General features: G+C 53.1%; 33 protein-coding genes, 2 pseudogenes and 1 riboswitch. Of the genes and pseudogenes, 22 read left to right on the forward strand and 13 right to left on the reverse strand.

The features are described 5' to 3' along the window. The first annotated feature begins 320 nt into the window (after positions 1-320). Positions 321-1,607 (forward strand): cation:dicarboxylate symporter family transporter, encoded by a 1,287-nt coding sequence (locus FD38_RS10410; protein ID WP_057733965.1) that lies wholly within the window; start codon positions 321-323, stop codon positions 1,605-1,607. 714 nt (positions 1,608-2,321) lie between these two features. Continuing rightward, a riboswitch (M-box (ykoK) riboswitch) is annotated at positions 2,322-2,485 on the reverse strand. Positions 2,486-2,636: 151 nt separating this feature from the next. Here the strand turns inward: FD38_RS10410 and FD38_RS10415 are convergent. Beyond that, positions 2,637-2,984: a hypothetical protein gene (locus FD38_RS10415; RefSeq protein WP_057733967.1), complete on the reverse strand. Its 348-nt coding sequence runs from the start codon at positions 2,982-2,984 to the stop codon at positions 2,637-2,639. A 242-nt stretch (positions 2,985-3,226) separates the two neighbouring features. On the opposite strand from FD38_RS10415, the gene FD38_RS10420 reads away from it, so the two are divergent. Both FD38_RS10420 and FD38_RS10425 read left to right on the forward strand, forming a co-directional pair. Further along, positions 3,227-3,868, forward strand: a complete 642-nt coding sequence (locus FD38_RS10420) for an SDR family oxidoreductase (RefSeq protein WP_057733969.1) — start codon at positions 3,227-3,229, stop codon at positions 3,866-3,868. A 91-nt stretch (positions 3,869-3,959) separates the two neighbouring features. Then, positions 3,960-4,226 (forward strand): hypothetical protein, encoded by a 267-nt coding sequence (locus FD38_RS10425; protein WP_057733971.1) that lies wholly within the window; start codon positions 3,960-3,962, stop codon positions 4,224-4,226. A gap of 111 nt (positions 4,227-4,337) precedes the next feature. Here FD38_RS10425 and gndA read toward each other — a convergent pair whose 3' ends face one another. Together gndA and FD38_RS10435 are read right to left on the reverse strand one after the other, a co-directional pair. Then, complete coding sequence (gndA, locus tag FD38_RS10430; RefSeq protein ID WP_057733973.1) at positions 4,338-5,780, reverse strand: NADP-dependent phosphogluconate dehydrogenase; 1,443 nt, start codon at positions 5,778-5,780, stop codon at positions 4,338-4,340. A gap of 109 nt (positions 5,781-5,889) precedes the next feature. Next, entirely contained in the window at positions 5,890-6,360 is a 471-nt protein-coding gene (locus FD38_RS10435) for a MarR family winged helix-turn-helix transcriptional regulator (RefSeq protein ID WP_083485342.1), read from the reverse strand. A gap of 89 nt (positions 6,361-6,449) precedes the next feature. Between FD38_RS10435 and FD38_RS10440 the strand changes: the two genes are divergently transcribed. Continuing rightward, a complete protein-coding gene (locus tag FD38_RS10440; RefSeq protein WP_225430775.1) occupies positions 6,450-6,887 on the forward strand; it encodes a GNAT family N-acetyltransferase in 438 nt (145 codons plus the stop codon). On the opposite strand, the gene FD38_RS10445 is transcribed toward FD38_RS10440, so the two are convergent. Further along, complete coding sequence (locus FD38_RS10445) at positions 6,884-7,666, reverse strand: glucose 1-dehydrogenase (protein WP_057733975.1); 783 nt, start codon at positions 7,664-7,666, stop codon at positions 6,884-6,886. The genes FD38_RS10440 and FD38_RS10445 overlap by 4 nt on opposite strands. 256 nt (positions 7,667-7,922) lie before the next feature. On the opposite strand from FD38_RS10445, the gene FD38_RS10450 reads away from it, so the two are divergent. Further along, the gene (locus FD38_RS10450) at positions 7,923-8,483 is read left to right on the forward strand and encodes a GNAT family N-acetyltransferase (RefSeq protein WP_057733977.1); all 561 of its coding nucleotides are present in this window, start codon (positions 7,923-7,925) and stop codon (positions 8,481-8,483) included. Between the two features lie 61 nt (positions 8,484-8,544). Here the strand turns inward: FD38_RS10450 and zwf are convergent, their stop codons facing one another. Continuing rightward, positions 8,545-10,032: a glucose-6-phosphate dehydrogenase gene (gene zwf / locus FD38_RS10455; RefSeq protein WP_057733979.1), complete on the reverse strand. Its 1,488-nt coding sequence runs from the start codon at positions 10,030-10,032 to the stop codon at positions 8,545-8,547. A 415-nt stretch (positions 10,033-10,447) separates the two neighbouring features. Further along, complete coding sequence (locus tag FD38_RS10460; RefSeq protein WP_057733981.1) at positions 10,448-11,290, reverse strand: aldo/keto reductase; 843 nt, start codon at positions 11,288-11,290, stop codon at positions 10,448-10,450. Positions 11,291-11,505: 215 nt separating this feature from the next. On the opposite strand from FD38_RS10460, the gene FD38_RS10465 reads away from it, so the two are divergent. From FD38_RS10465 to FD38_RS10485, 5 genes are all read left to right on the forward strand, one after another. Beyond that, a complete protein-coding gene (locus FD38_RS10465) occupies positions 11,506-12,321 on the forward strand; it encodes an Ig-like domain-containing protein (RefSeq protein ID WP_057733982.1) in 816 nt (271 codons plus the stop codon). 192 nt (positions 12,322-12,513) lie between these two features. Beyond that, a complete protein-coding gene (locus FD38_RS10470) occupies positions 12,514-13,707 on the forward strand; it encodes an Ig-like domain-containing protein (RefSeq protein ID WP_057733984.1) in 1,194 nt (397 codons plus the stop codon). 25 nt (positions 13,708-13,732) lie between these two features. Continuing rightward, positions 13,733-14,899 carry an NEAT domain-containing protein gene (locus tag FD38_RS10475; protein ID WP_057733985.1) on the forward strand — a complete coding sequence of 389 codons (1,167 nt, stop codon included), beginning with the start codon at positions 13,733-13,735 and terminating at the stop codon, positions 14,897-14,899. 1 nt (position 14,900) lies between these two features. Beyond that, a complete protein-coding gene (locus tag FD38_RS10480; RefSeq protein ID WP_057733987.1) occupies positions 14,901-15,428 on the forward strand; it encodes an NEAT domain-containing protein in 528 nt (175 codons plus the stop codon). 469 nt (positions 15,429-15,897) lie between these two features. Next, on the forward strand, positions 15,898-16,371 hold the full coding sequence (locus FD38_RS10485; protein ID WP_147007826.1) for a hypothetical protein: 474 nt from the start codon (positions 15,898-15,900) through the stop codon (positions 16,369-16,371). A 100-nt stretch (positions 16,372-16,471) separates the two neighbouring features. Here FD38_RS10485 and FD38_RS10490 read toward each other — a convergent pair whose 3' ends face one another. Continuing rightward, positions 16,472-18,373 carry a heavy metal translocating P-type ATPase gene (locus FD38_RS10490; RefSeq protein ID WP_057733991.1) on the reverse strand — a complete coding sequence of 634 codons (1,902 nt, stop codon included), beginning with the start codon at positions 18,371-18,373 and terminating at the stop codon, positions 16,472-16,474. A 243-nt stretch (positions 18,374-18,616) separates the two neighbouring features. Between FD38_RS10490 and FD38_RS10495 the strand changes: the two genes are divergently transcribed. Further along, positions 18,617-19,579 carry a hypothetical protein gene (locus FD38_RS10495; RefSeq protein ID WP_147007825.1) on the forward strand — a complete coding sequence of 321 codons (963 nt, stop codon included), beginning with the start codon at positions 18,617-18,619 and terminating at the stop codon, positions 19,577-19,579. Positions 19,580-19,666: 87 nt separating this feature from the next. Here FD38_RS10495 and FD38_RS10500 read toward each other — a convergent pair whose 3' ends face one another. Both FD38_RS10500 and FD38_RS10505 read right to left on the reverse strand, forming a co-directional pair. Next, on the reverse strand, positions 19,667-20,221 hold the full coding sequence (locus FD38_RS10500; protein WP_057733995.1) for a ferritin-like domain-containing protein: 555 nt from the start codon (positions 20,219-20,221) through the stop codon (positions 19,667-19,669). A 19-nt stretch (positions 20,222-20,240) separates the two neighbouring features. Next, positions 20,241-20,468 (reverse strand): heavy-metal-associated domain-containing protein, encoded by a 228-nt coding sequence (locus FD38_RS10505; RefSeq protein ID WP_057733996.1) that lies wholly within the window; start codon positions 20,466-20,468, stop codon positions 20,241-20,243. Positions 20,469-20,807: 339 nt separating this feature from the next. On the opposite strand from FD38_RS10505, the gene FD38_RS10510 reads away from it, so the two are divergent. Further along, the gene (locus FD38_RS10510) at positions 20,808-21,980 is read left to right on the forward strand and encodes an MDR family MFS transporter (protein ID WP_057733998.1); all 1,173 of its coding nucleotides are present in this window, start codon (positions 20,808-20,810) and stop codon (positions 21,978-21,980) included. Between the two features lie 158 nt (positions 21,981-22,138). Here the strand turns inward: FD38_RS10510 and FD38_RS10515 are convergent, their stop codons facing one another. After that, positions 22,139-22,888, reverse strand: coding sequence for a nitroreductase family protein (locus FD38_RS10515; RefSeq protein ID WP_057733999.1), 750 nt, complete (start codon positions 22,886-22,888; stop codon positions 22,139-22,141). Further along, entirely contained in the window at positions 22,881-23,354 is a 474-nt protein-coding gene (gene nrdI / locus FD38_RS10520) for a class Ib ribonucleoside-diphosphate reductase assembly flavoprotein NrdI (protein WP_057734001.1), read from the reverse strand. The genes FD38_RS10515 and nrdI overlap by 8 nt, the downstream gene beginning before the upstream one ends. Before the next feature lie 350 nt (positions 23,355-23,704). Between nrdI and FD38_RS10525 the strand changes: the two genes are divergently transcribed. The 3 genes from FD38_RS10525 (at position 23,705) to FD38_RS10535 (ending at position 27,357) form a co-directional block, all read left to right on the forward strand. Then, the gene (locus FD38_RS10525; RefSeq protein WP_057734003.1) at positions 23,705-25,225 is read left to right on the forward strand and encodes an ABC-F family ATP-binding cassette domain-containing protein; all 1,521 of its coding nucleotides are present in this window, start codon (positions 23,705-23,707) and stop codon (positions 25,223-25,225) included. 92 nt (positions 25,226-25,317) lie between these two features. Next, entirely contained in the window at positions 25,318-26,745 is a 1,428-nt protein-coding gene (locus FD38_RS10530) for a DHA2 family efflux MFS transporter permease subunit (RefSeq protein ID WP_057734005.1), read from the forward strand. Positions 26,746-27,090: 345 nt separating this feature from the next. Then, complete coding sequence (locus tag FD38_RS10535) at positions 27,091-27,357, forward strand: helix-turn-helix domain-containing protein (protein WP_057734007.1); 267 nt, start codon at positions 27,091-27,093, stop codon at positions 27,355-27,357. Positions 27,358-27,424: 67 nt separating this feature from the next. Here FD38_RS10535 and FD38_RS10540 read toward each other — a convergent pair whose 3' ends face one another. Continuing rightward, positions 27,425-28,786 carry a hemolysin family protein gene (locus FD38_RS10540; protein WP_057734009.1) on the reverse strand — a complete coding sequence of 454 codons (1,362 nt, stop codon included), beginning with the start codon at positions 28,784-28,786 and terminating at the stop codon, positions 27,425-27,427. Between the two features lie 335 nt (positions 28,787-29,121). Between FD38_RS10540 and FD38_RS10545 the strand changes: the two genes are divergently transcribed. The 5 genes from FD38_RS10545 to FD38_RS10565 all read left to right on the forward strand — a co-directional run bounded on the left by FD38_RS10545 (position 29,122) and on the right by FD38_RS10565 (position 36,826). Beyond that, on the forward strand, positions 29,122-29,493 hold the full coding sequence (locus tag FD38_RS10545) for a hypothetical protein (RefSeq protein WP_057734011.1): 372 nt from the start codon (positions 29,122-29,124) through the stop codon (positions 29,491-29,493). Positions 29,494-29,965: 472 nt separating this feature from the next. Then, positions 29,966-31,054, forward strand: coding sequence for a bifunctional glycosyltransferase family 2/GtrA family protein (locus tag FD38_RS10550; protein ID WP_057734012.1), 1,089 nt, complete (start codon positions 29,966-29,968; stop codon positions 31,052-31,054). Next, positions 31,044-33,035, forward strand: coding sequence for a glycosyltransferase family 2 protein (locus tag FD38_RS10555; protein WP_057734014.1), 1,992 nt, complete (start codon positions 31,044-31,046; stop codon positions 33,033-33,035). The genes FD38_RS10550 and FD38_RS10555 overlap by 11 nt, the downstream gene beginning before the upstream one ends. Positions 33,036-33,088: 53 nt before the next feature. Next, entirely contained in the window at positions 33,089-34,924 is a 1,836-nt protein-coding gene (locus tag FD38_RS10560) for a glycosyltransferase family protein (protein WP_057734015.1), read from the forward strand. Between the two features lie 48 nt (positions 34,925-34,972). Next, complete coding sequence (locus FD38_RS10565) at positions 34,973-36,826, forward strand: glycosyltransferase family protein (protein ID WP_057734017.1); 1,854 nt, start codon at positions 34,973-34,975, stop codon at positions 36,824-36,826. 70 nt (positions 36,827-36,896) lie between these two features. Here the strand turns inward: FD38_RS10565 and FD38_RS10570 are convergent, their stop codons facing one another. Next, positions 36,897-37,835: a glycosyltransferase gene (locus tag FD38_RS10570; RefSeq protein ID WP_057734019.1), complete on the reverse strand. Its 939-nt coding sequence runs from the start codon at positions 37,833-37,835 to the stop codon at positions 36,897-36,899. A gap of 815 nt (positions 37,836-38,650) precedes the next feature. Between FD38_RS10570 and FD38_RS13150 the strand changes: the two are divergent. Together FD38_RS13150 and FD38_RS10575 are read left to right on the forward strand one after the other, a co-directional pair. Next, a pseudogene (locus tag FD38_RS13150) lies at positions 38,651-38,806 on the forward strand (KxYKxGKxW signal peptide domain-containing protein); the annotation flags it as partial. Continuing rightward, positions 38,780-48,373, forward strand: a pseudogene (locus FD38_RS10575) (hypothetical protein); the annotation flags it as partial. The pseudogenes FD38_RS13150 and FD38_RS10575, both read left to right, overlap by 27 nt.

Consider the following 48,373-nt stretch of genomic DNA (forward strand, 5'->3'; position numbering starts at 1 on the left):
CACGCCGATAGTAGTTGGGGGATCGCCCCCTGCGAGGATAGGACGTTGCCACGCAATGTCAGGAACCCAACTCGGGTTCCTTTTTTTGTATAATGGTTAAAAATCTAACTAACGGCGGTGATGCCCCGTTTAAGTGCCGATAATCTGCGGCAGAATGCCCCTTGACGACATTTTCTGAAACCGGATACCTGGTCATTTAAACGTCATAATTTTAATTTTCAGCTGGATGAAGTGCGTCGTTTTTCCAGCCTTGTGCTATCATTATGAGGTGAGAAGAATTCTGAAAAAACGATTAGACTATGAGAGAATGGGTGAAGATAATGAAAAGATACCGGAGTTACCGGCTTAGTTTAGGCTGGCAAATTTTAATTGGGTTAGTCTTAGGGATTGTGTTAGGGGTCATTTTCTACCAAAACAAAATGGCCATCACCGCCATGCAAAACATTGGGAACATGTTCATTGGCCTGATTCAAATGATCGTGCTGCCAATCGTGGTGTCCTGTTTAACCGTCGGGATCGCCAACATGGGCGATATCAAACAATTAGGCCGGGTCGGTGGTAAGACCCTGATCTACTTTGAAATCATGACCACGATTGCGATTGCCTTAGGGCTGTTAGTCGGTAATATTTTCCATCCTGGGTCGTTTATCGACATTCATCAATTACATAGTACGGATATCAGTCAGTACGTCTCTACGGCCAAATCAGCCAAGAATACGGGCATCTGGGCGACCCTGATGGGCATCATCCCAACGAACTTCTTCAAATCCTTATCCGAGGGTGACATGATGCCGGTCATCTTCTTCTCCGTCTTCTTCGGGTTAGGGACGGCGGCCATCGGCAAGCAGGGGAAAATCATCATCGACTTCCTTGATGCCGTGTCGCAAGTGATGTTCCGGGTCACCAACTGGGTCATGCATACCGCCCCAATCGGGGTCTGTGCCCTGATTGGGGTCACCATTGCGCAAATGGGGATTTCCGCGTTAGCGCCTCTGGGGTACTTCATCGTGTTAGCTTACGGGACCATGGCCGTCTTTATCCTGGTCTTCATGGGCTTGGTTGCCCGGATCTTCGGCTTCCGGTTATGGGACCTCTTAACGGTGATTAAAGACGAAGCCATCCTGGCCTTCTCCACGGCCAGTTCCGAAGCCACGTTACCACGGCTGATCGATAAGATGGACAAATTCGGGGTCAGCCAAGGGATCGTCTCCTTCGTGATTCCGACCGGGTACACCTTTAACCTGGATGGGTCGGCGATCTATCAATCCTTGGCCGCCTTATTCCTTGCCCAGGCCTACCACATCAACTTGAGCCTTGGCCAACAAATTACGTTACTGGTGGTCCTGATGATTACCAGTAAGGGGATGGCCGGGGTTCCCGGGGCGTCCTTCGTGGTCTTGCTGGCGACGGTTTCCACGATTGGGGTACCAATGAGTGGGCTGACCTTTATCGCCGGAATCGACCGGTTAGTCGACATGGGCCGGACCGCGGTCAACGTGGTCGGGAACTCCCTGGCAACGGTAGTTATCGGGAAATCCGAACACGAATTTAGCGAAGAGAAGAGTCAAGCCTACCTCGACAATATGCGGGCCGGCAAACGCGCTTAATCAGCTGAATAGATGAAAAAAAGACCTCGTCAGGACGACGAGGTCTTTTTTGACTTCAGTGTGTTTTTCTAAACCCGACCAGCACATCGACGTGCTTAAGGGACCACTTGCGGGGTGATTCCCATCAGCCCATGGGTAAGGGCCCTTACTCACGCCAATAACCGTTTATGACGGTTTGGTCAGGGATCGACGACAGACTTTAAATTACCAAAATAGTAGAAACGGCGTCAGTTACTTAGCGCTCTCCCCCCACAGGGTTCCCCGAGTGGTGAAGCTGCCTATCCAAGCTCGCACGTCAATGCGTCATCGCGGGATAGAGCCGGAAAAACAACGTAACTCTAGCTTGCGTTATCGATTAAATGGCTCGACCGGTTAGCCCCCAAACGAGTACGGGAAGGTCAGATACGAAACGGTTGACTCTAACGCCAACGATATCTGAGTTAACGGCGGACTAACGGGTCGGTTTTAAAATCTAGGGCCGAACTCGCCGCATCAAGCTACGGCGTCCGGACCGGGAAAGCTAGCTTTACTGGTTGTTTCTCAAAGCGTCAACCAAGAGGGATGAACCAACGCTATCTTTCCCACCAGAGAGTGACACGCTCCAGGATCATCTTTCAATGTCGTCATGTTCATCACCTCCATAAATAGTTGAGTTCAAATTAAAAGCGCCCGGCCTCATAACTAGCCGCGCGCACATCAAATAGCATGTGAACTTAAACCAGCTAGTCGTTGAGTTTTAGCACTATACGGCGTAGTTTGTTCAACAGCTACATTAGATCAGGCCTTATGTTGACCTGAACAGCTGACTCATTGGCGTTTCTCGACGTTTCTGAGCAGTAGCATTTTCCGTATAGGAGCCTCACCTAACAGCTTCCAATTTATCTTACAAAGTTAGTCTACCCGAATTTTTCTTAGAGTGCAAGGACAACGCATCTTTCGAAGAAATTCGTAATAACTATGATTATAACGGGACTGAGATACGAAAACCGGGACGGCCATCACCCGATGAACGTCCCGGTTTGAAGAAGATTAGATCCCTTGTTCGATTTTGGCGTAATTTTGGCGGTACCAGCCTTCCCACGTGTTGTCCTTGAGCGAGCCGTTAGCGTTGTAGGTCATCTTGACGGTCTTTAAAATGTTCAAGAACAGCGAGCGCTTATCCTTCAAGACACCGGCAATGAGTTCTTCCGGGGAGAAGTAGCGGTTTTCGAACAGGTATCGGTTGATATCGTTCATGGAATAGTCGACCCGGTATTGGGACAAGATTTCCAAGCTATTTTGCTTAAAATGCGCAATGTAGAAGTGCGCAAATTCGGCTAAAGCGGTTTGTTGGGCGTTTTCGTCCAAGTCGGTAATTGTTAATTCTGAGTCTGACAAACTCGGGACCTCCTTTAAGTTATCGCGACAGTGGTTGGCAATCAACCACACCCTTTTCTATTATGGCACTTTTTAGCGACCGGTAAAGACTCGATTCTTGGATTTTGCGGATTGGGTGGGTCAAATAACCAAGTTGCTAGGCGCTAGGGCGGCGTTAAACGCCAATTTTGGCGAATTTCAGCCAGTTGATAGTGGCTAGTGTATAATTAGACCGGAGAGTAGTGAGAAGGGAGCTTAGCGCAATGCAGGTGTTTGTGGTGGGGGCTAACGGTCAGATTGGACGGTTAGTCATGCAACAACTTATCGCCAGCGGGGATACCCCGATTGCTGGTTTACGACCCGGAGAGGAACGGGAGGACTGGGAAGATCAGGGCATCAAAGCCTGTGATTTCGACCTGTTGACCAAACCCGAGGCCTTGGCCAGCCAGTTATTAGGCGTGGACGCGCTGATTTTTGCGGCGGGGTCGGGCAGTCGGACCAAGGATGACATGACCCTGCTGATTGATCTCGACGGGGCGGTCAAGACCATGCAGGCCGCCGAAATCGCGGGAGTGTCGCGCTTTTTAATGATCAGCATGCTGTTTGCCGAGGACCGCAACCGCTGGGCCGAACCATTACAGGCCCTCTACGCGGCGAAATTCTACGCGGATCACTGGTTGACCCATCAAACGCACTTGGCCTACACCATCGTGGAACCCGGTGCGTTATCCTTCCACCCGGCCACCGGATTGGTCAAGAGTGATCCGTTAGCCGTGGGGAGCGTGCCCCGGGGAGATGTCGCGGCCTTTTTGGTGGCGGCGTTGCACGATGACCGGACGATTGGCAAGACGTTGCCCCTGTTACAGGGGGATCAAACCATCGCCCAAATTTTCGCCCGGTTGTGAGCGGCAGGTCGGCGCGGACCGGCGGATTTTGATATAATTAACTTATAAAAGAGATAAGCTGACTGCGACACCTTGAAGGAGGCCACCCATCATGACTGACAACTTAGTGTTAGCACCACCAGAAGCCCGTGAATTAGCGCACCATTTAGACGAATGGCGGAAGTGGCGGCAAAGTGCCGACGACCTGACCGCCGATCCGAATTGGGACCGGTTCATCGAGAAGAGCCGCGAAAAGGCGCAGTGGCAAGCGGGACTGGCGACCGAGATCGACCGCTGGGAAAGCCTGCACGCCATTCATTTGGCCTTGGAAGAACAGTTAGGCGGCGTGACTCACGCGGGTGGGCACACGCGCCAATAAATTGAATAACGCTTGAATGACGACCGGGGTGGCAGTGACCGGTCGTTTTTTGGTTGGCCAACTAAAAAAGACGCCCCGGAGGACGTCTTTTTCGAGATTAGAATTAAAGGTTTATTGTTCTTCGTACCATGAGTAGTGGAAGTCACCCTTACGGTCCCGACGTTCGTAGGTGTGTGCCCCGAAGTAGTCCCGTTGTGCTTGCAACAAGTTAGCAGGTAAGACTTCTGCCCGGAAACTGTCGTAGTAGGTGATGGCAGCGGAGAAGCTAGGAACAGGAATCCCGGCTTGAACGGCCAAAGCAACCACGTCACGAACGGATTGTTGATACTTCTTGGAGATGTCCTTGAAGTAGTCATCAAAGAGTAAGTTGGTCAACTTAGGATCCTTGTCGAAGGCGTCGGTGATGTTTTGCAGGAATTGGGCCCGGATAATGCAACCGCCACGCCAGATTTGTGCTAATTCACCAAACTTCAAGTTCCAATCGTAGGTTTCGGAAGCGACCCGGAGTTGTTCGAACCCTTGGGCGTAACTCATTAACTTACTGAAGAAGAGGGCTTGACGAACCTTTTCGATAAATTCAGTCTTGTCACCAAAGTCAACGTTACCTTGCTTTTCAGCAGCTGGTAAGACCTTGGATGCCTTGACCCGTTCGTCCTTCATCATGGAGATGTAACGGGCGTAAACGGATTCGGTGATAACAGATTGTGGAACTTGGATGTTCAACGCATCTTCGGAACTCCACTTACCAGTCCCCTTGTTGTTCCCACGGTCTAGGATGGCGTCAACGATTGGTAAGTTCTTGTCGTCGCCTAAGTCATCCTTACGAGTCAAGATGTCAGCGGTGATTTCAACCAAGTAGCTGTCCAATTCACCCTTGTTCCATTCCTTGAAGATGTCAGCCATCTCGTCAACGGAAATACCGGCAACGTTACGCATGATGTTGTAGCTTTCGTCGATCAGCTCTTCATCACCGTATTCGATCCCGTTGTGGACCATCTTAACGTAGTGACCAGCACCGTTAGGGCCGATGTACGTTACACATGGCTTGCCGTCTTGAGGGGCCTTAGCAGAGATTTGTTCCAAAATAGGGGCAACCAAATCGTAAGCTTCCTTTTGACCACCAGGCATTAAGGATGGGCCTTGTAAGGCACCCAGTTCACCACCGGATACCCCCATGCCGATAAAGTTGATCCCGGACTTGTCGAGTTCAGCGTTACGAGCCATGGTATCGTGGAAGTTCGTGTTCCCACCATCGATTAAGACGTCACCCTTGTCCAGCAATGGTAAGAGTTCTTGGATAACGGCGTCGGTTGGCTTACCAGCCTTAACCATCAAAAGAATTCGCCGTGGGGTTTCCAGTGACTTCACGAAGTCAGCCACCGTGTAACTTGGAATTAACTTCTTGTCACTGTGGTCCTTCATGACGTCCTTGGTCCGGAAATCAGAACGGTTGTAGATCCCAACCGTGTAACCGCGACTTTCAATGTTCAGGGCTAAGTTCTTGCCCATGACCGCCATACCAACAACACCAATGTTTGCTTTTTGATCTGCCATTAGTAACCTTCCTTTATGTTTCAGAATTAAATCAGGCCTTACAGGGATAAGTGTATCATCTCACAATCTGAAAGTGAAATATTTTAACTCTATTGTTTGAAAATTGTAACTAATTTTCATCCCGTGGTGGGGTGCACCCGTGTTCAAACCGCGTGGGGTCTGCTTGCAGGCGTTCGATGTTGGTGGCCACCCGGGCCAATAATTCTTCGAGCATTAACCGTTCACCGGCCGAAAAATCGGTTGTGCCCACGGTTAACAAGGTCTGTTCGTAATGCTGGAGCTGAGGGTAAAACGCGTGGGCTTGTTCGGTAGGGACCAGGCACTTGCGTTTCTTATCGGCCGGGTCGGGTTGACGGATCAGGTAGCCGCCGGTAATCAGCTTACGGACGGTCCGCAGACAGGTCGACGGGTCGACGTGCAGCTGTGTGGCGAGTTCGGCCTGGGTGATCCCCGGCGAATCCAGAATATGAAGCAGGTAGAGAAACTGGTTGTTTTGGAGGTTTTGTTGACTGAAGAGGTGATTACCCATGCTCGATGTGGCGCGCGCAATCAACCCGATACTGCGAAATGAATTTGGCATGTTAAGCTCCTCAAAAAATAGTAGTTGCATTTGCAATTAAAAAGTGACATACTTGTCCTCAATCATAACACGAAAGTGACGGGATAAGAATGATAAATTGGCAAGTTAAACCCTTAGAACAACTCACGGCACGCGAATTCTATGATCTTGCATATGAACGTACACGGACCTTTGTGGTGGCCCAGCAGCGGATCTACCAAGAAATTGACGCCATCGATCTGACAGCCCAGCACATTTTGGGTTATCAGGACGGCCACTTGGTTGCCTACGCACGGGTCTTTACCGAACAGGGCCACGCCACCTTTGGCCGCGTCCTGACGGTGCCGGAAGTTCGCGGGCAGGGCGTGGGACGCTTGCTGATGCAACAAATCACCACCGAACTGGCCCAAGATTTTGCGGGTCAGCCGGTGGTGATCGAGGCACAGGTTGATAAACAACATTTTTATGAAAAGTTCAATTATGCGGTGGAAGGGCAGCCCTTCTTATTTAACCACACGCCGCACATCAAGATGGTCCGGCAGGCCTAACGCAAAAGGTAACCGCCGTCGACGGGGATGGTGGTCCCGGTGACGTAGTTGGACGCTTCGCTGGCCAGAAAGACCAACGTGCCCATGAGCTCACGGGGTTGTGCCCAGTGGCCGGCGGGGATGTGCGCCAGAATTTCCTGGTTGCGTTGAGGGTCGTTTTGTAAGTCTTTGGTCATCGGCGTGTCGATGTAGCCTGGAGCGATGGCGTTGACCTGAATGTTGTCGCCGGCCAAAGCGTCGGCATAGGCCTTGGTCAGGCCCACCACGGCGTGCTTGCTGGCGGTGTACGGGAAGATGAATTTCCCGGCTCTGAAGGACTGCATCGAACCCACGTTGATGATTTTGCCGTGGCCCTGGTCGGCCATGACCTTAGCGACTTCGTGCGACAAGTAGTACAGGGCGTTTAGGTTTAAATCAAGCACCTTGCGCCAGTCATCGTCCTTGAAGTCCCGCCAATTGTTGCGTAGCTGCATGCCCGCGTTGTTGACCAGGATGTCGATGTGGTCGAATTGCTTTTGGGCGGTTTCGGTGATCTTCTTGGCGGCGTCAGGCGCGGTCAAGTCGCACTTCAAAAAGGCAACTTGGCCGGAAAAGACGTCGTCCATCGACCGGATGGCTTCCCAGTTCTTGTCGGTCCGGCTCACCACTAAGACGCGGGCCCCCGAACGCAGCAGGGCCTTGGTGTAGTAAAATCCCAATCCGGAGGCCCCACCGGTCACGATGGCGGCTTTATGGTCGAGACGGAAGAAATCACTTGAAAATTCTGGCAATTTTGACATACGAAAATCTCCCTTGATATGTAATCTACGGCACCGAAACGCCACGGAAAGATGCGCGGCACCAGTAGTATTAAACCGCTTTCATTATAAAATTTTTTCTGAAAAATTGTCAATTCGTTCACAAGTCGTTAAACGGTCGTCAAAGCCCATACGACCCGGTTAGGTGGGGACCGGAAAAAATTTTGCTCACCACGCGTCCACGTCACTGGGCGCTTAGATTCTAGAAATTGAAAAACTTTTCAGGAGGTACCATCAGATGACAATTCAATTAAACGGGGCAACCCCGCCAGCCTGGCAGGTTCGGTGCGCAACGAAGACCGATTTACCAGCGATCTACCAGTTTTACCGCGAGGTCTGTGCGGCGATCAGCACCACACCGTACGGACCGGCGTGGCGGTGGGGTGTCAACCCCAGCGAGGCCATTTTGCAGCGCGACCTGCGCCAAGGAAAACTACTGTTAGGCTACGATCACGCGCGGTTAGCCGCGGTCGGAGTACTGTTACCGGGCGAAGATCCCGATTATCGCGGGGCCGCCTGGCGGTTGCCGGCAACGGGCGCTGAGATTGGGGTCCTCCACCTCTACGCCGTCCACCCCGATTTTCGGGGACGGGGGATTTCGACCAAGATGCTCCGAGCGATTTTAGCGCAAGCCAGAGCCGACGGGCAGACCGTGTTGCATTTAGACGCCATCAAGGGCAACGTGCCCGCCGAAAAACTCTATACGGCGGTCGGCTTTCGGTTCATCGAAGAACGGGTCGTGACCGTTCCACGGATCGGTCAGCTGACGTTACGGTTAATGGAACGTTCTACCCGTTAAACGATAGTATTCAAAAAACGCCATCCGCGAGGGATGGCGTTTTTTTGAGTTAATTTTAGGGTTAGTGGTTCAACCGGTAAATCCATTCGCGGTGATCGCGTTGGATGAGTTCTTCGGCTGCGGCCGGGCCCATGGAGTGTGGCGTGTAGTTCGGGAAGTTTGGTTCTTGTAAGTCCCAAACCCGACGAATTTGATCCACGAACTTCCAAGCGTAGGAAACTTCTGGCCAACTGGAGAAGTTGGTCCCGTCGCCCTTCATCACGTCGTGTAACAGACGTTCGTAAGGTTCTGGCGTTTCCTTGGACTTTTCAGCATCGACCAAGTAGTCCAACTTGATTGGTTCCGTTTGGAAACCGGTGTCGTTGGTCTTGGCGTTCAATTGCAGGGAGAACCCGGCGTGTGGTTCCACGAAGATGGTCAGCACGTTAGCGGCCAGTGGCGTGGATTGACTTTGTGGGAAGGCGAAGATGTCGACTAACGGACGCTTGAAGACCACGTCCACCCGCGTAAACTTGTCGGCGAGCATCTTCCCGGTCCGCACGTAGAATGGGGTGCCGGACCACCGGTAGTTGTCGAATAACAACTTCCCGGCCACGAACGTTTCAGTCGTGGAGTCGGTTGGCACGTTGTCTTCGTGACGGTAGTCGGGTTGGTCGTTGATCGAGCCGTATTGGCCACGAACAAAGTTAGTCGCGGCATCGGCCACGTTGTAGACCCGTAAGCTCCGTAAAGCCTTCACCTTTTCAGCCCGGATATCGGTGTCCGTAAAGGCGACCGGTTGTTCCATGGCTAACAGGCTGACGATTTGCATGATGTGGTTTTGGACCATATCCCGCAAAGCCCCACTGTTGTCATAGTAAGAAGCCCGTTCTTCGACCCCCAGTTTTTCGGATAACGTCACTTGGATGTTATCGATGTACCGGTTGTTCCAGAGGGATTCGACTAAGGTGTTGCCGAAACGTAAGGCTTCGATGTTTTGGATCATTTCCTTACCCAAGTAGTGGTCAATCCGGAAAATTTGATTTTCGTCGAAGGACTTGCTTAAGGCATCGTTTAATTGCTTAGCGGAATCGTAATCCCGACCGAATGGCTTTTCGATGACCAACCGGTTGAAGGCATCCTTGTTGCTGGACATCAACCCTTGGGTCTTCAAGTCTTGGGCGATCGTGCCGAAGAATTGTGGGGCCATGGAGAGGTAGAAAATCCGGTTGCCTTGTAACTTGTACTTCTTATCCAGCTTGTCGAGTAAGTCCTTGACCACGGCGTAGTGCGCGGTGTCGGTCACGTCGTGTGCTTGGTAGTAGAAATGGGAAATAAAGTCGTTAGCTTCCTTAGATTCTACCCGGTTACCGCTATCCGCCAAAGACTTCTTAACGGCTGCGCGGAACTTTTCGTGATCCATTGCCTGCCGGGAAGTCCCGACCACGGCGAAGTGGGTCCGTAAGTTTCCTTTACGGTAAAGGTTAAACAGACTTGGGTAAAGTTTCCGGTATGCTAAGTCACCGGTACCACCGAAGAACAAGAATAAAGCTGTGCGTTCAGTTGCCACGAGATAGTCACTCCTTAAGTGTTTAAATCCAGACGATCCAATTGTTATTTAGTCAGCTGCTACTTTGAGAAACGGGTGTTACCACCGGTTATTGACGAGAAGGGCAAGTTCAACTCGTCACCGCGAGTTAGTCTAGCGTAAAAAAGTATGTCTAGACCACTTCGAAAGTTATTATACCCTAGTTATCGCTGAAAAGCGACCTTTTTAAAGCAAGAATTTTAATTTTTGACAACCGGTTGCAATGCCTATTTATCAACGTTTACATCATATTTGCGTTTTCATGAAAACGCAAACTAAATCGGCAATTCTTCGTGGAAACGATTTTCGAAACGGTTATTGATGTAATCGCTACCAGGTCCAGAGTAACAAAAAAGCCCCCCGGAATAAACCGATTGGCTTTCTAAAATCAAGTTGGTTAATTGGCGAGAGCTTTCAGGGCGTCAAAGTCGGCGTCACTTAAAGTGATGTCGCGGGCCTTGAGGTTTTGCAGTTCGTGATTGCTGGATTTGGTCCCCGGAATTGGGAGAATCACGTCGGAGCGTTGCAACAACCAGGCCAGGGCGATTTGTGACGGGGTGGCGTCGTACTTCTGCGCGATGGTCAGCAGAGTCGGGTTGGTGATCAGCTTCCCGGTCGCCAACGGGTACCACGGAATGAAGGCGATGTGGTGCGCTTCGGCGTAGTTTAAGAGGTCCTCGTCGCTACGGTTGATCAGGTTGTATTGATTCTGCACGGAAACGATGGGCATAATCTTTTCGGCGGCCTTGAGCTGGTCGACGGTAACCTGACTTAAACCGACGTGGCGAATTTTGCCTTCCTTTTGCAGGTCCTTTAAGGCCCCCAACTGAACGGCTAACGGGTAATCGGGGTCGATCCGGTGGAGTTGTAACAGGTCGATGTGGTCAAGTCCCAACGTAAAGAGGTTCATTTCGACCTGTTGCTTCAGATATTGGGGTGCCCCCAGCGGAGTCCAGACGCCGGGGCCTTGTCGGGTATAGCCGACCTTAGTGGCCACCATGACGTGGGCGTTGGGACGCGCTTGCAACGCGGTCCGCAGGTAGCGGTTGGCGTACAAGGGGCCGTAAGCGTCGGCGGTATCGATGAAGTTGACGCCGTTGTCGATCGCCGTTTCAATCACCTGAGGCGCGTGTTGCGGATCAGCGGCCGGTCCCCAGACGCCTTCACCGGGCAGCTGCATGGTCCCGTAGCCTAAGCGATTGACCGTCAAATCGGCATCAAACGTAAATGTTTTTTCCATTAGATAATCACCTTTCTTGACTGACTGGGTCTACGGTAGTAGATTAAGGCCGCAGGTGCAACGATTTAGGGCCGGTTGACGGGGCCAAGATAAGGTAGTTAATTTTTATTAAACTCTCGATATTCTGTCACTAAATTATAAAAAATCTGTTATACTACGAGTCGATTAATAAATTAGCCGGTGGTGATCTGCCGGTAACTGAAGGAGTCAGAATAATGAAGAAATTTATGGTTGCATTAACTGGCTTGGTAACGGTAGCCACTTTAGGCGCAACGGTACCGGCAACTGGCATCACGGCTAACGCGGCAACGAAGAAGACCACGTCAACTTACGTTAGCCCAAGTTTAAAGGTTAACGCCATTTACAATAACTCGAAGACGATTAAGGGGACGGCCACTAAGGGGTCCAAGATTACCGTTAAGAGCACTAAGAACGCCAAGAAGAACCTGGCTACGGCCACGGCTTCCAGCAAGACGGGGAAGTACACCGCTAAGCTGTCCAAGACCCTAAAGAAGAACACCAACGTCTACGTCTACGCGACGAACCCAAAGACCAAGGCTTACTTCTATCGGATCATCCGGGTCCAAGCCGCAGCCACTAAGACGGCGACGAAGAAGACCACGTCCACTAAGAAGACCACCACGAAGACGACGGCCAAGAAGACCACGTCGACCAAGAAGTCTACGGCTAGTTTTTCCGTTAAGACGCCTACGGGCACTTGGAAGTCCAACACGGCAAACAAGTACTCGCAAGTCTTCACCTTCAGCCAAAAGACTGGTTTCAACCAAACCCTTTACAAGAACGGTAAGAAGGTCAAGACCTTGGTTTCTTACGCCACCTACAAGGTAGACGCTAAGACGCCAACGTTCTGGAAGATCACGTACACGCCAAAGAACGCTAAGAAGAGCTCCAGCTTCTACATGCGCTTTACGTCCGCGAAGAAATTCAAGATCGTTAACTCAAAGAACCAAGTCGTTAAGACCACGGCCGGTGTTGCCCCAGCGGCTAACTGGACGTTTACTAAGAACTAAATTAACGCGACCTCAGTATCTGAGGACCGACGTCGACTCTGCGGAGTCGGCGTTTTTTTGGTTCATTAATCATTTGATAAACCAGTTAACGATGATGATAATGTTGTAAATGAGCGGTTTACGCCGAATACTATTTAAACTTGTGGTAGACTAGGAGTGATTTAAAATTATTGTAATTTGGAGGGAATACATATGCGAGTTAAATGGGTTAAGGTCGGGCTTTTGAGCCTGCTAGCTGCCATCATTATGTTCTTAAATGTAAGCGCTGTTAAGCCGGCACAGGCTAGCACGTTGGCCGACGGGGAATACACCATTCCGGCAACGTTGGTGCAAGCCAACGGCAGCACGTCTTCGGCAGCGAAGTTCTTTGCGAACACGGCGCAGGTGACCGTGACGGGGGACCAAGCTCAGGTCAGCCTAGCAATGCAGAATCATGCGGAAATGTTTATCAAGGCGGCTACGGTGGCGGGGCAAAGTGCCGTGAGTGGTTCGGCGCTGACCTTTAACGTGACGCCAGCCACGACCACCGTCCCCGTGACGTTCAATCTGCAAATTCCACAATTAGGGGCGAAGACGGAATCGGCCAGCATCACGTTAGATTGGCAGACCGTGCCGGTAGTTACGCCAGCGGAAACGACTACGGACAGTTCGACGACCACCAGTGCAACTAGCGACAGTGCGACCAGTAGTGTGACTAGCGCCGTGGGACCAACCACGACGCCGACGGCCACCAAGACCACCACGGCTAAGTCCGTGAAGACGGTCACCCAACCCCGGTTGACGGTGAAGACCGTGACTAACCGGACTAAGACGGTGACGGGGCTGACCAGTCAAGGGGCCAAAGTGGTGGTCAAACGCCACGGCACGAAACTAGGGTCGTCCACGGCCAACCAAGCCGGTAAGTACGCCGTCAAGTTAACTAAGGCCCAAAAGGCCAAGACCAAGTTGACCATCACCACGACCAAGGCGAAGATCAGTACCACCAAGACGGTCACGGTCCGCAAGGCCGCGGTCAAGAAGACTGTTAAAAAGGCCAAGAAACCCGCTAAGCAAGCGCCCAAGACGCCAACGGGGACCTGGAAGGCGACCGGCACCAAGGGCTACACCCAGGTTTGGACCTTTACTCAGAAGACCGGGCTGACCCAGAAGGTCTACCGGCACGGTAAGGCCGTCAAGACGCGGGTGGCCTACGCGACTTACCACGTGACGCCTAAAACTACCACGTTTTGGAAGGTCACCTACGCACCTCGCAAGGCCAAAAAGCAGACCCTGTATCTGCGATTTACCACGGCAAAGCAATTTAAACTGGTGAACGCCCAGAATCACGTGATCAAGGCGGCCGCAACGCCGGCACCGGCCACGACTTGGACGTTTAACCGGCGGTAAGTTTGAAAAAAATGGGGGTATCAGTATGTTGTTTAAAAAGGTATGGGTCGGTCTCGCGGTAGGGCTGTTGAGCCTATGCGGCCTAGGCGGGATGACCGCCCAAGCCCAGACCACCACCCTAACGGCGGGCACCTACACCGTGCCGACCACGGTGGTGCAAGACCATGCGGGCCAAGCCACCACCACGCCATCGACGGCCGCTCAGTATTTTGGCAAACAAGCGACCGTTACGGTGAAGAAGGGACAGTATCACATCGCCCTCCCCGTGACGGCTAGTGCGCAAAAGTTGTTGCAAAGCGTCACGGTCGACCAAAAACCGGCGACTCTCGCTGCGGGGAACCTAACGTTTACGGTCCCCCAGACCCAGGCCACGTTACCGGTGACCTTTAACGTGGCGGTGCCGGGAACGGGGGCCATGACCACCCAGGCTTGGTTAAAGTTCAGCTGGGACCAAGCGGCGACCACGACCGCAGACTCGTCCGCGGCCCAATCCAGTTCGACCACCAAGCAGGCGGTTAAATCCGCGGCAACGACCAAGCCAACTGCCGCGACTAAGACTAGTCAGACCACCAAAGCCACTAAGGCCACTAAAGCCACTAAAGCCGTCACGCCGGCCGTAAAAGCCGCGAAAACATCAGCGACCGCGACCCAAGGGTGGACTTACCGGGTCCTGCAGGCCAATGGTAAATCCGTTTCGGCGGCCAACAAATTTTATACCCATACGGCCGTGATTCACCGGGTGGGCGACCACTATCAGGTCCAACTGGCGGTCAAGTATGCTAAGAACTCGGGGATGACGCAAAGCGGGTTTAAACCCCTGACCACGAACGGCGAAGCGGCCCAAAACGTGGTCTACGGGACCAGCGGTAACTATTACACGGTGTCGTACACCTTTGACGTGCCGACGTTAGCCACCCTGAATCACCGGATCAAGGGGACGGTTCACGTGGTAGTGCCGACCGTGGGCATCAAGCAGACGTTTACGGTCCAGTTCCAATTTAGCCATCACGGAAACGTCACGGCCGGCACCCAAGCGGCCGCGGGTACGCCGACCGCCACCACTTCGGCGGCCCATCACGCAGCAACGGGGCAACGCCTGCCCCAGACGAACGACCAATCCGCCATCGGGGCCACGTTCTTAGGGCTCTTGGGCCTCATCGTTGGCGGTCTATTCTGGAAACGGGGGAATTAATATGCGTCAAAAATGGCTTTTAACCATCGCGGTTCTGGCCTTAAGCACGGTGGGTCTCGCGACCACGGCGCAGGCCAAGTCGGTGTCGTATTCCGCACTGACCTACGGCACGTCGAAGACTTCGATGGCCAGCAAGTATTTCGTTAAGCCGGCTAAGGTGACGGTCAAGAACGGCAAGTACCGGGTGACCATGCACCTCAAGACGGCCAAGACCCTGGGTAAATACCCGGTCCAGGTGATCAAAGTCAACGGCCACGCGCCGCAAAACGTCCGCAAGGTCCGTGATAAGGCCGGTAATTCGAACGTCTACTACACGTTTACCGCGAAGAACCTGAAAAAGAAGATCAACGCGAATTTGTCGATCAACGTGTTGCACGTTTACCAGGCCAAGCACGCCATCACCTTCAAGTTTAAGGCCTCGCAATTGCCCAAACTCAAGGCGAAGAGGGCCCACACCGCAACGATAACGGCCCAGGCGGCTAGTCAGGTCAGTTCGGCAAAAAAAGGGCTGACACTACTGCTGCCGTAGCGTCATCTAGCAGTAGTGAGGCCCCGGCTGCGTCATCATCGGCAACGGCCAGTTCAGCAACAACGGCCAACCATCACCCGGCGACGACCTCGTCGACCGAAGCGGCCGCCGCGACTAGTTCAACGTCGACGGCGCCCACGATCGACCATACCCGCCAGGATTTAAAGGACCAGGGCGCCTCAGCGGGAGCTGGGACTAAATGGCTCCTGGGGGGCGGTATCGTTGGTGTTATCGTGCTGGTCAGCGGGGTGAGCTGGTTCGCCCGGCGACACTAAGCATTATGAGATTAGGCGTTGAGAAATTATTTCTCAACGCCTTTTTAATAGGGAGCGATGGAAGGAAAAGGATTGTGATATGATGATGTTGGGGATTAAAGGTTCTGCCTAGGCGTGATGTTGTTTAGGTGAGCCCGGTTAGCCCTAAAATAGAAAGGGGATCTTAGTGAATGAAGCGGGGAATCAAGTTAATCTTGTTAGTAGCCATGTTTTTGTTAGCGACGGGCGCGTTAAGTACGACCGCCCAGGCTAGTCGTGTTGGGTATTCGTATAGTCGCTTACCCAAGGGAATGGTAGGAAAATGGTATACATACACGAATTTTGGGTACGGGAAAAAGAAGTTTTATAAGGTACACCTGACCAATAAAAATTTACGTAAATATAAAAAGCATAAGGTTTATGTCGGTAAGAAGGCAATGAAAACGGCTAAGTATTGGACGGCCGAAAAAACCAAAAAAATCCACGGTTACCATTGGATTTGGGTGTACGGTTGGCAACAATCTGCCGGTGCGGGGGATTACTATAACCTACATAAGTTTGGCAAGCACCAGGTTTTGACTGTCGCTGGTGGGGCAGGTGTCTGGGGTAGCACGCATTATTACCGTAGTAAGGCCGTGGCTAAAAAACTGGCAGCTAAGCGTTATCCGGGCTTTGTTTACGATAACTAAACAGCGAAGAATCTAACTGATTTAGGTCAGCTCACGCTATTCAAAAAAGAGGTCATCCGTTCTGAAAATAGAACGGGTGACCTCTTTTGCGAGCAGTAGATTAGTTCGTTGCAAGCTGTTGCTTCGTGACGGGCTGTTGTTTGGCGACCCGGGGATGGTAGCCAATCAGCCGCATAGCGTTGAAGATTACGACCAGGATGGAGGCTTCGTGGACGAACATCCCACTGGCCATGTAGATGTAACCGTAGACTAAACCAATCAGCAGGAAGGCCACGGTCATAATGGCGATGGTGATGTTTTGCTTGGTGTTAGCGGACGTCTTCCGGGCTAACCCCACCGCGTGATTCAAAGCGGTAAAACTGGACTGCATCAGGACCACGTCGGCGGTCTCGATGGCCACGTCGGTCCCGCCACCCATGGCGATTCCGATGTTGGCGGTGGCTAACGACGGACTGTCGTTGATCCCGTCACCCACGAAGGCGACGTTGCGGCCTTGGTCCTGGAATTTCTTAACGAAGGTCACCTTGTCGGCTGGTAAGAGGTCGGCGTGGACTTCGTCAATGGCTAATGAGGAAGCAACGGCGTCCGCGGTGGCTTGGTTATCCCCGGTCAGCATGACCAGGTGCTTGATGCCTTGGCGTTTCAGCGCGGTTAAGGCGGCCGGAACTTCTGGACGAATCTGGTCAGCGACTCCTAAGATGTAGGCCAGCTTGCCTTGGTACCCCACTAAGACCGTGGATTGACCGTCGTCTTGCATGGTGTGGAGGTCGTTGAGTTGGGCGGCCGTCAACGAAATGTCGTTTTCGGTCAGTAACTTGGCGTTGCCGACGTAAAGGGGCGCGCCCTGCCAGGTCCCAATCATGCCGCGACCCTTGACGGTTTCGGTGGTCATGGTCCCGGTATTATCGGTGAGATGGGCGTTTAGGTGCTGGACGATGGCCTGAGCCAACGGGTGGTCGGAGGTCTGTTCGACTTGGGCGACCCCGGCTAATAAGGTGCGGTCGGTGGTGTAGCTTTGCGTGTTGGTGACGGTCATTTTACCGGTGGTTAGGGTCCCGGTCTTATCGAAGACTAACGTGTCGACTTTGGCGAGGCTGTCGACCACGTCGCCCCCCTTGATCAGAATCCCGTTCTTGGCGCCGTTCCCGATACCGGCAACGTTGGAGACGGGGGCACCGATGACCAAGGCCCCGGGGCAACCCAAGACCAGCACCGTGATGGCTAACCGGAGATCACGGGAGAAGACGAAGACCAGAATGGCGATGACTAAGACCGCGGGGGTGTAGTATTGTGCGAATTTGTCGATGAACTTTTCGGCCGGGGACTTAGTGTCTTGGGCTTCTTCGACCAGTTCGATGATTTTGGCAAAGGTGGTCTCGTCACCGACTTGGGTGGCTTTGATCTGGACGGTACCACTTTCGACAATGGCGCCGGAGAAAACAGAGTCACCGGATTGCTTGTTGATGGGTCGCGATTCACCGGTGATGGAAGCTTCATTGACGTAGCCGGAGCCGCTGGTGACCGTCCCGTCGACGGGGACTTGGCCGCCGGCTTTAACGATGACCACGTCGCCTTCGTCGAGATCGTCGACGTCGACTTCACTGGTGGTTCCGTTAGCGGTTAAGAGGGTCGCGGTGGTCGGGGCCATGTCGGTCAGCGACTTGATGGCGCCCCGCGTCTTGGCCAGGGTCTTTTGTTCCAGGTAGGACCCGAAGAGAAAGAGGAAGGTCACGATGGCGGATTCTTCAAATTCACCGATGGCAAACGCCCCGATGACGGCGATGCTGACCAGAAGTTCGATACTGAAGACCTTGGCCTTTAACGCGCTAATGGCCCGTAAGACGATGGGCGCCGCGGCAATCACCGAAGCGATGATCCAGGCGGTGTTGGTGAGGTAACCCAGGTGGACGAACCAGGTGTTGAGAAACCCGAGAATGATGAGGCCGGCCGACCAGAAGGTGATCGGGGTGGTGTGTTGGTAGATATAACGTTGAATTACCATGTAAATCGTTCCTTTCTAACGTGGGGGATTGGGTAAGTTGTTTCCTTAGTTGATGAATTCATTATGCACGAGAAACGCGCCCGTTAACTTGACGTGAATCAAGTTGGCGAGAAAATTATAGAAAAAAGGTCGGCCGCGACAAAGCTCATGGAAAGTCACGGGTAACTCTGCAAGTAGAGTAGTTCTTGAATCAACCATTTATGGTCTGTATAATTTCTCGTGAAACAGAAAGGAACTTCATTTATGCGAAGACAATCTCCCCGGCCTTCTGCGCGCCATCGGGCGTTGCGCATTGCCGGAATTCTCCTGACGCTGATTGTGGTGTTTGCGTTGGGGCAACACTTTAATCGCACCACGACGACCGCCAAACGTAGTCACGCCCCTAAAGCCGAAAAGGTCGAAAAATCTAGTCCCCAGGTTGCTAGTTCGACGACCGCTAGTTCTAGTGTTCAGGGGGTCGCCACGACCCCTAAGACAGCGGATCAACACCTCACCCGAGTTCTTAGTAATTTGACCCAAATTGCGGGGGAAAACGCCGAGACCCGTTCGGGCGGCCGCACCACCTACTCGCGTTTCTACCAGACGCAGGGGACCTGGTACTGGGAAATGACGGCAAACACCCAAAACGCGCCGGTCGAGGTGGCGAAGGTCACGGGAGCGACCCAAGACGGGCGTCTCTTGAAACTCGACATGACCAGCCAGGTCTATCATCCGGATCAGACCTACAGGCTGGAATTTCAATGGTTGGATCGCGCGGCCGGCGAATACAAATTACATACCACGTTTGAAAACATCGACGGTAACTACACCATCGGGGAGACCGAAGACGTGGCCGATGCCGAAAATGATACGGCTTCGATGAGCTGGACGTTGGGCAGTGGTGAGGGCATCGAGGACGAGTCGACGCGGACCGATAACGGCGCGACGACTTATTCCGATTTCACCCAAGACGATGATGGCGATTGGTACTGGACCCTGTCTTCGGATAAGCGGGGCAACGTGGAATTCGGTAAGGTTACCGATATTCAAACGCAAGACGGGGTACCGGTGGAATTACGGATTCAAAGTAAGCTCGATAAGTCTTACGGCACCACCTACACGGTCCACGTCAGTTATAACGACGATTTGACCAGCTACCACCTGGTGACGGCGCAGGACAACATTAACGGGAAATACACGATCGACGACTATTCAACTGACGATTAATGGCAGTCAAAAAGCGTCCCCACTTCCAAAACGGAAATGGGGACGCTTTTTGTGGGGACCTAGCTCGCAGTCTAGATTCGCAATGCCTTAATCTTCGTCGTCATCATCGTCTTCTTCGTCCAGACCATCGCGGGCATCGTTGCCCAAGACGGCTTGCAGTTCGCGGATGATGTGGTTGTTGGTTCCCCGTAAGCTGACCAGGAAGGCGGCTAACGCTGGCCGTTCTTCGTTTTCAGCTAACTTGATGGCCCGGTCGATGAAGAGGTTGTGGGTGTCGGCGTCGTGGACCAGTTCACTGACTTGGTCTTCGGCACTGAGGTACTTCTTGGCGCCACTTTCGTTTAACATGTTGTAGTCGTGAAATTCTTGGGTGGTGGTCGAGACGATTTCGCCTTCGTCCAGGAGCAGTTCGCCTAACGCGTCGAATTGTCGACGGTAGGTGGCGATGTAGTCGTTCAATAAGGTCCGGACGCTCAGGGCTAACGGCCCCTTGACCGACCAGCGGACCTGGTGGAACTTCACAATGGAGATGTGCAGGTTGGCCAGGATGTGGTTGGTCATGGCGCCGGCCGTTGGGACGTGGTGGTCGTGGTCGGTTTGGGCTTGTTCGGCAGCGTAACGGTCTTCAATCGATGTGGTCATAAGAAACTTCCTTTCTGAATTAGAGGGCTTTAACTTTAGAACTCTTCACTTCGTAGCCAAGGTCGGTGACCACGTTGGCCAGGTCATCGGCGGAGGTTTGACTGTCGTCAAATTCGGCTTTGATCTTGCTGGCGTTGAACAGAACTTTGACGTTTTGGACCCCGGCTTGGTGGCTCAGGGCGCCTTCAATCTTGGTCATGCAAGATGGGCACGTCAGATCGCCTAACTTCATCGTTACTTTATTCATTATGAATTCCTCCTGTCTTGATTACAAAACCTAGTATACGGGCCGAGCGCCGAAGAAAACTTGACTCAAATCAAGTTAGCGCCAAAAAGGTGATTTTTTTAGTTGGGCCCAATTTTATACATGAAATTCATAAATGAATGTCGACCAATAAACATGCACTTCCCTGCAAACTGATGGACTAGTTTGCAAGAACGCAGTGATACCGGGTATCCATGACAACTAATATTCCCCCTAAGCTAATCAGGGGGTCGGGGGGATTGTCGGGGTTAGGTGTTTTAGTTTGGCGCGAGATATGCGACAATGAGCCATGGAATCAAAGAATAAGCGAGGGAAATATAAATGTGGAAAACCAAGCAAGAAGTCAGTTTGTTGGGGATCCTGGCTGCGACCTTACTGTTAAACGCCGCGGCGGCCTGTATGTGGCCGTTGACCACGGTGTATATGCATAATCAGCTGCATCAAAGTTTGACGTTAGCCGGCATCGCACTTTTGGGGATGTCGTTGTGTATGATTTTAGGCAACTGGCTGGGGGGCTGGTTGTTTGACCACTGGTCACCGTTCAAGTCGGCGTTGATTGGGACGCTGTGTTCGTTGATCCCGATGGTCACGTTGATTTTCTTTCACGGCTGGCCGATTTTCGGGATTTTACTGTTATTCATTGGTCTGGGCGACGGGGTCGTGATGACCGTGGTCAACTCGTTCGCGGCCAACGTGAAGAGTATTGCGAGCCGTAAAGTGTTCAACTACCTGTATATCGGGATGAACTTGGGGGTCGTGATTGGGACCCTGATGGTGGGGTACCTGATGGATCACGGGGTCGTGTTAGTCTTCATCGTGGCGAGTCTCTTCTACTTAGTCTTACTGGTGGTCCTGCTGGCCGACTTCAACGTGCAGTTGACCACCCAGCAGCACGAACGGGAACAGGGGCCCATCAAGCCGGCGCATATTCGGCTGATTTGGCTGATTGCGGCGATGGTGTTCTGCCTGTACCTGAGTTACACTCTGTGGGAAAGCGTGATTTCGGTCCACATGGTCAACCTGGGGATTTCGTTTGAAAAGTACAGCCTGTTGTGGACGTTAAACGGCTTAATGATCGTCTTTGGGCAACCGTTGGCTAACCGCATCGGCGCCAATTTCAAGATGAGCCACCAGATTTTTGCGGGGACGTTGGTCTTTATCCTGTCGTTCCTGTTGCTGGTCTTCGACCGGACCTACACCATGTTCGTGGTTACGATGGTGATCTTGACGCTGGGTGAAATGACCGGATTTCCGGGGATGCCGGCGTGGATCGATAGCCTGGCCGGTGATAACGACAAGGGAAAATTCCAAGGTATCTATAACATGGCGATTTCCTTTGGCCGGGCGATTGGGCCCCTGTACGGTGGGCTATTGATCGAGTACAGCAGTTACCAAATGTTGTTCTGGTCGGTCACCTTACTGATGCTGATTTCGCTGGGGGCAGTGATGCTGCATAACCGGCAGATTCAGCGGCGCCGGATTAAACAGGATTAAGTGAAGGTCTAAATTTGATTTTCTCAGCTATGGTGCCGAAATGTGCGCCCAATGGCAGTTTGTTCCACGTAATTTAAAAGTGACCATTATTCCCAATGCGGGAATAATGGTCACTTTTGCGTTGATTTTCATAAACGTTGTTTGGTGGATTCTCTTGGTTAGTCCTGCAAAAATCCCTGTTGCTTCAACGCCGCCAAAATTCCCGCCCGTTGCTGCGGGTCGCGACCCAGTTCGGTGGCGAGGTGGTGGGTGAAGGTTTCTTCCCGTTGATTGGTGGTCCGTTGTTGGTAGTAGTGTTTCAACAACGCATCGTAGGCCACCACCTGAGAATCAGCCGCCGTGATTGGACGGTAGGTGTTCGAAAAGTGCATCAGCTCTTGCGGTAGGCGGGGCTTGTGTTCCGGTTGTTCGGCCGGGTGTCCGATGGCCAGACCCAGGACGGGGAAGGTCAGTTCCGGAAGTTCGAACAACTGAATTAGCCGGGGCACGTCGTTGAGGATACTGCCCATGATGGTGCTACCCAGGCCCAGACTTTCACCCGCCGTGACCACGGCTTCCGTGGCAATCGTGGCGTCGAAAATGCCGGCCAGCAGTTTGTCGGTACTGTGAAGGTTGGCCGCCGTCGTGGGCGTTTTGGGGACCAGTTCCTGGTTACGGTACTGGTCGACCAAAAAGATGAAGTAGTGACCGGCCTGTTCTAACCAATGGTGGCCGGTGATGTCACCTAGCACGGCCAACTTGGCGGGATCGGTGACGCTGAGAATGCTATATTGTTGGGAAAACGTGCTGGTCGGCGCGTGTTGGGCGGCCGTGACCAGCGTGGTGATTTCTTCGGCGGTCAACTTTTCGGCGGTGAAACGGCGAATGCTGCGGTGGGCCAGCAACGTGGCCAAAGTGGGATTAGTCATCGTTGGACACTTCCTTCATCCGGGCGACCATGGCCTGGTAGACCCGTTTTTCGTCGGCCGGCACGCCGCGTAATTCGTAGTTAGCGATGAACGGCGCGTCGAACTGCTTGGCGTAACGTTTGGCGGTCAGACAGTACTGTTCGTTAAAGTTGCGGTTCCCGCTGCCCACGACGCCAACCAGGTGCTGGGCGTTGTTGCCAAAGGCGATGTATTCGCCTAAAACGTTGGTCATCAGTTCCTTGACGCCGTTGTCGATGCCGTTGCCGCCATTTAAGTAGGTCGGCACGAAACAAAAGTACGGGGTGGTTTCGGGCGTCAGATCGCTGGCGTCGCTAATTTCGGTGGCTTCGATGGTCGGTTGGGCACTGTCCGCGTCGTGCTGGGCCTGCGCGTAATCCGTCAGGTGTTCCACGAAGTTGCGGGTGTTGCCCTCGATTGAAATGAATAAAATCCGTAGTGGTTGCATATCTAGTCCTCCGGTCATGAGATTAGTTCCAGTGTACTCGGATTCGCCGGAAAATGCGCGTGGAAATCTTGGCCGCGCTTGCCAGACCAAAATGACTATGGTATCCTGTAAGCATTCTAAGAAAGAACGAGGTATTTCCGCCGATGCGCAACTAAGTAGACTCGATTGTTAGACTCCTGTGTCACCCGTCAAGGGGCGCAGTGGGTTCTCAATGGAGACTGCTGGTTCCGTCGGCTGGGGGTACGTTTAACCACCAGTGGACGCCGTTTTCGTTAGGAAAACGCGGTCACTTTTTTTGTGTCCGCATAAGTTGACCCGCAGTCGCCACGCACTTAAAGGGGGACGACTTTTTGACACAACTTTATTTAAACGACATCACTAAAACCGTAGCGGGCCAACCGCTCTTCACCACCACCCAACTGACCGCGCAGACCGGCGACCGGGTGGGCATCGTCGGCGCTAACGGGGCGGGCAAGACCACCCTGGCGCAGATTATCGCCGGGACCGATCGGGACTTTACCGGCCAGCGGCAAGTGGCCGCGCCCGTGATCCGGGTCGCTCAGATTGCGCCGACGCAGGGCCAATCCGGTGGCCAAAGCATGTTGACGCGGGTCCGCCGTGCACTCGCGCAACGGCCCGAAATTCTGATTCTCGACGAACCGTCCGCCAACCTGGACGACAATCACCAAGCCTGGTTAAGTCAGGCTCTCGGCCATTTCGACGGCCTGCTCCTCTTGATTTCTCACGACCGTGACCTGTTGCAACGGGTCGCCACCAAGCTCTGGGTGGTCGATCAGGGGACCTTCACCCAGTATAACGGGACGTTTGCTGCCTACCAGACGGCTAAGCAGCAGCGCGACGCCAACGACTTGACCCAGTACCAGAACCAACAAAACGAGCGCCGCAAGCTCCAATTAGCGGCCCAAAAGAAGCGCGAAAAGGCTCACCGGGTGCGTAAGGGTAACCGCAAGATGAGCGCCGCGGAACGGTCGAACTCCCGGACCCTGCGTGAGCAAAACGCCGGCCGCCTGGAACGCAACGCTCACGACTTGGCCGCCCGAGCAGCCCAGCAGGTCACCACCGCCAAGCCGCACACCAGCGCGGGCATCAAGTTGGTGGCCACCGACCTGCCACCGGTGACGGGCAAGTATTTGGTCAACGTCAGCGACCTGACCTTGAAGCGGGGCAAACACCAGCTGTTGACCAAGGCCTCGCTGCGGATCCGGCCCGGTGAACGGGTGGCGTTGACCGGGCCGAACGGTAGTGGCAAGTCGACGTTATTGGACGCGTTATTGGCCCACCACGCGCAGACCCACCTGGCGGCCAGTGCGCGCATCGGCTATTTCTACCAGGACATGACCGCCTTACCCGTCGATCTGACCGTTTGGCAAGTGATGCAGAAAGCGACCGCGCTGGACGCCGACCGGACCCGCCAGGTCATGGGGGCCTTTGGCTTAGACGCCAAGTTCTACGACCGGCTGGTGGGCGACCTGAGTGGGGGCGAGCAGGTGAAACTCCAACTGCTGAGCATTTTGGTCAGCGCCAGCAACCTGCTCCTCCTCGATGAACCCACCAATTACCTCGACTTACCGGCGCTACAGGCCCTGGCCGACTATCTGGTGGGGTATCCGGGTACCGTGTTGTTTGTGGCCCACGACCAGACCTTCCGTCAGCAAGTCGCGACCCGCACGGTCCAGCTGACCGACCAGCAGTTGATCGATCCCCAGCAAACGGCGCAGGGGGTCCCGGCCAGTGATCTTCCCCGGTTACGGTTTGAGTACGACCGCTTGATGTTGGATCCGACGGCTGACACCGCCAAACTTCGAGAATTACGGGAAAAAATCGCCGCTACCCAGCATGAAAACGGTTAACCTTAACTTTTTGCAAAAAAACACTTACGAGGAAAAATTTTTTCTGGTAGAGTAATCCATTGTGTTGAAATGAAAGTGAGTGTGAAAAACCAATGGATACCGTACAAAATAACCAAGCAGTGAAAACCGCCCGGGTCCCAGTGGCCCATCCCATGCTAGCCATGATGGGTATGCTGATTGGGGGCTTCGTCGGGATGTTCAGTGAAACGTCACTGAACATTGCTTTGCCACAATTGATGGCGCAATTAAACGTCTCGACGGCGACGGTGCAATGGTTGGTCACCGGCTACATGCTGATGATTGGAATTGTGTTACCGTTATCGAGTTTAATTAGCAAATGGTTCACCACCCGGCAAGTCATTCTCTTTGCCCTGGTGGACTTCGCCGTGGGGGCCGCCATTTCGGCGTCGGCACCCGGCTTTGGCGTGTTACTCTTAGGCCGAATGATTCAAGGGATTGCCACCGGGTTGATCTTACCGCTGATGTTTACCGTCGCGATGCAGATCTTCCCACCCTATAAGTTAGGGGCCGCCATGGGGATGGTGGGGTTAGTCATCATGTTTGCCCCCGCCGTTGGGCCAACGCTGGCCGGCTTAGTCTTAGGGTTAGCGTCCTGGCGCTGGATCTTCTGGCTGTTTATTCCGTTTCTAGTGATTGCCTTTATCTTCGCGGTGACCTCGTTGAAAAACATCGCACCGGTCACCCGACCAAGAATCGACTTCCTGTCCATCCTCTTATCGATGGTGGGCTTTGGGAGCTTAGTCGTCGGGGTCAGCCTGGCCAGTGATCACGGTTGGGGTTCAGCCGCCGTTCTGGGTAGCCTGATCGTTGGGATTCTGGTTCTGGCTTGGTACACTCACCGGCAACTGACCATGGAACATCCCATCTTGAACCTGCGGGCCTTCGCCATTCCCGGTTTCCGGGTCGGCGCCAGCCTAGTGATGATCAACTTCGGGATTATCCTGTCCGCGATGTACCTGTTACCCATGTACATCCAAAAGGGACTGTTGGTCCCCGTTGCGTTGACCGGGATTATCATGTTCCCCGGTGGATTAATGAACGCCATCGTTTCCGCGGTTTCTGGTCGGTTGTATGACCAAATCGGAGCCCGGACGCCAGCCATGTTAGGGTTCATCATTTCGATGATTGGGGCCTTGATGTTGGCGTTGACCACCGCGCACAGTGCCGTGTGGTACGTGATCTTAGCCCACGTGATCTTGATGATCGGGGCACCGTTAGCGATGTCACCATCGCAAACGCACGGGTTGAACTCGTTGACCGGCCCAATCGCCGCCGACGGGAGTGCCATCATGAACACCTTACAACAGGTCGTTGGGGCCATCGCAACGGCGGTTGCCACCAGCCTGTTAGGGATTGGGCAAGCTGCTTACTTTGCGAGCGGCGCGCACCAAGCCGCTGGAGCCTTCACCAACGGGGCGCACTACGGCTTCTACTTCACGTTAGTCTTAGCCGTCGCCGGTTTCTTACTGGCCTTACGGTTACCTAAGCATGAGAAGTAAGCATTAACTTTAAAATGGGGCGGCATCACTCGGTTCAGCCGAGGGGTGCCGCCCTTTTTGGTCTGGTCAATGATGGCAGCGCATATGTTTTTATTTCAGTGAAGTGACAGTGAATAGCTATTCTAATCAGTAACTGAGCTTCAGGCCAGTTTCTAGTCTTTAAAACGACCTTATCTGAGAACTGAACTGGTTAAACCGATGTTACTGGTAATCCTAGCTAAATTAGTAACGGGGATAGGTCGTTAAACTGATGGATGAGTAAGTCGTCTAATTAACTTCTTAATCCGCCTGTTCAACAAGTAATAGTTCATGGTATACTCTGTGAAGAGTTAGGGGGAGTACAGCATGGACTTAGGACAACAGCTGCGGGTTACTCGTAAGCAACGGAATATGACCCAGGCTTATCTGGCTCAGCGACTGGGTGTCCAGCCGATGGTCATCGATAGGTGGGAGGGCGCCTTGTGTGATCCGACGCCCGACCAGCTAAAAGAGTTAGGGAGAATTTTAGACAGACCGTTCAATCTGGGCAATCAAGCTGACGCCGATCGGGGGATGGCGTCAGTGGGACATCGATTCTGGCCCTGGCGAGCGGTCGCCCGTTATCGTCGATAATTGGCGGTAACGAAAACACAAAAATAGCGACGATCAACTGGGGGTTGGTCGTCGCTATTTTAATGGTTTAGTGATTGTCGTCGGCGTCTAAGGTCGTTTGTTTCGGTTTAACGGGATTGACCGTGACTTCAAACCAGTTGATGAAGGAGTTTTCGTAATCCAACACCTTCAGGTCGAAGTTCTCTAGGTGAATCACGTCGTTGATCTTGACGTCGGGGTAATTATCGATAATGTAACCGGCTAACGTGACGGTATCGGTGGATTCAAAGTCCTTGATGTCCACGGCGAAGTACCGCTCGAAGTCGTAGGTGGTCATCTTCCCGTTGACCTGGAAGGTGCCATTCGGTTGCTTAAAGATGTACTGGTCGTTGGCATCGTCGATCTCATCGCGGACCGTTCCGAAGAGTTCCTCGTAAATGTCTTTGTCGGTGATGATCCCGGACGTCCCCCCGTATTCGTCGACCACGACCACGATTGGCGTCTGGTGCTTGATCATTTGTTGCAACACCTGCGTGATTGGGGTGGTTTCGGGCGTGGTGGTAATGTCGCGCAGCAACTTGTCGATCTTAATGGAAGAATCCACTTGTTGCTGGCGAATCAAGTCGTAATTATAGACATAGCCCAGGATTTTATCCTTATCGTTATCGGCCACGACGGGTAGGCGGCTGAACCGTTCCTGAAGGTACATGGTCAGGGCTTCCTTCACCGTGGCGGTGATGTCGATGACCGTTAATTGCGTCCGGTCAATCATGATGTCCTTAGCAACCTTGTCGTTTAACTCGAAGGCCCGTTGCATGTAAACCAAGTCGTTCTTTTCCAGTTCCCCACCTTCCACGGCACTACGGGAAAGGCTCAGAATTTCGGCTTGGGAGAAGACCTCGTCGCTTTCGTTGGCGACCTTTAAGCCCATCAACTTGACCACGCCGGTCGCACTGGTGTTTAGCAACCAGACGAACGGGTAGAAGATGACGTGGCAGTAATGCAGGGGCGTGACCACCAGCATCAAGACCTTCATTGGCATATCAATGGAAATGTTCTTCGGCACGATTTCGGTGAAGACCACTTCTAAGTACGTCAACAACAGTACCCCGATAATGGCACTGATCGTGTGCGCAGTCGGTCCCGTCACGTGCATGGGGGCGATTCCCGCCAACAGAATGTCGACGAAGAAGGTTTCCCCAATCCACCCAAGGATGATCCCGGCGAGCGAAACCCCCACTTGAGTCGTTGATAAATATTCATTTAAGTTCGTGACCATCTTCATGGCCCGGTTTAACTTAGTCGAAGGCTTGTCACGTTCGTCGATTTTTTCCTGTAGCGCACTGGGGCGCGTCTGGACCAAAGCGAATTCACAAGCCACAAAGAAAGCTGCAAAGAAGAAAGTAACTAAAATAATCACTAAATTCACAACTATCTGACCACTATCCACACATCATTCCTCATTTCAATTATTCTATCTTTCCATTATAACGCGTCTCCACGTCATTTTGTAGATATCAGATTGTTCCAAATTCTACGCCCTTGGGGCCCCGAACGCAACCGAACACGGTGATTATTCAAGGGATTGGCCAAATCGGTCATCATTAAGTCAGTGAAACCGCTTAACCGATTCGCAATTGGGACGAGGCAAGTGCCCCAGTGACTGGATGGTGCGAAGCATAAGTTATTGACCGGCTAATCTACCCAATAATGGAAGAGACTGCTTAACGTTTGCGGCAAAAAGGACTAGACTGAATTTAGAAACGTTAAAGGAGATTTTGGATTATGGCAGATACACCAAAGAAAGACAAAGCAGAAGAACCGAAAATTGACATTCCCGCAGAGGATGTTAAGAAAGCGGCTGCACTGATCTTAAAACCGGGGTATGTGACGAAACACGATCTACCAAAGATGGTAGAGTTGCCTTGGGCAACCGCATTAGCGGATGCAGTAACGCAGCACTTCTTAAACGATGACGACGATCACGATCCGTACGTCTACTTCGAACAATTCGACTACGCCGGCGGGGATATTGATTCCATCATCTTTAACATGGACGTCATCCCCACGCGGGATAAGGCCCTGGAACTCTTAGGTCAGGCAGTGGGTGAAAAGCTAGTCACGCCACCCGATCACGTAGAATCATTCAAAGGTTAAACTTAAAGTAATCTGAGGCGTCCTTGCGGGGACGTCTTTTTTGTTGCCTACAGAAAAATAGTCTAATCAAACAGTTCGTGAGTCGAGTGGTTTAAAGGCGACACGAGTTAGCAAATGCAAAAGTCGTTACAGAATCCAAAATGGTGTTGCACGTCATTCGACTAACGGCTAGACGAACGAGGGGGTAATCAGCTTAATAATGCATGTAGTCACATGCATTGAAGAGAACTGGACCTTTAAAAACTAGTTCATAGGGGGCCAATATTCAGACGCAACTGAAAGCGTTAAACCCGACAAAATTGATTAACCATTATGTCGATTGTGTCCCGAAATGGTTAGCATATTTACAGAGATGCGTTAATATGATAATTGAATAATCAAACATGCTTAAATTATATTAACGGGTGGCCACCGTTAAGGCTGAACTCGTGTGGACGGGTTAGTGAGACGCCATCAAGGATAGGGGAGGGCCATGCAAAACTTTGGAATCTTGATTCCGGCATTAGATCCGGACGAAAAGCTCATCGCATTGTTGCGGCAATTATTGGCAAGCCAACAGGCCATTACCAGTATCGTGGTCGTGGACGACGGGAGTGACGCCGCTCATCAGGCCATCTTTACGCAACTCCAACAGCTACCGGACGACCGGTTACACCTCTTACGCCACACCCATAACCAGGGGAAGGGTGCGGCCTTAAAGACCGGCTTTCGGTACTATCTCGACCACGCCCAAACGGCCCCGGTCGCGGGGATTGCGACCATGGACGCCGACGGGCAACACACCGTTGCCGCACTGGAAAAATGCCTGCGGCTAGCCACGGGGCGACCGCACGACTTGATCATCGGGGCGCGCCAATTCACCGGTGACATCCCGTGGCGGAGTCGTTTCGGGAATGTATTAACGGATAATTTAGTGCGGGTATTAACCCATCAAACCATCAGCGACACCCAGACGGGCCTGCGGGTGATTCCGTTAGACTACGTGCGGACGGCTCTCGACTTTCCCGGCGACCGGTTCGAATTTGAATTCGACATGCTACTAGAAGCCAAGAAGCACCACGTCACCATCAGTGAACAACCCATCCCCACTATCTACCTCGACGGTAACGCGTCGTCGCATTTTCGGGTGATCCGGGATTCACTGGCGATTTACGCGCGGTTCTTCAAGTTCGCCGCGAGCGGCCTGGTGTCGTTTATCATCGACATCGGCCTGTTTAGCGTCCTGATGTTACTATTGAATCAGAATCAATCGTTGCGGGCCATCATGGTGGCCACGGTCTTCGCCCGGGCGGTGTCATCGATTGTTAACTACCTGGTGAACCGCCACGTGGTGTTCGACAATGCCGGCGAGCAGACCCTACTTAAGTACGTGGCGCTACTGATCGTCCAAACGTTGGCCTCGGGTTATTTGACGCACGGGTTGACGTTGGTCTTGGGGACTGTCTGGCAGAGCGCGTTGGCCCCCACGGTCGCCAAGCTGGCGGGGGACTTCTGCCTCTTTCTGGTCAGTTACTATATTCAAAATAATTTGATTTTTAAGAGGCGATCCCATGTCGAATAAACGCCGCGCATTAAACATCTTAGCGGTCGTGTTATCCGTGATTTATCTGTTGTGGCGGGTCTTCTTTACGATTCCGTGGCACGCCCACCTGTTTACCCTGATTTTCGCCCTGTTGCTGGTCATCAGTGAAATCATCTCGAACTTCACCGGGTTCATGCTGATCTTCTTTCGGATGTTGGCGACGCGGCAGAAGCAGGACCTTCAGATTCCGGATTACGACCCGCAGCAGCCGTTACCGGACGTGGACCTGATCATCGTGACGCATAACGAAGACGTCGACTTACTCCGCAAGACCATCAACGCGGCGACCTACATCAAGTATCCCAATCGTCGCCAGGTCCACGTGGTGGTGGCCGACGATGGCAACCGGCCGGAAGTTCAGGCATTAGCGGCCTACTACCACATCCGCTACATCGGGATGGAGGGCAACAAGCAGGCCAAGGCGGGGAACATCAACCACGCCTTGGAACAGCTTAAGTCGCCATTATTCGTGATTTTCGATACCGATATGATCCCGTTTTCCGGCTTCCTGAACGACACGGTGCCGTTGTTTCAACAAAACTTTCAAGAATTAAAGGACGATCCGGACCACACGGAACCCCTGGGCTTCGTGCAAACGCCGCAGAGTTTCTATAACGCGGATATCTTCCAATTTAACCTGTTTTCCGAAAAAATCGTCCCTAACGAGCAGGACTTCTTTTCGCGGGACGTCAACGTCTTGAACGGGGGCAACAAGCGCGCCCTGTTCACCGGGTCTAACGCGGTCTTTTTGCGGGAAGCCGTCGATAAGGTCGGGGGCTTTCCCACCGATACCATCACCGAGGACTTCGAATTAGGGACCGAACTGAACATGGAAGGCTACATCAGTCTGGCGACCAAGGTGCCCCAATCCAGCGGGATCACCCCGATTGACCTAAAGGGGGTCATCAAGCAGCGGACGCGCTGGGCCCGTGGGGTCATTCAGAGTTGCCGTAACCTGCACATCTTCACGAACCCTAAGTTATCCTGGATGAACCGGTTGATCCTGATCAACACTTACTTCTACTGGTGGGCGTTTTTCCGGCGCATCGTGTACATCATTGCGCCGATTCTGTACGCGCTCTGGAAGATCCAGGTGGTCAACGCGAACTTCTGGATTCTGATGATCATCTGGGCGCCGGGCTACTTCCTGTTGCATTATGTGATGGGGGACACCTCGGGGCGCGGCGACCGGGAAGGCATGATTCGTAACGAGCGCTGGGGCGAGGTGCAAGAGACCTTCTTCGCGCCGTACCTGTTCATTCCCGTGATCCTCGAAACCATCGGCATTAAGGCCAAGAAGTTCAAGGTCACCTCGAAAAACGTGACCTTTTCGTTGAAAGACAAGCTATACATCATTCCGTACCTGGTGTTATGGCTGGTGACGTTGGTGGCCATCATCAAGTTTAATTACGGCAAATACGGGTCCGAAATCTTGGTCGGAAGTGTCATCACCTTCTGGCTCTTGATGCACTTTATCAATCTAAGCATGTGTCTGTTCATCGCGATGGGCCGGCACGTCTACCGTAAGAAGGAACGCTTCACCCGGAAGGTCCCGGGGAAGGTCAAGCTCGCTTCCGGGCAGGATTGGCACCCGCTGGTGACCAGTGACGTGTCCGAAGGTGGGATCGCCTTTACCTTTACGGATACCGGGAGCATGCCGCTCCAACAGGGCGATGAAGTAGAGATCCAGCTGAAACGCCGGCGAATCTGGATCACGCTGACGGGCAAAATCGCGCGGGTCGCGCACCGGGGCAAACAACCCATCTACAGTGCGCAGGTCAGCGTGGCCCCGGACCATAACCGGGACAATTATCTGCAATTGATCTACGACGGGGCTAACGAGACCTTGCCGCAGGTCCAAGACGCCTGGATTACTCCGTTCGACGAGTTGTACATGAACTTAGTCGTCCGGACGCAGGCGTACGAACGGCGGTTGAGTCACCGCTTCAACCGGGTTTAACTCGGCATAAATATCTAAGGGGTGCGTTGAACGCGCCTAAAGGGGAGCAAGCCATGACAGCGTGGATTGGTGGGTTAAGTTATCTACTAGGACTAATGGGCTACACCGGGTCGCTACGGCGGCTGGGGGTCAGCCCTTATTTGCGGTGGATCACGGCCATGCTGCTACAGATCTTGATTCTGTACGGGTTCGCCATGCTGGGGCAATTACGCCTGGGCATCTACCTGATCACCGGAGTCGGCATCGGGTTATGGGTCCTGTGGCAGATTTTGGGCCTGTTTCACCGGGGCAGTCTCCCGTTTGAAGGCCTGCACCTCTTTGACTTTTGGATGGTCGCGCTGGGTTGGGCCATGGCCGACGTCCTGGGCCACAGCCCGCTGGTGCATTACGACAACTTCTCGCACTGGGCCGTGATGGTCAAATTCATGGCCTTTACCGGTCACCTGCCGGGGGCGGGGGACCAATTGATCTCGTTTACCTCGTATCCCCCGGCCACGGCACTGTTCATCACCCAGTTCGTGACCTGGACCGGGTTCAGCGAAGGGTCCATGCTGGTGGCCCAGTTCGGCTTAATCTGGGCGGCGGCCTACGCGGTGTTTGCGGTGCTCCGGGACCGGACGCGGGCGCTGACCGCGATGATTTTGTGCCTGACGATCGCCGGGTCGTTCGTCTTCAACATCGCGATTCGGCTGAACAATCTGCTGGTCGACTACGTCTTACCGATTCTGGCGGTCGCCGCGTTGGCCGGTATCTTCGCCTACCGGACGCGTCCCTGGCTGTTGTGCGGGCACGTGGCGGTGTTCGTGGCGGCTTTATTGTTGGTGAAAAATTCGGCGACCTTTTTCGTGGTGGTCATCGCCGGTTATTTTCTGGTCACGTTACTCAAAACGGGTCGCACCGGCTGGTCGGTCCCCGGTAACCTCTTGCGAGCGGCCGGGACGTTGGCGCTGGGAAGCTTGCCGTTTTTAATTTGGCAGTGGCACGTGCACACCACGTTCCCGGTCTCCAAGCACGAAATCAGCGCGCAGGCCTACCACCAGCAATTAGCGGAGGAGGGCACCACCGGGCTGCTCAAAATCGCGCGGAAATTTGGGGAGCAACTCCTAAATCCGCAATCTCTGTCCACCCAGGGCATCCTGCTGATCAACGGATTGTTGATTGGCACGTGGCTGGCGTTGCGGCTCATCAAGGGCCGGCGCAACGGCCTGTTGAAAACGGCGATTGGGGTGGACCTGATGTTTGGCCTGTACGACGTCAGCCTGCTGGGGATGTACGGCTTGTCGATGCCCTACGCCGAAGCCATCTTATTGGACGGCTTCGAGCGGTACCGGGGCAGCGTGGTGATTCTGGGCCTCTACATCGGGGCGATGGTCGTGGTCCGCGAACTCGACGCGGCTTTTTATGAACAAAACTTTGAAAAACGGGATTCGCGGTCCTTTGCGACGATCATGTCGAAGAACGCGTACCAGCTGAGTACCCTGGTGGCCGGTTTTTTCGCCATCACCATGATGTACTCGGAGATTACGGGGACCAACTTCACCAACCGCATGGCACACAACACGCTACCGTTGCAGTTGCGGCGGTGTTCGCAGCCCTGGACGCGGCTCAATCACCGAAAAGTTTTGGTGGTCGACCCGCACGCCGTGGACGTCAACGACTATTACGCCGGATACGCCGCGCGGTACTACTATTTTACGGATAAAGCCGTGGGTCAAGAGGACTTCATGGTCACGCCCGCGGTGTTCAAGCAAACCGTGCAGGCCTACGATTACGTGGTGATTCCGGAATTTCACCGGACGTTTACGGTGCTGACCCAAAAGGTTTACCACCAACACGTGATCACGGGACTTTACCGGGTCACGCCGCAGCGATTGATTCGCGAACACTAGAACGGCGGGACACCGGAAATTGAACTGGGAAAAGGGGCAATTAACGTCGTGACGTGGTTAGGACTAATCTTTTATGGATTGGGTGTCTTAGGATATAACGCAACTTTTCGCCGCCTCGGGGTCAGTCCGTACCTGTCGTGGGTGACCGCCTTTTTAGCGCAGATTTTACTGTTGTACGGCTTTGCCATGCTGGACTGGCTGACGATCGGCATCTGGGCCGTCACCATCCTGGGCGTGGTCATGCTGGTAACCTGGGCGATTCTGGGCCGTTTCGGGCGGGGGGCCGTGCCCTTTGAAGGCCTGCACCTGTTCGACGGGTGGATGGTCGGCTTGGGCCTGGTCATGATCGACGTGCTGGGGCACAGTCCCTTGGTGCACTACGACAACTTCTCGCACTGGGCCGTGATGGTGAAATTCTTGACGTTTACCGGCCGTTTACCGGGCGCCCACGACACCATCATCTCGTTTACCTCCTACCCGCCAGCCACGGCGCTATTCATCACCCAATTCGTCCACTGGGTCGGCTTCAGTGAAGGGGCGATGCTGATTGCGCAGTTCCTGCTGATCTGGGCGGCCTCGTATTCGGTCTTTGCCGTCTTACGGGACCGGACGCGGGCCCTCACGTCCTTTCTACTCTGCCTGACCATTGCGGTGTCCTACGTTTTTAACATCAATATCCGGTTAAATAACCTGCTGGTCGATTACGTCCTCCCGATTCTGACTGTGGCTGGGCTGGTCGGCATCTACGTCTACCGTCAGCGCCCGGACCTGCAGTGCGCCCACGTGGCGTTGGTCGCGGCCAGCCTGTTACTGGTCAAAAATTCGGCAACCTTCTTCGTGGCCGTGATGGCCATTTATTTCTTGGCGATGCTGATCACCCAGCAGCGCCATAGTTGGTACCGCAATACGCTGACCGTCCTGGGTCGCTTCGGGGGCACGCTGCTGGTCGCAGCCCTGCCGTTTCTCTGGTGGACCTGGCACGTCAAGCACACCTTTAGCGAGTCGAAACACGAAATCAGTGCCCAGGCCTACAGTCACCAACTCAGTCACGAGGGCGGGGGCACCGTTTTAAAAATTGGTCACAAGTTCGTGGCCCAAATCTTTAGCGGTCAGTCGTTGTCCACGGAGGGCATCGTGCTGATCAACGTGTTACTAGTGGTCTGCTGGTTGCTGATTCGCTGGCGGGCCCACCAACGCAATCCGCTGCTCAAGACGCTCCTGGCCATCGACGTGATGGTGGTGCTGTACTACGGGAGCCTGTTCGGAATGTACGTGTTGTCGATGCCGTACGCCGAAGCTATCCAGCTCGATGGGTTCGAACGGTACATGGGCAGTACCGTGATCCTGGCGTTGTTTATCGGGGCGATGGTCCTGGTGCGCAGTATCGACTACGCCTTTTACGAGCAGAACTTTGAGAAACGGGATCTGCGGGCCTTTCGGTCGATTGTGACCAAGAACGCCTACCAATTAGGAAGTTTCTTGATGATCTTCTTTGCCATCATCATGATGTACTCGGAAATTAACGGGACCAAGTTCACCAACGAAATGAACCGCGGGACCTTGCCGCTGCAGCTGGCCCAAGTCTCGCGGCCCAGCACGGTGCTCAACCACGACCGCATCTTGTTGGTCGATCCGCACGCCGGGGACGTCGACAGCTACTACGCCGGCTTCCTGGCGAACTACTATTACTTCACCAATAAAGGGGTCGGGCAGGAAAACTTTATGGAATCACCGGCCCAATTCAAACAAAACGTGCAACGCTACCAATACATTGCCATTCCGGAGTACCACCATACCTTTACCGTGATGCTGCGCAAGACCTATCACCAAAACGTCCGCACGGGACTGTTCAAGGTGACGCCGGCGGGGCTGGAACGGGTCCGTGAGCGGAGTGGAGGTTAATCATCTCAGACATCAAAAAACAGGAAGGAAATTCTCCAGCGAGAAGTTCCTTCCTGTTTTTGTGTGGTTACTAGGGCAGTTTGTTGCCGTCTTCATCTAGGTAGGCGTTGTCCAACCGACTTTTGGTGTTGTAGTGCAACCGCTGGCTCTGGTCGAGGTAGTATTGGCGCACCAGCATCTCGTAGTGCCAGAAATCCCGTTCGAATTGATCGTAGCTGGCAAGATGTTGCCACGGCCGCGACCGCAGGAGGTAGCCGACGAAGTGCCGAATCTTGATGTTTTTCCGGGCCTGTTCGAAGTCGGCAAAGGTCTCCGGGTAGCGCCGCTTGGCCCAGAACAACCAAGAGTCGTCCTTTTGGTAATTGTAGTTGAGCCCCAGGAAGGCCATTTCGTTAACGGCTAACCGGTTAATGACCGTCTGATCGGGGTACTTGTAGTGGGTCTCGCTCAGCATCTTCGAGATGGCTTCCGGGCGAATCATCTGGTTGTACCGGGGAACGTTGAATAAGATGACCCCGGAGTTGATGTACTTTTGCGTATCCTTTAGCTCGGGGGCGTCAATGTGCATGAACCAGGCGCGCTGACTATAGTAGAAGAAGTCCGGTACACCGGCTAAGACCTTGTCGTCCGGACAGAGGTCGAACATGGGCAGGACGTCGGTGTAAACCAGGGTATCGTTATCGAGGTAGAGTAGCCGGTCGTACTGGGGAAACATGTTCGGCGCGTATAGTCGCCAATTGACGACCATGGGGAACTTCTCGCTCTGGTAATTCTTGATCTGGTCGAGTTCGGCAGGGGGCGTGAAGAAAAAGATGTTGACCTGCGGCTTGTGGAAACGCTGGGGCAGGGAACGAATCAATTCAATATCGGAATTAAAAATATCAGCACCAATGACCAACACATCCAACGGTTCGGGACTCTGATAATGATCCAAAACGGATGCGAGTGAAATTGAGGTCAATAGCACATCGACACGGCTGACCGTGTAGAGCAGAGCGTGTTTGGCCATGGGGTGACGCCTCCTAAAGACAGTGTGGCCGCAAAAAATTACGGTAAGTTTTGCTTTTAATTGTAGGAGGCAATGAATAGTGTGTCAACCAGTGAACGGTAGCCATCCCAAATAAAGTGAATGACGAACGGTTGAGAGCGTTCGTGGCTTGACCGAACCAGGGGTGAGGATTGGCCGGTTTGGAGTCCGCTGACGTTGTTGCGTTCGGGCTAATAGGCGTGAGCAGGTTGGTCCCGTTAGCCAAAAGGGAGTGGTTGGTTAAACGGCGTCCCGGTCGCAGTTCCCGTCCGGAAATTGGCTGCGGGAACTGTTGAAAAAATGTGGTTAGCCGAGTTGAAATTTAACGGTTGTTATTTTAGCGAACGAACGGCAAAAAAATTTTAAAAAAAGATACTGAATTGATTAACGGTCGCGGCTTTAAATTGGTCTAATTGTTTCGATAATAGTTTTAAATGAAAACAACTGAACTACAATTAATGGTGAAAATGGGGATGACCCTAAATGGTCGAACCAGATGTCAAGAGTACCAACTGAAAGCGCTGTTTTAGAAGTGATTTACGCTATTGAAAAAGATGAAATCAGAAGGATTTGTAGGAATAACGTTTTAGCCTATACGCTGGTTTGTTAGACAAGTAACCTAACACTAGGCTAATGGCCTATTTGGGTACTATCCAGTTGACAGAGTTTATGACGTAAACTTTGTCTAAATAAAATTATCCACATCAAAAAATTGTGGTAGTATAAAGGAGATTATAAAGGGATAAGTGAATTTGAATTTGGTGTTAGATATTGATTTCGTGTAATGGGGTGATTTTATGAAAGGACTGGATCCGAAACGTTCGTCGGAGCTCTTTCGTTCTAATAGTAAAAAACATTTTAAGATGTACAAGGCAGGGACTAAATGGCTGGTAGCGGGAATTTCCACGTTAGCAGGTCTTTTAGGTATGGGCAGCATTACCAGCTCTGCCAAAGCAGATACGACCAAGGCGAGTGCGGCCAAAACGGTTGATACGGAAGAGGTCAGCGCTACCAAGACCACGGGGACTATTCCGGCGACGTCTCAGGTCTCTAGCCAGGTAACCAGCACGACGACGGCTAATACGAGTACCAGCACAAACGAGACGTCGACGACCAGTACGGCCCAGACGTCGACTACGGACGCGGCGAGTGCGACGACCAGCACCGCGGCGAATAGTGATACGACTAATTCCACCAGTACCGCAACAGATCAGAAGACGGCCACCGCTAGCGTCAGCACGAACGAGACGTCAACGACCAGTACGGCCCAGACGTCCACCACGCCAGCGGCCAGCACCAGTACCACCACCTCAACGACTTCCACGAAAGACGAAACTAGCGTCGCCGCTTCAACCAGTACGGCGAAGACTAGCACCAATGACTTAACCTCGAATGCAACCGCTAGCACAACCCAAACTTCCGGCAGCACATCGATGACGACGGAAGCGTCGGCCAGTGCATCGGCTACGGCGAGTGCCTCCAATAGTGCCAACTTAGCAACGTTACTAGCTAACACGGTTTTAACGCAGGCTAACCAGAACAAGGTTGCGATGATGGCGGAAGCCTTCTCGTTGACCGAAGAGGAAACGTTGAGCCTGGTCAATACTTTATCCACGCCTAAAGTGTATGGTGATGAAAATTCCTACAATAAAGGGATTGCGGACGCCACCACTGATATCAATAATTTGATTTCAAGCATTACTATTACGACCGCCTCTTTGGCAAACAATATTAATGTTTGGAACGTTCTTAACCCTTACGCAAAATATCTGAGCGGGATTGGGGCCCACGTTGAACAACTGTCTAACTTGTTCACGGACTATGACACGGATAGTTCGTTACAGGCAAGCACAGGCCAGGCGGCACCAACCTGGACGAGCGACGCTTACCAAGCGAAGGATGCGGGTAATGCAACGTTTCAATATGCTACCACAACCAAAGATTTATTGGGATTTAGTCACACATCTACGAGTACGGTACAAACGAAAGACTACAACCAAGGATACTCTGATTACGCCCGGGACTTCGTGGAAGGTATTTATACCTGGCTAGATGGGGTTGCGGCGCAGGCGAAAAAACCAGCCACGGCGAACAGTTTGTTGGACACACAAACATATAATCCAAGCGCACTCTCTGGTGATGACTCCGCTGGTAGTTCCGGTTCAGCAACGGGTAACGCGCTTGGCACTATTGTTAATCAGGCCGTTAAGGGGGAAAAATACGCTCCGGATGTTCTAAGCTTTTCGAATATCACCGGTAATATTGCGAACTCGAGTATTAGCAGCGCGACCAATGCTCTTAATCTGTACATCGAATTAGTGGCACCTAATTTGATTAACGGGATTGCTAAGCAGGCGTTGTCCGATGTTCGGTCCATCGGTGGGACCTTGGACGACGGTGATTACACGCCACAGAAGCTAACGCAGGCAGTGGCACTGAACACGGCGACGCAATCGATGTTGGCGGGATTTGGAATGAGCTCCTTAGTGGGGACCAGTCTGTTCCAACACATCTACGAAGCGCTGGCTGACAACGCTAAAGCGGCGATTGAAAACAGCTGGGCCATCGGGGAAGCTGCGGCCTTAAAGGGCTTTTTGCAGGATGATGGTCAGATCTATGATGGTGCTTCAGAGTCGCCATATGCCTCAATGACTAATTATTCGGAGACCAACCCTGGGAATATTCTGACTGCTTCAGGAACTTTGTCTAAAATTGCCGAGGCCGCAGGGTATGCCTGGACGCAAAAGGTTATTGGGAACGTAATGACCATTGCCAACGTTGACGCGTTGGGTGGTACCGAAAAGACCAATATTACTGAAATCATCAACCAATTGGTCACGAACGGCAAACTCACCACGGACGAAGCCAACCAAGTACTGAACCGAAATTCAGCGACCGGGGAGACCAATGAGAATTCAACCGGGGTTGCCCACGTCTTCGATGCCAATAACTCGGCACTGGATTATGTCCGAAACGGGAGCGGTGCTCAAGAAGTTATTGAACAACTCTATAACGTCGAATATAAGGCCGCCAAGGCCGCTTTGACCGATTACGGTCTCTATCCGAACATGACGGATGATGAATTGGCCGCTAATCAGGCTAAGTACACCTACGACAACCCAGCTTACGCCAACTTAGCGACCAAGCATGATCCGTTGACGGTCGGGGTCTACACCCAGCTCATGCACGCTCTGTGGATAAACGATGCCTCCTACCGTGGGATGATGTACGCGGATAACTTGGTTCACGCTACGGCAACGGGGAACGCGGAGACTGGGGTCGGGACTAACCCAGCAAACATTGTCGCTGCGGTGTCCACGACGACGGGGAAGACCATCGCTCCCGAGGATGCCGGGACGTTAACGGTCGATAACGCGGTCTTAACGAGCGTTAGTGGCCGATCACCGCGGACCTATGCGACGAACATTCTGGGGTCATCCGCTTATGGTCAGTTGCCTGATTTCGTGCGGTCTAAAAATACGACTCTCTACAAGTCCAACACACCGGATAACATGGCAACTGAGGCTCAAGAGAAGGCCATGGGGGCCTACATGAACCAGTACGTGACTGAGGCTTTTGATCAGGCATACGCGGAAGAACTGGCGCTGGCAACGCGAGCCTTTAATGACGGGAAGGCGTTGGCTGAACAACAGTATGAAGAATCCACGAATGGTCAGATCCCTGATGTAACGGCTGCTGGCTCCTACAATGGCCACAGTGCAACGGATGATGCCACCGGGGTCGCGTACGTGAGCCAAGCTAACTACCCCAACCGGAATTTGGGTAACGTTTGGGGTAATATCTATCCGGGTCGTCTTCTGAAGGACGGGTATAACCTTAATTTGGTGACGGTGGCAGTCGCCACCGCCATGGATCCAACTGCCGATCAAACGGAATACAACAACACGTCGATGGCCAACTATAAGACAACTACCGTGAATACCTTATCCGGAAAGTCGGTGACCATCACGGCGCCAGTGGCGGACAGTGGCTGGAGTGTCAGTTCGGCTAACCCACTGACGTTGGATAATGTGACGGCCGATGCCGCAACCGCCAAGACCACCGCTGAAACTGCGATTGAGAATTCACCTGACAAGGCCCTGAAAGGAAATACGTCCGGGCTAGTCGCAACTTTTGAGTACACACAAATTGCCGGGTTTAATGATATTCCTCTAGCTGATGCGACGATGTCTTACAACACCCAAGATGCTAGTTCGCAATTGCCAGATTCACAGGTCATCTATCCTTCTTGGAACACTGGAGTTGGGGCTGAAGGAACAGAAGGAGCCCAAGCCTACACGATTTCGAAGAGCGATTTAACGGTCGACAACGATGGCGCGAAGGTCGGGCAATACGCTTACCACTTAACCACCGAGGGTGCCCAAAAGCTCCTCAACTTTATCACGGAGAAATTGCTGGAAGGCCAACCGACCGCGGTCACAGGACTGGAAACGCCAACGGTGGCTGCTTTGATGGCCATGACGGGAACTATCAATATTACCCAAACGACCGATCCAAACTACTTACCAACCATTAATGCCCACAACATCACAACATATACGGACAATCCGGTCCGTGTCATTTCGTTTGTGGATAGTGCAACGTCGGCTGACGGCAAGACGGATCTGACCGGTAAGGTCGTTGCTAATACCTTAAACGTTGATTGGAATACGGTAGGGTATTACCCGGTTACCTTGACCTTGACGGACCCAACCAGTAACCAAACGGTCACTAAGACGGTCTACGCCATCGTGGTCACGCCGGAAGCTTCGACCTCGGCCATCGCGTCACAGTCGGAAGCCTCGACCAGTGCGGAAACTAGTGCATCGGAAGCGGCCTCGACCAGTACCATTAAGAGTCAATCACTCAGTGGCTCGGCTTCTAGTGCCAGCGAAAGCGACACCTCAATTAGTGAGGCGTCACTGAGCTTATCGCAGGAAGTTTCAGCTAGTGAGAACTCACTGAGTGAAGTCAGTGCCAGCGTCTCGGCTAGTGCAACCAGTACCAGTGAACAATCGAAATCCGACGACAGTACCTTAGTCTCGGCCTCCGCTTCGGAAGCCAGCATGAGTCAGCGGAACAGTGAGGACCAGAGTCAGCTCTCCGTTCAGTCTCAATCCGCGGCATCGTTATCGGAACAAAGTCAACGGTCAGTCGCCAGCCAGAATTCTGAAATTTCTGAATCCCTGGCCAGCGTCAGTGAAGCGCAGACCTCTGACGATAGTATTTCGGCTTCACTGAAGAGTCTCAGCGAAGCGTCCGAATCGCAGGCTAGTCAGAACTCCGAACAGAGTCAGAGTCAGGATTCCGCTAAGGCTTCAGCTTCGGCTTCCCAGTCACAATCCGCTGCTAGCGCGGCGTCCCAGAGTGTGGCAACGTCTGAATCTATTCAGAAGTCGCTGTCCGTTGAGGATTCGCGGTCAGTTTCGACTAGCGTGTCGTTGTCGCAATCCGTTTCGATTGCGTCGCAGAGTATCGCTAACTCTGAATCTGAATCTGCTTCTAATGCCAGTCAAAGTAACGCCATTTCCTCGACTTCGGCCATTGTCTCGGCAGTTACTTCGCGGAACACCAGCCTGAGTCTGGCTTCGCAGTCTCAAGAGAGTGAAGCCTCTGATATCTCGGCTTCGATGATTAGTCAGAGTCTGATGTCTGAATCCGTTGACCAGTCTGAACTTTCCAAGTCGTTGACTTCGGTCAGTGAAGCTTCAGCGTCCTTTGATTCGGAGGCCTCGGCTGCTTCGATGTCTGAAAACAGTCTCGTTAGTGCTTCCAATTCGTTGGCGAGTCAATCGTTAGCGACGTCCTTGTCGACGATCTCAGCTTCCATGGCCAGTCAATCACAGGACATCTCTATCTCCGATGCCAGTGTCAGTGCGGCCTCCGTCTCGACGTCGATCGAGCAGTCTGAGGCAGCAAATTCGGAAGCCAGCATCAGTGATCGGTTGGTCTCCGACAGCGCGTCTGAATCGGCAATCATCTCCGCCGAAAACAGTATCGCGAGTGCCTCGAATTCGTTGAGTCAGATGGTCGATTCCTTGGCCAGTGCTTCGGATAGTGCCACCGCCTCGGCGAGTGATTCTGCCAAGACGTCGGCCAGCCAATCGACTTCGATTCTGGAGAGTCAAGTGGCCAGCCAATCGGCTAAGGTTTCCGCTGTCGCTTCGGCTAGCGTTTCAGCGAGTCAGTCTGCCAGCGTTTCGACGTTTAACAGTCAAAGCGAATCGGCCGACCAATCATTAAGCGTGGTTTCGACTGAAATCTCCGATAGTGACGCCAGTCTGAGTCAACGCTCCGTTGACGATGGCAGTATCCAAGCCTCGTTATCCGAATCAACGGCCAGCTTGAGTGCCCGGAACAGTGCCGACGAGAGTGTCTACTCGGTCGCTTCACAATCGTTAGGAAGTCTCTCTAACCTGAGTGTAAGCAACACCAGTGCCTCCGAAGCGAGTCAATCCGCTGAGATCTCCAAGTCGCTACAAAGTTTGAGCGATGAAGGATCGGAACCGGATGACAGCACGAAAGCGTCGTTGACCAGCTTAAGTCAACAATCCTTGTCCGAATCCGAAGCCTTATCGACTTGGTCCGAACAAAGTAACAGTATTTCTATCGCCAACTCTGAAGCCAGTGCAGCGTCTGCTTCGACGGCCTCACAATTGGACGCCTCGCAGAGTGCCGCAGCTTCGCAATCCGAAGTTTCGGCTAGTGCCGCGGCCAGCCAGTCGGCTAGCGTTTCGGCCGACCGGAGTACGGCTTCCGCATCTGATGCGAGTCTGCAATCCGTTCAAACCAGCGTCGAAACTAGTTTGAGTAGTCTGCAGGCCAGCACCTCGAAGGATGCCTCGAAGGTCGCCTCGTTGAGTAACATGCTCACGTCGAACTCGAACAGTCGGCAGATTTCGATGATTACCAGTCTCGAGAATAGTCTGAGTGACACGTCGCAAGTCGTTGCCAGTGAATCGGCAATCATTTCGCAGAGTGCCGCCAGCCTGAGCGAGGCTTCCACGTCACAATTATCACAATCATTAAACAGTATCAGTGAACTTTCCAAGTCCACCTCTGAGATGGTCTCTGAAATTTCTGGTTCCGAAGCCAGTGTCAGTGACCAAGCAAACTCCGGTAGTGTTTCGACGTCAATCACGTCTCAGTCGGAAGCCAGCATGAGTGCAGCTTCGGCTAGCGCTTCTGATTCGATGAAGTCGTTGAGTCAGTTGTCAGCGAGTGAATCAGCCGATGCCTCAACCAGTGTTGTCAGTCAGAGTGCCTCTGCCTCGGCGGATGAATCAATGAGCGTTGCAAGTCAATCGGCCTCTGAATCCGCGGACACCTCAATGAGTGTTGTCAGCCAGAGCGCTTCTGCCTCGGCTAAGGCTTCCGCCGTCGTTTCGGCTAGCCAGTCCGCCAGCACGTCGACGTTTAATCGTCAAAGTGAATCAGCCGACAAGTCATTAAGCGTAGTTTCGACTGAAATTTCCGAAAGTGATGCTAGTCTGAGTCAACGCTCTACGGCCGACGCCAGCGTTCAAGCATCGTTGTCCGAATCAACGGCTAGCTTGAGTGCGCGGAACAGCGCCGATGAAAGCGTCTTGTCGGTGGCTTCACAATCGTTGGGGAGCCTCTCTAACCTGAGTGTAAGCAATGTCAGTGCTTCCGAAGCCAGTCAATCCGCAGAAGTTTCTAAGTCGCTACAAAGTTTGAGTGACGAAGGATCCGAACCGGATGCCAGCACGCAAGAATCGTTGACCAGTTTGAGTCAACAATCCTTGTCCGAATCTGAAGCCGTATCGACTTGGTCCGAACAAAGTAACAGTATTTCCATCGCCAACTCCGAAGCTAGTGCTACGTCTGCTTCCGAAGCCTCGCAACTGGATGCTTCGCAGAGTGCCGCGGCTTCGCAATCCGAAGTTTCGGCTAGTGAAGCGGCCAGCCAGTCGGCTAGCGTTTCGGCCGACCGGAGCCAAGCTTCGGCCTCCGATGCCAGCCTGCAATCCGTTCAAACCAGCGCCGAAACGAGTTTGAGCAATGCCCAAACCAGCGCTTCGGCCGACGCTTCGACGGCAGCTTCCGTTAGTGCCAGCGCCACTTCGAACTCGGATGCCAGTGAAATGTCTGCAATCACTAGTGCCCAAGCTAGTCTGAGTGACACGTCGCAGGCCATCGCCAGTGATTCGGCATTAGTTTCGCAAAGTGCCGCCAGTCTGAGCGAGGCCTCTACGTCGCAATTATCACAATCATTAACCAGCATCAGTGAATTGTCCAAGTCCACCACGAGCCTGGTTTCCGAAGTTTCCGGTTCCGAAGCCAGTGTCAGCGACCAAGCAGCCTCCGGTAGCGTTTCGACGTCGATCACGTCTCAGTCGGAAGCCAGCATGAGTGCGGCTTCTGCCAGCGCCTCGGATTCGATGAAGTCGTTGAGTCAACAATCGGCCAGTGACTCGGCCGACGCCTCGATGAGTGTTGTCAGCCAGAGTGCTTCTGAATCGGCGGACACTTCCATGAGTGTCGCGAGTCAATCGGCCTCTGCCTCGGCTAAGGCTTCCGCAGTTGTTTCGGCCAGCCAGTCCGCAAGCACGTCGACGTTTAACAGCCAAAGTGAATCAGCTGACAAATCGTTGAGTACGGCCTCGGCAACGACTTCTGCAAGTGATGCTAGCTTGAGTGAACAGTCAACGTCTGTTGCCAGCCAGGTTGCGGAACAATCCGCTTCTGAAGCGAGCTTAAGTGCCCGGACTAGTGCCAACGAAAGTGTCATGTCGGTGGCTTCACAATCCTTGGGTAGTTTATCCAACCTGAGTGTAAGCAACGCCAGTGCTTCCGAAGCCAGTCAATCCGCTGAAATTTCCAAGTCGTTGCAAAGTCTGAGCAACGAAGGATCCGAACCGGATGCTAGCACGGTTGCCTCGCTGACTAGTCTGAGTCAACAATCGCTGTCCGAATCTGAAGCCTTGTCGACTTGGTCCGAACAAAGTAACAGTATTTCCGTTGCGAACTCCGAAGCTAGCGCTACGTCTGCTTCCGAAGCTTCACAATCGGATGCTTCACAGAGTGCTGCGGCTTCCCAATCCGAAGTTTCGGCCAGTGAAGCGGCCAGCCAGTCGGCTAGCGTTTCGGCCGACCAGAGTCAGGCTTCCGCATCTGACGCCAGCCTACAATCCGTTCAAACCAGCGCCGAAACCAGTTTGAGTAACGCCCAAACCAGTGCGTCGGCCGACGCTTCGACGGCGGCTTCCATTAGTGCCAGTGCCACCTCGAACTCGAACGATAGTGAACTTTCTGAAATCACCAGTGCGCAAGCCAGCTTGAGTGAGACGTCGCAAGCCATTGCCAGTGATTCGGCATTAGTTTCACAATCGGCCGCTAGTCTGAGCGACGCGTCAACGTCACAAATGTCACAATCATTGGTCAGCCTCAGCGAGCAATCCGAGTCAATGGCCAGCTTAACGTCGGAAACTTCTCAAGCTAGTGCCAGTCTGAGTGACCGGTCCACATCCGATGAAGCCTCGACGTCAACGGTTTCTCAGTCGGAAGCCAGCATGAGTGTGGCTTCGGCCAGCGCCTCGGCTTCGACGAAATCGTTGAGTCAGCTGTCGGCGAGTGAATCGGCCGACGCCTCGATGAGTTTTGTCAGTCAGAGTGCTTCTGAATCGGCGGACACTTCCATGAGCGTCGCGAGTCAATCAGCCTCTGCTTCAGCTAAGGCTTCCGCCGTCGTTTCGGCCAGCCAGTCCGCAAGCACGTCGACGTTTAACCGTCAAAGTGAATCGGCTGATAAGTCATTAAGCGTGGTTTCGACTGAAATTTCCCAAAGCGATGCGAGTCTGAGTCAACGCTCCGTTGACGACGCCAGTGTTCAGGCTTCGTTGTCCGAATCAACGGCCAGTCTGAGTGCACGGAACAGCGCCGACGAAAGCGTCTTGTCGGTGGCTTCGCAATCCTTGGGTAGCTTATCCAACTTGAGCGTAAGCAACACCAGCCTGTCTGAAGCGAGTCAATCCGCCGAAGTTTCCAAGTCACTGCAAAGCTTGAGTGACGAAGGCTCCGAACCGGATGCTAGCACGGTTGCATCGTTGACCAGCTTAAGTCAACAATCCTTGTCCGAATCCGAAGCCTTGTCGACTTGGTCCGAACAGAGTAACAGCATCTCCGTTGCCAACTCCGAAGCTAGTGCCACTTCTGCTTCGGAAGCCTCGCAACTGGATGCTTCGCAAAGTGCTGCGGCTTCGCAATCCGAAGTCTCAGCTAGTGAAGCGGCGAGTCAGTCCGCTAGTGTTTCGGCCGACCAGAGCCAAGCTTCCGCATCTGATGCCAGCCTGCAATCCGTTCAAACCAGCGCCGAAACGAGTTTGAGTAACGCCCAAACCAGCGCTTCGGCCGACGCTTCGACGGTGGCTTCCGTCAGTGCCAGTGCCACTTCAAACTCGAACGACAGTGAAACGTCAGCAATCACTAGTGCCCAGGCTAGTCTGAGTGACACGTCGCAAGCAATTGCGAGTGATTCTGCGTTAGTTTCACAGTCAGCC

This window comes from Levilactobacillus zymae DSM 19395, assembly GCF_001434115.1.
GTDB classification, from domain to species: Bacteria; Bacillota; Bacilli; order Lactobacillales; family Lactobacillaceae; genus Levilactobacillus; species Levilactobacillus zymae.

Bases quoted from the DNA above. Each gene is read 5' to 3' on its own strand.
- FD38_RS10560 (WP_057734015.1), top strand. From the start codon at position 33,089: ATGACAGCGTGGATTGGTGGGTTAAGTTATCTACTAGGACTAATGGGC.
- FD38_RS10535 (WP_057734007.1), top strand. From the start codon at position 27,091: ATGGACTTAGGACAACAGCTGCGGGTTACTCGTAAGCAACGGAATATG.
- FD38_RS10490 (WP_057733991.1), bottom strand. From the start codon at position 18,373: ATGGTAATTCAACGTTATATCTACCAACACACCACCCCGATCACCTTC.
- FD38_RS10530 (WP_057734005.1), top strand. From the start codon at position 25,318: ATGGATACCGTACAAAATAACCAAGCAGTGAAAACCGCCCGGGTCCCA.
- FD38_RS10465 (WP_057733982.1), top strand. From the start codon at position 11,506: ATGAAGAAATTTATGGTTGCATTAACTGGCTTGGTAACGGTAGCCACT.
- FD38_RS10475 (WP_057733985.1), top strand. From the start codon at position 13,733: ATGTTGTTTAAAAAGGTATGGGTCGGTCTCGCGGTAGGGCTGTTGAGC.
- FD38_RS10545 (WP_057734011.1), top strand. From the start codon at position 29,122: ATGGCAGATACACCAAAGAAAGACAAAGCAGAAGAACCGAAAATTGAC.
- FD38_RS10495 (WP_147007825.1), top strand. From the start codon at position 18,617: ATGCGAAGACAATCTCCCCGGCCTTCTGCGCGCCATCGGGCGTTGCGC.
- FD38_RS10500 (WP_057733995.1), bottom strand. From the start codon at position 20,221: ATGACCACATCGATTGAAGACCGTTACGCTGCCGAACAAGCCCAAACC.
- FD38_RS10555 (WP_057734014.1), top strand. From the start codon at position 31,044: ATGTCGAATAAACGCCGCGCATTAAACATCTTAGCGGTCGTGTTATCC.
- FD38_RS10510 (WP_057733998.1), top strand. From the start codon at position 20,808: ATGTGGAAAACCAAGCAAGAAGTCAGTTTGTTGGGGATCCTGGCTGCG.
- FD38_RS10410 (WP_057733965.1), top strand. From the start codon at position 321: ATGAAAAGATACCGGAGTTACCGGCTTAGTTTAGGCTGGCAAATTTTA.
- FD38_RS10570 (WP_057734019.1), bottom strand. From the start codon at position 37,835: ATGGCCAAACACGCTCTGCTCTACACGGTCAGCCGTGTCGATGTGCTA.
- FD38_RS10550 (WP_057734012.1), top strand. From the start codon at position 29,966: ATGCAAAACTTTGGAATCTTGATTCCGGCATTAGATCCGGACGAAAAG.
- FD38_RS10440 (WP_225430775.1), top strand. From the start codon at position 6,450: ATGATAAATTGGCAAGTTAAACCCTTAGAACAACTCACGGCACGCGAA.
- FD38_RS10505 (WP_057733996.1), bottom strand. From the start codon at position 20,468: ATGAATAAAGTAACGATGAAGTTAGGCGATCTGACGTGCCCATCTTGC.
- FD38_RS10450 (WP_057733977.1), top strand. From the start codon at position 7,923: ATGACAATTCAATTAAACGGGGCAACCCCGCCAGCCTGGCAGGTTCGG.
- FD38_RS10425 (WP_057733971.1), top strand. From the start codon at position 3,960: ATGACTGACAACTTAGTGTTAGCACCACCAGAAGCCCGTGAATTAGCG.
- FD38_RS10460 (WP_057733981.1), bottom strand. From the start codon at position 11,290: ATGGAAAAAACATTTACGTTTGATGCCGATTTGACGGTCAATCGCTTA.
- nrdI (WP_057734001.1), bottom strand. From the start codon at position 23,354: ATGCAACCACTACGGATTTTATTCATTTCAATCGAGGGCAACACCCGC.
- FD38_RS10420 (WP_057733969.1), top strand. From the start codon at position 3,227: ATGCAGGTGTTTGTGGTGGGGGCTAACGGTCAGATTGGACGGTTAGTC.
- FD38_RS10470 (WP_057733984.1), top strand. From the start codon at position 12,514: ATGCGAGTTAAATGGGTTAAGGTCGGGCTTTTGAGCCTGCTAGCTGCC.
- gndA (WP_057733973.1), bottom strand. From the start codon at position 5,780: ATGGCAGATCAAAAAGCAAACATTGGTGTTGTTGGTATGGCGGTCATG.
- FD38_RS10515 (WP_057733999.1), bottom strand. From the start codon at position 22,888: ATGACTAATCCCACTTTGGCCACGTTGCTGGCCCACCGCAGCATTCGC.
- FD38_RS10435 (WP_083485342.1), bottom strand. From the start codon at position 6,360: ATGCCAAATTCATTTCGCAGTATCGGGTTGATTGCGCGCGCCACATCG.
- FD38_RS10480 (WP_057733987.1), top strand. From the start codon at position 14,901: ATGCGTCAAAAATGGCTTTTAACCATCGCGGTTCTGGCCTTAAGCACG.
- FD38_RS10445 (WP_057733975.1), bottom strand. From the start codon at position 7,666: ATGTCAAAATTGCCAGAATTTTCAAGTGATTTCTTCCGTCTCGACCAT.